Below are 55,731 nucleotides of genomic sequence, written 5' to 3' on the forward strand. Positions count from 1 at the left end.
GCTTCGCGGCCTGGTGGGCGGCGCAGCAGCAGGGACATCTGACGATAAGCAACAGCCTGCTTGGACAGATCATCATAAACGATCAGGGCATGCATGCCGTTATCGCGGAAATATTCGCCCATGGCAGAGGCGGTGAACGGTGCCAGAAACTGCATGGGAGCAGGATCCGAAGCCGTAGCAGCCACGACGATGGTGTAATCCATCGCGCCATTTTCTTCGAGCGTCTTGACGATCTGGGCGACCGTCGAACGTTTCTGGCCGATCGCGACATAGATGCAGTAGAGCTTGGCGCTCTCATCTGTGCCCTGGTTGATCGCCTTCTGGTTCAAAATGGTGTCGAGCGCGATAGCGGTCTTGCCGGTCTGGCGGTCACCAATGATCAGCTCGCGCTGGCCACGGCCGACCGGGATCATGGCGTCAATCGCCTTGATGCCCGTTGCCATGGGTTCGTGAACCGATTTGCGTGGGATGATGCCCGGCGCCTTGACGTCAACGCGGCGGCGTTCGGCGACATCTTTCAGAGGGCCCTTGCCGTCGATTGGCTCACCGAGACCATCCATGACACGGCCGAGAAGGCCCTTGCCAACGGAGGTGTCGACGATTGAGCCGAGACGTTTGACGGTGTCGCCTTCCTTGATGCCCCGGTCTTCACCGAAGATCACGCAACCGACATTGTCGCGTTCCAGATTGAGGGCCATGCCCTTAATCCCGCCCGGGAACTCAACGAGCTCACCGGCCGCGACCTCATCGAGGCCGTAAACGCGCGCAATACCGTCACCGACGGATAGCACACGACCGACGTCCGAAACCTTCGCTTCGGTGCCGTAATTTTTGATCTGATCCTTCAGGATCGCAGAAATCTCTGCAGCCCGGATGTCCATGGCCTACGCCTCTTTCATCGCATTCTTCATCCCGTCCAGCTTGGTGCGGAGAGATGAGTCGAACATACGGGAACCGATCTTCACGATCAGTCCGCCCATTAATTCAGGACGCACGTTTGTGCGTACTTCGATTTCGCGCCCAAAGGCACTTTTCAGAGAAGCCGCAAGGGCTTCAGTCTGTTTCTTGGTCAGCGCTGCGGCCGATGTCACGTCAGCCCGTACGATGCCGCGATCGGCATCAAGCAGGGCCGCGAAAATCGTCGCGATATCGCCGAGTTCGGCCGCGCGGCGATTGTCCGCCACGACGCCAAAAGCGTTCTTTGTCAGTTCGTTGAAGCCGGCCTTGTCAGCGAGCGCGAACAGCACGCCAGATTTCTGTTCGGCCGAATACAGCGGCGAGGTCAGGACTTCGGACAGCTCGGCCGAGGTCTCAAGCGCTGCGCGCAGGGCTGCCAGATCAGCGGCAACCTCATCAAGGCTGCCGGCCGTCTTGGCCAGTTCGAACACTGCTTTCGCGTAGCGACCTGCAGCATTGGCTGTGATGGCGTCTTCGCCGGTGCTCACCGTGACGTCACTCTCTGGCTGGGGAAGTGTCTGAATTCACCGGATGGTGCAAACACTTGAAATTCAACGATTTGTACGAATGAACGAGCAAGCTTGCGCTACCCGTCCTCGGGGTTCGGCGCTGCGATAGCACAGGGCGATGGGCGCAGCAAGCCGAAGTCACGTCCGGATTCAGCGGGCGGGCTGGTGAGAATGTGGAAAATGACCGCCAGGCCGCAGCATCGCCCCTGCGGGCGCTCGTAGTTAGCCGGCCGCATAACTTAGCTGGGTATCCTCAACTTAAGGATTGCCGACACTAGTCCGCTGCGCCACATTTTCCAAAAGTTGCATTGCGACCACTTGGCGGGTAGAGGTGTCATGACGTAAACGCAATGAACCTCAGTGACTAGAGGTTTGCGTGAGGGGAAATCGGGGGGGGGGGGCAAGGGACCGAAGCTATGGTGCCTCTTTTGGCCGTCGGGATTGGCGGCGCGATCGCCATCGTAGGGAACTTCATTACGCAGGTTCACTCTTATCGTCATCGGCGCCGCGAAATCTCCTTCGAGCGCAGCCTCCAAGCACTAGAGCAGGTCGAGCTGACGATCATCCGCGCACGTCGAGGGGAGCCTCTTCGAGCAGAAGAGCTGGATCAGCTAATCGCATTCATGACATGGCTTCCTGGCCCCCTCGCCAACAAAGCGCTTCAGCTCGTCGGCTCGCTTGAAAAGGGGGGCGTGCCAAAAGAGAGCCTTGCGGAAATTCACACTATGATCGTTAACCTCAAACGATCATTACTCGGGAAATAGCGATGAGTGATGATCCGATAGGCGAGATATATAGCTCCGCGTCATTTCTGGATGATGGGCATCAGGAATTTCGACATGGGAGTGCATTCTACGAGGACCATATCTTTGTATCAATTATACTGGATATGAACTCAACACACATGCGCATGATGGAGGAAATACTTCAAACAATTCAGGATGAAAATAGAATAGATCAAAAATTTTTATATATAGAGCCTGTGTCCGTGCAAAAATGGAATAGGCTAATCAGCTGCGACGAATACAACACCTATCGTGACTGCCTGAGTGCCCTAGAGCGCTTCACTCGGTCCGAATTCTGGATAGATTACGCTAAAAAGAATTCATTGAGGAACATAGTAGACCTTGGTGTGGGTGCTGGAATTAAAGACTATGAAATAATAAAGTCTCTCCATGAGATACATGACAGGGACGCAATACACTTTGTGTTATTAGACACAAGCTTCCCTATGCTCGAGACAACTATATTGGATATTCGAAAAAAGAATAACGATCAAACGTATTCCAAGCGCACCAGCGGTGTGCCGCATGCGAATCTTATAATCCGAGCGATAAGGACTGATTTTCTGCACCTAAATCGATGCCAGCACCTGCTCCGAGCGGCCGACTCACCGGTGGCATTTTTCATGCTCGGGTGCACATTTTCAAACTTGTCCGAAGCCCAATTTGTTCGCTCGTTGCTTTCAGCAACGAAGGCTGGAGATCTGTTCGTTGTCGGCGTCGACCTCTACGATTCGTCTCAAAAAGAATCTTCCATCGAGCGCCTTAAGGCTGAATACAATCACAGCCAACTTTATGATTTAGCATCGATACCAATAAATAGCTACCTACGGGGTCACGCAAGCAAGCTGGATGGTTCAGTTCAGGTGTCTGTAGAGCCAGGGGTCCTACATAGTGACGTGCGGGACGCCCTAACTGTAACAATCAGCACAAAAATCAATGACCAGCTCATACGCCTAGCCGCATCAAGCCGGTATATGGAAACCTCTTTGATCCAATTTATTCAAGAGTTTGGTTTCACATATCGCTACAAGCAAGTCAGTCCGAGAAACCCCAACTACGTTCAAATCGCGTTTGAAAGGAACTAACATAATGGTGACGCTTGTTCTTCTCGTCGCACTCGCGCTGGTCATCACGATTGGGTTTTTTGCTAGCCGAGCCACAGCAAATACCGCCCAATCCTACTTTATTGGGGACAGGAGTCTTGGCCCGATTCAGACCGCACTGAGCGCTAGCGCTACCGCAAACACGGGTTTCGTGGTGATCGGAGCCGTTGGTATGGGCTATTCCATGGGCCTTACATCGATCACCTACTCACTCGCCTGGCTCGCGGGAGATATTGTGTATTGGTTTTTCGTTGCCGAACGAATTAATAGGGTAAGTCGGGATGTAGGGGCTGTGACAGTGGTCGACATTGTTGAAAAGAAGGGGGGCGGGAGACTGCTCTCCGTCGTTATCTCGATGTTGATTGTAGTGATGTTAACTATTTATACTAGCGCACAATTTACAGCTGCCGGCAAAGTGTTGGAGGGTTTTTTTCATATAGAGTCGTTTGCGGGCGTTCTTGTCGGACTACTAGTGGTTTTAGCGTATACACTTTTTGGTGGCTTTCGCGCTTCAGTCTGGACGGACGTGTTGCAGGCCATATTTATGTTTGCATTAGCATTCGGCTCACTTGTCTGGGTTGTCGTTTCTTTTGGTGGAGTGGGGGTGTTCTCCGAATATTTGGGCGCTGTGGGTTCAGGGTACGCGGATATAACGGGCGGTCGCTCGACACTCAACTTCATCCTCTTTATGGTCGGATTTGCATTCGCTGGATTTGGCTTTAACCTTAGTCAGCCACAGGTCACCACGCGCATTATGGCGTGCCGGGATGCCGCCTCGGTGGGGCAAGCTAAATGGCTCTACATTTTTTCGCTTCACTCAGTTTGGATCTCGATGTGCTTCATTGGAATGGGCGCGAATGGATTGCTGGCTCCCGTGGCAGACCCGGAGCTGGCCTTGCCGGCGCTTGCCCAAGCCAATTTCAATGAGTTTTTTGCTGCCGCCGTACTGGTGGGGATGTTCGCGGCTATATTATCGAGTGTCGATTCACTCTTAATATCAACATCCAGTAGCATTGCAGTAGACATCCTTCAAATTAAGCATGGGACTGCGATATATCGTGCTCTTGTAGCGTTCGTCGGAATAGCGGCGGCAGTTATTTCTGTATATCTATCAGCCACCGTTTTTCAAGCCTCATTACTTGCGGCGACAATATTGGCCGCGTCAATTGGGCCCGTCGTATTCATTTCCGTATTCAATTTTCGACGCTCATCTACGTCAATGTTAATATCATTGATAGGCGGTTTGTCTTCCGCATTAATGTGGCGCCATTTCGCGTTAGACGGTATAATCAGCGACAGTATTGTAGGATTCACTGTGGCAATTCTTCTAAATGGCCTCATCGCGCCAAAGCATTCAAGCGACGGGGAGTTAGACGGTAAGCATTAATAGGTTCTGGATGTCGCCCCACGCCTGGTCCTCAAGATGTTGAGCACTTCGACGAACAGCGAGAAGGAGATCGCGAAATAGAGATAGCCGCGCGGAATGTGGAAGCCGAGGCCGTCGGCGATCAGCGACATACCGACCAGGAGCAGGAAGGCGAGCGCCAGCATTTTCGTCGTCGGGTGAGACTCGATGAAATCCGACACCGCGCCGGAGGCGAACAGCATCACCCCCATCGCGATCACCACGGCGGTGATCATGATCGGGACCTGGTTGGTCATGCCGACGGCGGTGATGACGCTGTCGAGCGAGAAGACGATATCGATCACGGTGATCTGGACCACGATCATCGCGAAGGCCTGGCCGCCACCGGTTTTGGGCGCCTGGCTGACGCCTTCGACGGTGTGGTGAATTTCCAGCGTGCCCTTGGTGAGCAGGAAGAGGCCGCCGCCGAGCAGGATCAGATCGCGCCAGGAGACTCCATGCTCGAACACGGCGAACAGGTCGGCCTCCAGATGCGCCAGCCAGACCAGACCGACCAGCATGATGATGCGGAAGACCAGCGCCATGCCGAGACCGAGCGTGCGGGCCAGGGCGCGTTTGGCCCTGGGCAGGCGGGCCGCCATCAGGGCGACGAAGATCACATTGTCGACGCCGAGAATGATTTCGAGAAATGTCAGCGTCGCCAGCGACATCCACATCTCGGGTGACGTCAGGAATTCAAGCATGGCGGTATGTCCCGATGGTGCTCATCTGAAGTGATGGCGGTGATCACATGAAGCTATAGGGATCGACGTCGATCGTCACCCGGATCGAGGGGGGGATTTTCACGCGTATTTTCCATGCTCGCAGATAGGCCGAGATATCAATCGTCTTGTCGGCCCGCACCAGGATGCGGCGGCGATGCCAGCCGCGCACCAAAGCGCGCGGCGGCTCCGCCGGACCCCAGATTTCGACGCCATCGGTCAGCGGTGCCGCTGCCGCATAGCGTCCCGCCGCCGCTTCAACCGCTTGAACATCGCGCGCCTGAAAGCTGATCGCCGCCATGCGGCCAAACGGCGGCAGGCCGAGCGCTTCGCGGGCCATCATTTCGGTCTCAAGAAAGGCATCGCGGTCCCCGGCGATCAGCGCCTGGATCGCTTCATGCTCGGGCTGGTGGGTTTGCAACAGGGCGCGGCCCGGCCGTTCGGCGCGGCCGGCACGGCCAGCGACCTGGACCAGGGTCTGGAAAGTACGCTCGCCGGCGCGCGGATCACCGCCGGCCAGACCGAGATCGGCATCGATCACGCCCACCAGGGTGAGATTGGGGAAGTTGTGGCCCTTGGCGGCGATCTGGGTGCCGACGAGGATGTCGATCTCGCCGCGCTCCATCCGGTCGACCAGATCGGCGCCGGAAGCGCTGTCGGAGGAGTAGATCTCGATCTTCGCGTCGGGGAAGAGATGTTTCGCTTCCTCGGCGACACGCTCCACCCCCGGCCCGACACTGGTGAGGCTGTCCTCGACCTTGCATTCGGGACAGAATTTCGGCCGCGGCATCGAGAAGCCGGTGACATGGCAGACCAGCCGCCCGGTATAGCGATGCTCGACCAGATAGGACTGGGTGTCCGGTGAGGTCATGCGGTGGCCACAGGCGCGGCACAGCACCAGCGGCGCATAGCCACGCCGATTGAGATAGAGCAGCACCTGCTCGCCGGCCTGCAGCGTCTCCACCATGGCGGAAATCAGCGGCGGCGAAATCCAGCGTCCGGCCTCGGGCGGGTGTTCACGCAGATCAATCGTGTCGACCTGCGGCAGCACCGCCGAACCGGGACGCGCCGGCAGGCGTACATGCACATAGCGCCCGGCCTGGGCATTGGTCAGGCTTTCCAGCGAGGGCGTTGCCGAAGCGAGCACGATCATCGCGCCCTCGATCTTGGCGCGCAGCACGGCGAGGTCACGGCCCTGATAGGGCAGACCTTCATCCTGCTTGTAGGTCGGGTCATGCTCCTCATCGACGATGATGAGTTTGAGATTGGTGAAAGGAAGAAACAGCGCCGAGCGCGCGCCGACCACGATCCGCGCCCGCCCCTCGGCAACCTCGCGCCAGCAGCGGCGGCGCGTTTTCGGCCCGGCCGCCGAATGCCAGATCGCCGGAGCGCAGCCAAAGCGTGCCTCGAAGCGCGACAGGACGGCAGCGGTCAGCGCGATCTCGGGCAGCATGATCAGGATCTGGCCATCGGGATGACGGCGCAGAACCTCGGCAATCGCCTCGAAATAGACCTCGGTCTTGCCCGATCCGGTGACCCCGTCGAGCAGGGCGCTCTGAAACCCGCCCGCCCGCACCAGCCGCCGCAACACGCCGCCGGCCTCGGCCTGCAACATGGTCAGCGACAGCCCCTCGGCCTCGGGATCGGGAATGCCATAGGGCGGATCGATCGGACGCGTCAGCGTCGTTAGTGCGCCGGCCGTCGCCAGCCCCTTGACGACGCCAGCCCCGACACCGGCCTCACGCGCAATATCCGCCGCCGAAGCCTCCCCCAGCGCCAAAGCCGCATCGAGCACCGCCGCCCGCGCCGCCGTCATGCGCGGCGCTTCGGTGCCGCTGACACAATAAAGCGTTTCGGTGGGTGAGGGCTTGAGCGCTTCGGCGCTGCGCAGCACGGATCTCAGGATCACGCCGGGCGGCTGCACCAGATAGCGCGCCAGCCAGTCGACAAATTCCCGCGTCCCCGCCGGCAAAGGCGCGCCGCCCATCGGCGCCTCGACCGACTTCAAAGCCCGCTCGCCAGCCCCCGGTTTGAGCGCCCAGACGACACCATGCACCATCCGCTTGCCCAGCGGGGCCAGCACATGATCGCCCAACCCCAGCTCAAGCCCTTCAGGCACGAGATAGTCGAACGCCTCCGGCAATGGCAGCGGGAACAGGATCGAGGCGCGAGATGACGATTCGGAGGACACGGGGGAAGTGTGCCTGTTTGCGCGGCGGAGTTCAAAGCGGAATAGCGTTGTGGAGAGCAGTGTTTTGAAACACCACAAACCCACTTTCCCCCGAAGGAGCGTAGCGAATTTCGGGGTCTGCCATTCGGTAGCGGTGCTGGTTCAACCCACCTCCGGCAGGCCCCGGCACAAGGCCGGGGGAATAAGCGGTGTGAGTCTTGGGTATGGAGTTTGGAGACGGAGAAAATTGAGCCCGCCACGTCCCGATTATCTCTCAATGCCTGGCCTCAGCGCCGGCGGGTCAGACGGGCGTCAAACCAGGCTTGCAGCATCCCGCGCGTGGCGGTGTGCTGGCGCAAGAGGGAGTCGAGCATGATGCCCGCCTTGGCGCCCGCATTCGGGGCGCTGGTGCCGTGCATGAAGGCTGGGGCCTGCGGCGTGTGTCCGGGTTTCGTGTTCATCATCGCCTCCCTGGCTGATGATGAGAGCTTGCCCGCAGCCTGTGTCGCGATCATGCCGCTGGCAGGGCATGTTTGGGGCGGCGTTGTTCATTCTGGGGCCGGTTTCCCTTAATGGCGTTCGGCGATTACCCAGCAAACACCTCAAAAAATCTCAAACCTATTTCCCCCGGAGGAGCGCAGCGAATTCCGGGGTCTGCCACTCGGTAACGGCGTTGGCTCAACCCAGTTCCGGCAGACCCCGGAACAGGTCCGGGGGAATATTGTATTGTGATTGTTGGGAATATGGATTGGCGCTTAGCGCGATTCCCAGCACCGATTCAGCGCTTCTCATTTGAATTTTGTTTGACTTTTTATCAATTACAGGCTATCAAAAATCGCCAGTTGGATAGATCATGACCTATCAAGATGACAAACTCACCCGAGCGCGCAAGCAGCTCGACCAGAAACTGGCCCCGCTCCGGGACCAGGCGGCATTCGTGCGGCCTGCGAAGGGTTGGGTGCGGGCGATCCGGGATGCGCTGGGCATGACGGGGCGGCAATTGGCCGAACGGCTTGGGATCAAACAGCCCACCCTGGTCGCGCTGGAACAGGGCGAGGTCAACGGGACGATTACAATGGGCCGCTTGAAAGAGCTTGCCGAGGCGCTGGACTGCACGCTCGTCTATGCGCTGGTGCCCAACCGGCCGCTGCAGCAAATCGTTGCGGACCGCGCCCGCCATCTGGCCAATTTGCGCCTGATGCGCACGCATCACTCCATGCGGCTTGAGGATCAGGGTCTGGCGGAGGCCGATCTGGCTGACGAACGTGATCGCCTCGCCGCAGGCCTGTTGCGCGACAATGCACGGCAGATATGGCGGCCCGACGAGGATGAAAAATGAGCGGGGGCCTCGCAGACGGTGCGGACGACGCAGCCACCGCCCTCGAGGAAGACGAGCGCAAACAGCTCATTCCGACCTACATCACCAGCCGGGCCGAACTGAATGAGGCTGAGCAGGTCAATATCTCCGATGCCGACGGGTGGGCCTTCTCACGCCAGCGCAATGTCCTCGATACCGCCTTTCTGCTGCGGCTCCACAAGCGGATGCTCGGCGAGGTGTGGCGCTGGGCCGGCAGCTACCGGACGACCGAGCGCAATATCGGCATCGAGGCCTGGAGAATCCCGGCCGAGACCGCTCAGCTGCTCGATGATGTCCGCTACTGGATCGCAGCGGAAACCTACGGACCAGACGAGATATGCATCCGCTTTCACCATCGCTTGGTTGCGATCCACCCCTTCCCCAATGGCAATGGCCGACTCGCCCGGATGGCCGCCGATTTGCTCGCAGTTCGGCTCGGCCGGCCGCGCTTCGCCTGGGGGCGCAGCGAACTGGTTACGCCTGCCAGTGCCCGAGCGACCTATATCGCCGCGCTCCAGGCCGCAGACCTGCACGATATCGCGCCGCTTTTGCAGTTCGCGCGCCCGGATTGAGGGCGCATCTACCGACGCTGAACGCTCCCGATCCTAGCTGCGATGCTCCGGATTCTCGAAATCAAAGCGGCAACCGGCTTTCCAGGCGTTTCGGTCATTGCCGTGGTTGGGCAGGCCGCCGGCGGTTTTGAGCATGTGCGCGAGGTGGATCAGATTCCAGCTCATGATGGTGGTATTGCGCTGGGTGAAGTCATTGTCGAAGCCGGCGCCGTCATCGCCATAGCTGGCACCGGGCCCGGCCTCGCCGATCCAGCCGCAATCGGCTTGCGGCGGGATGATATAGCCGAGATGGCCGAGGGCGTAGAGATTGGTCATCGCGCAATGCTTGATCCCGTCCTCATTGCCGGTAACGACCGTGCCACCGACCTTGCCATAGAAGATCGACTGGCCCTTCCCGTTCAGCTTGCCGGATTCGGCGTAGAGCCGTTCGATCAGGCGGCGGCAGACAGAGCTTTCCTCACCGAGCCAGATCGGGGTTCCGATCACCAGGATATCGGCCGCCATCACCTTGGCGCTGATCTTTGGCCAGTCATCGCGGGCAAAGCCATGCTCGGTCATGTCGGGATAGACGCCAGGCGCCAGATCATAATCGACCGGCCGCAGCATCTCCACGGCGACGCCATTGGCGGCCATGATGGCGCTTGAGACATTGAGCAGCAATTCGGTGTGAGAGAGCGTGCCGCTCGGTTTGAGGGTGCAGTTCAGGAAGAGCGCCGACAGGGACGAGAAATCGAAATCATGGCCTTCACACAAGGCCTTCTGTTTCGCGTTGAGAACCATGCGACACGCTCCTTGGTTTGATGGTGGCTGACGGGGCCCAACACGCGAAAAGCGCGTCTGTCCGTTATGCGCCTGGGTCTGGAAATTACGTCTGTCCCAAGCTTTTTACCAGTTTTTCCCGGTTTTGGATGGCGTCCTGAGTCCCCGCCCCGCTGCGGCGCCATGTCACCTGTCTTGCGGCGCTGGGCTTGATAAGTGTCAATACATACGATTTTGCACGTTGGACCAATTGATGACGCCTTCGCCGACGCTTCTCAAATATGCGCGCCAGAATACGCCGCGCTATACCAGTTATCCGACCGCGCCGCATTTCCATGCCGGTATTGATGGCGATGTGTGGGCCGAATGGCTTGGAGCGCTGGGCGCGGAAGCCGCGGGCTCGCTCTATCTCCACATCCCCTGGTGCCGCGAGATGTGCTGGTATTGTGGTTGCTCGACGCGGGCGACCCAGCGTGCCGAGCCCGTCGCGACCTATGCCGGGACATTGCTTAAGGAAATCGATCTCGTCGCCGACCGGTTCGCAGGTCGGCCACGCATCTCACATATCCATTTTGGCGGCGGCACCCCGACCATCCTGACCGAGGAACAGTTCAGCGCGGTGATGCAGCGATTGCGCCAGCGTTTCGACGTGTCGGAGACGGCCGAGATTGCCATCGAGATCGATCCGCGCATTTTTACCACCTCGCTGGCCGATCATCTGGCGTATTTGGGTTTCAATCGCGCCAGCCTCGGCGTCCAGACTTTCGATGCCGCTGTCCAGACCAAGATCAACCGCATCCAGCCGGTTGAGGCCGTGGCCGGCTGTGTGACGGCGCTACGCGATGCGGGCATTTCCAATCTGAGCTTCGATCTGCTGTACGGCCTGCCCGGACAGACGCTGGAAAGCTGCCGCGAGACGGTTGCGACGGCGCTGGAGTTGCAGCCCGACCGGTTCTCGGTGTTCGGTTATGCCCATGTGCCGCACATGAAGCGGCATCAAAAACTGATCCATGATGACGAGCTTCCCGGCGCCGAGGCGCGGATTGAACAGGCCATGGCCATCGCCGATGCGGTGCAGGCGGCGGGTTATAGTCCGATCGGCATTGATCACTATGCCCGCGCCAGCGACGACATGACCCGGCAAGCCGCCAGCGGGACGATGCGGCGCAATTTTCAGGGTTATACGACGGACCAAGCCAGTTTTCTGATTGGTCTCGGCGCCTCGGCGATCAGCCAGACACCGGAAGGCTATGCCCAGAACACGCCGGATGTGGCCAGCTGGAGCCGGGCGATCGAATCCGGCCATCTGGCGACCGCACGCGGTGTCCGGCAAGGCGGCGAGGACCGGATTCGCGGCGAGATCATCGAGCGGCTGATGTGCGATCTCGAAGTCGATCCCGACGCCATCGCGGCGCAGTTTGGCGGCTCCATTGAATGGCCTGAACTGGACGATCTCATCGCGGATGGCGTCATCACCCGGCAGGGCTGTCGGATCAGCATCGCTGATGACCACCGGATGTTGGCGCGCGTCGTCGCGGCGCGGTTCGATACCTATCTGCAGGCGAATGTTGAAGCGCGCCACTCCGTCAGCGTCTGACCTGCCCGGCATCGCTGCTTTTCCTTCAACCGGTTTCCTTTTCGGAAACCGAATGGGGCAAGTCTGTTGCCTGATCGCAATGGAGCTGAATCATTATGACGGAAAATGCCGGGAGCCTGCTGGCCGAACCACTGGATGCTGAGCGCGTGCGCGCCTTCCTGCTCTCCAATCCGGACTTCGTGCGCGAGGATGCTGAACTGTTTGCGCAAATGGCGCAGCGCGACACCGGCGAAGGGATTATTGATCTCGGCGCGGCGGCGCGGGCCAAGCTGTTGGCCGAATTGCGCCAGCTCAAATCGCTCAACTCCAGCATTATCGAGACGGCGCGCGCCAATCTGGCGACCCAATCGCAAATTCACATGGCGGTGCTGGCGCTGCTGGAGACAGACAGTCTGGTGGCGCTCGACCGCAAAATCTCCAGCCGCCTGACCGGCGCGCTCGGAGTTGATGTCTGCCGCGTACTGATCGAGGGCCATGCGCCACTGCCGGCCGGAGAATCCATTCTCGGGGCGTCAGAAGGCTTTGTTGGCGAAGTGCTGGGAAACAAGGTCGAACGGCTCGGGCCGGTCAATCCGGACCGGGCGCATGCGCTTTACGGCCAGCAGGGCAAGCGGGTGAAATCGGAGGCGATTGTGCGGCTCGATTTCAACGGTCATGACGGGCTGATGGCGGTTGCGGCACGTGACCACACTCTATTCGAATCCGGCCAAGGCACTGAATTACTCAACTTCCTCGCCCGCTGCGTCGAACGGATGATCACCCGATGGCTGCACGCGAGCTAAATCTTCCCCTCGCCAATGCGCGACTGGTCTTCGGCCAGCATCTGGCCGGCGAACGCCGGCTGAGTCCGAAAACCGTTGAGGCCTATGGCCGCGATCTCGACCAGTTTGCCGCCTTTCTCGGTGGGCATTTGGGGCGCAGCGTCTGTCTGGCCGACATGGCCAATCTGAGAGCGACGGATTTTCGCGCCTTCATGGCGGCGCGACGGCGCGGCGGTCTGTCAGCGCGCTCCCTGGCACGCGCCCTGTCAGCGATCCGCACTTTCTACAGCTATGCCGAACGGCGCTGGGGCATTGAGAATGCGGCCCTGACCCTGATTGAAGGCCCCAAGCTGGGCCGCTCCAAGCCGAAACCGGTCAGCGAGAGCGGCGCCCGGGCATTGATTGACGAGGCCGGACGGGCGCACGGCACGGATTGGGTCGAGGCGCGCGATGTCGCGGTTCTGTCCCTGCTCTATGGCTGTGGCATGCGGATCTCGGAGGCGCTCAGCCTGGCCGGCCGCGACCGGACTCTGGATGGCAGTCTGCAGATCATCGGCAAGGGCGGCAAAACACGGCTGGTCCCGATCCTGCCCGTGGTCGCGCAAGCGGTAGCGCATTATGCGACGCTGTGCCCATTCGACCTCGGGCCCGGCCAGCCCCTGTTTCGCGGCACGCGTGGTGGGGCGCTGGGGGCGCGGACGGTTCAAAAACTGATGCAGGATCTGCGCGAGCGACTCGGTCTGGGGCCGACCGCGACGCCGCACGCCCTGCGGCATTCCTTCGCGACCCATCTTCTCGCCCATGGCGGTGATTTGCGCTCGATCCAGGAATTGCTCGGACATGCCAGCCTGTCGACGACGCAAATCTATACCGATGTCGAAACCTCACGCCTGATGGCGATCTATGACGGCGCGCATCCGCGCTCAAAGCGCAGCCGAACCTGATCTCCGTCAGGCGGCGATCTGGGCCCGGTCATGCGACCAGCGGATCACCTCAGTTCCAGCGTCGGGATCGAGGAATGTCCCGGCTTGAACAAAGCCCGCTTTTTCGAGCACCCGGTGGGAGGCATGACCATCGCCGCGGGTCTTGGCGATGACGCGTTTGACGGTGTCATGATTGTAGGCCCACCCGATCAAGGCGTTCACTGCCTCGGTCGCCAGGCCGCGTTCGCGATAAGAGACGAGCATTGAATAGTCGATCTCGACCTCACCAGCCGCATTCGGCGTGCCCTTGAAGCCGCCAATACCGAGCAGACGGTTCATGATCGGTGAGATATAGACCCAGGAATACCAACCGGCATCGTGTGGATGCGCCGCCAACTGGTCGCGCGTCCATTCCATCGTCTCGATACCGACCAGTTCGGGCGGCCAAGATGGCTCGGGCTCGACACCCAAGGCTTCAAAAAACCGGGCGCGATCATTGAGCTGCCACTCGGTCAGCTCGACGTCGAGGGCAACCAGCCGGAGCCGTTGCGAGATGATTTCAATTCTGTCGCGCATAATTGTGCGTTCCATTCACTCGACATAACGGTCCCGTGGCTCGGGTGCCAGCTTGGCTGGTTATGCCGTAACAATATGGGTTTGTCCTCACAACCATTTGCGAGGAGTCCACGCCGCCCCTCAGCCCGTTGTTTCTATTCCGTCGCGCTGGAGACAAGGCCAACCCGAATCTGGAGATTAGCAGAAAACCGGCCTTGTGTCAGGACTGCATGCTCCAACCTTCGACGCCCATCGCCGCCTGACGCACGGCTTCGGTCAGGGTCGGATGGGGATGGCAGGTGCGCGCAATGTCCTCGGACGAAGCGCGGAACTCCATGGCCAGGCAGATCTCGGCGATCATTTCGCCGACATTGGCGCCGATCATATGCGCGCCCAAAATCTCGTCAGTTTCCGCGTCAGCAAGAATTTTCACAAAACCGTCAGTAGCGTGATTGGCGCGAGCGCGTGAATTGGCCTGGAAAGGGAATTTGCCCTTTTTATACTTGCGCCCCTGTTGTTTGAGCTCGTCTTCGGTCTGTCCGACCGAGGCCAATTCAGGATAGGTGTAAACGACGCCGGGAATGACATCGTAATTGACGTGCCCCGCCTTGCCGGCAATGCGCTCGGCGCAAGCGACGCCCTCATCCTCGGCCTTGTGAGCGAGCATTGGCCCATGGGTGCAATCGCCAACGACCCAGACATTTTCGGCTGACGTGCGGAAATGATCATTGGCGATGAAGCCGCGAGCATCCGGTTCGATCCCGACATTTTCCAGCCCGAGCCCGGCGGTAAAGGGCCGCCGACCGATGCAGACCAGAACCGTGTCGGCCTCGATCGTCTCCGAATCACCACCCTTGGCGGGCTCGAGCGTGATTTTCAGGGTATCCGGATTGGAGCTGTCGACGCCGGTGACCTTGGTGGAGAGCCGGAAATCCATGCCCTGCTTGGCAAAAATGCGCTGTGCGGTCTTGGCGAGTTCGGTGTCCATGCCGGGCAGGATGCGATCAAGATATTCGACGACCACGACTTCAGCGCCGAGGCGGCGCCAGACCGAGCCCAGCTCGAGCCCGATCACACCGGCGCCAATCAGGACCAGACGTCCCGGCACTTGCTTGAGATCCAGGGCACCGGTCGAGGAGACAATGCGGGCCTCATCGATCGTCACGCCCGGCAGGGGTGTCACTTCGGAGCCGGTGGCGATGACGATATGCTTGGTATCCAGCACCGAAGTGCCGCTATCGGTTTCGACCTGAACCTTGCCCTGACCGAGGATCTTGCCCCTGCCGCTGATGTATTCGGCGCCGTTCTTCTTGAACAGGAATTCAATGCCCTTGGTGAGCCCGTCAACGGTCTCGTCCTTGTGGGCGAGCATGGCCGGCAGGTCGAGTTCGACCTCACCCGTGACAATGCCCATCGCGGGGAACTCGGTCGTCGCGCTCTCAAACAGTTCGGAGGCGTGCAGCAGGGCCTTTGAGGGGATGCAGCCGACATTCAGGCAGGTTCCGCCCAGTGTGCCACGCATCTCGACGCAGGCGACTTTCAGGCCAAGCTGGCCCGCGCGGATGGCGCAGTTATAGCCGCCGGGGCCACCGCCGATAATGACAAGATCATAGGGTTCGGACATTTGGGCCTCGCGGATTGGTCGGGACGTCGAAATCGGACAGGCTTACTATATGCTATTTTCTTGCAGCGATGGTAAGGCCCGACCTGCGTTCCGGGCCTCGTGCTGCCGTGAACGCTGGGGGCCGTCAGCGCGTTGGTCGCGGCCAGTATCGCAACATGCCAGCACCGAGCAGGACGGCAAAGCTGGCGATATTCATGATCACATCGTGAACCTGAAATGCCGGCCGGTCGATATTGAGATAAAGCGGTTCGGCGATAATCCAGATCCAGTATCCGAGATCGAGAAACACTGCCGCAGCCGCAGTCAGAAAGGCCAGGTTGATGCCCCTCGGCCACGCGGCGATCAATAACAGCCCCGTCGCCAGAAAGCCGGCCATGTATGCGGTCCAAATGACCAATAGCCAGTTGGGAACCTCTCGCAGGGCCGTCAAGATTTCCGGTCCGTTCGCACCGAGCGGCGGCACCAGCCAATCGCCGACCCAAGCGTCCAGCAAGTAGGGCAGGCTGTAGACCACGCGACCGAGCGCGAGGACGATGATCATCCAACGTATAATCTGCATTCGTGTCCCCCGACTCGCTGTTTGGTCTCAGAGCAGACCGGCTGCCCTAAAGATCGAACAACAGACGCTGTGGATCTTCCAGATTATCCTTCACCCGCACCAGCCAAGTGACAGCTTCCTTGCCGTCGACGATGCGATGGTCATAGGACAGGGCCAGATACATCATCGGCCGGATCACGACGGCGCCATTCAGCGCCACCGGCCGTTCCTGGATCTTGTGCATGCCGAGAATGCCCGATTGCGGAGCATTCAGGATCGGCATCGACATCAGCGAGCCATAGACGCCGCCATTCGAGATGGTGAAGCTGGCGCCCTGCATTTCGTCGATGGTCAGCTTGCCGTCGCGGGCGCGTTTGCCCAGACGGATGATTTCTTTCTCGATCTCGGCCAACGACATCTGGTCGGTATTGCGCACCACCGGCACGACGAGGCCGCGCTCGGTGCCGACGGCGACGCCGATATCGTAGAAATTCTTGTAGATGATGTCGGTGCCGTCGATCTCGGCATTGACCGAAGGGATATCCTTCAGCGCCGCGACACAGGCTTTCACGAAGAAGCTCATAAAGCCCAGCTTGACGCCATGCTTGGCGACAAAGGCCTCCTGGTGCGCTTTGCGCGCATCCATGATCGCGCCCATATCGGCTTCGTTAAAGGTCGTCAGGATGGCGGCGGCGTTCTGGGCATCCTTGAGACGCTTGGCGATGGTCTGGCGCAGGCGGGTCATACGGACGCGCTCTTCGCGTGGGCCGGTATCGCGTGGTGCTGCGGCCGGGGCCGAAGGGGCGGCTGGTGCGGAAGGGGTCGCAGGCGCGGCGGCTGGGGCAGAGGCGGGCGCAGCGGCAGCCTGCAGCGCGTCGCCCTTGGTGATGCGACCATCGCGGCCCGTGCCCTCGATGGCACCGGCGTCGAGCTTGTTCTCTTCAATGATGCGGGCGGCCGATGGCATGGCAATCGCGTCACTTTTTGCGGGCGCATCTGCGGTCGGGGCTGCAGCCGGGGAGGCTGCAGCACCTTCGGTGATCTTCGCCACGGCATCGCCGGGCGCAACGCTATCGCCCTCGCCGACCATCAGCTCGGCGATCACGCCAGCAACGGGTGACGGGACCTCGACAGCGACCTTGTCGGTCTCAATCTCGACCAAGGCCTGATCGACCGTGACGGTATCGCCAACCTTGACCAGCCAGGCACCGATTGTGCCCTCGGTGACCGACTCGCCCATTTGCGGCACGGTTGCTTCAACCGTTTTTCCGCTGGTGTCGGCCGGCGCAGGTTTCGTTTCGGCGGGTTTGGCTTCAGCAGGCTGCGCTTTCGGCGCGGCCGGGGCTTCGGCTTTTGCGGCCTCGGGCTTTGCGGCTTCAGGCTTTGCAGCTTCGGGGGCAGGCGCAGCGGCAGCGGCTTCGCCCCCGGCGCTAATTGTCGCCAGCTTGGCGCCGATCTCGACCGTCTCGCCTTCCTCGACAAGGATGGCGCCGATTGTGCCATCACTCTCGGCGCGAACTTCAATCGCGACCTTGTCGGTTTCAAGTTCGACGAGGACGTCATCCTTGCGGACCGCATCGCCGGCCTTGACCGACCAGCTGCCGACGGTGGCTTCGGTGACGGATTCGCCGAGTTGTGGAACGGTGATGTCGGTCATGATTGAGTCTTTCCTGTTCGCGGTGAGGCGGTTCGTGACGTCGCCGGGCGTCAGCCCAGAGCCTCATCGACCAGAGTTTCCTGTTGATGCTTGTGCTTGGCGGCAATACCGGTCGCGGTCGAGGCCGAGGCCTGGCGGCCGACATAGACCGGACGCGATGCCGTCCCTTCGAGCTTGCTCAAGACGAATTCGAGATTCGGTTCGACGAAGGTCCAATAGCCCATATTGCGGGGCTCTTCCTGACACCAGACGATTTCGGCCTTCGGGAAGCGCGCCAGTTCGGTCAACAGCGCCTTGAACGGGAAGGGGTAGAGCTGCTCGACCCGCATCAGATAGACATCGTCAATGCCCTTGGTTTCGCGCGCTTCGAGCAGGTCGTAATAGACCTTGCCGGTACACAGAACGACGCGCCGGATATCGGCATCGCGCTTCAACTCGGTCGAAGAATGCGAAGCTTCACCCTCGGGCCGTCCGGCCTTGTCGGCATCGTCCCACAACACGCGGTGGAAGGAGGAGCCCGGCCCCATCGCCTCGAGCGAGGAGACGCAGCGCTTGTGACGCAGCAGGCTCTTGGGCGTCATGATGACCAGCGGTTTGCGGAAACTGCGGTGAATCTGGCGCCGAAGGATGTGAAAATAATTCGCCGGCGTCGAGCAATTCGCTACCTGCATATTGTCCTGGGCGCATTGCTGCAGAAAACGTTCCGGGCGGGCCGAGGAATGTTCCGGCCCCTGGCCCTCATAACCATGCGGCAACAGCATCACCAAGCCGGACATGCGCAGCCATTTGCGCTCACCCGAGGAGATAAACTGGTCGATGATGACCTGGGCGCCATTGGTGAAATCGCCGAACTGGGCTTCCCACATCACCAGCGTATTGGGCGCCGAGAGCGAATAGCCGTATTCGAAACCGAGCACGGCCTCTTCCGACAACATCGAATCGACGACGTCATACTTCTTCTGGTCGCCACCGAGATGGTTGAGCAGGGTGTAACGCTCGGCGGTCTCTTGGTCGATGATGTGCGAATGACGCTGCGAGAACGTGCCGCGGCCACAATCCTGACCCGACAGGCGCACGGGGAAGCCTTCGGTCAGCAGGGTGCCGAAGGCGAGATGTTCCGCCGTTGACCAGTCAATCCCCTCGCCGGTTTCGATCGCGGTGCGGCGTGCGCCGATGACGCGATCCAGCGTGCGGTGAATATTGATACCTTCCGGCACCGTCGTCATCGCCATGCCGACGGCTTTGAGGCGTTCCATCGTGGCGCTGGTTTCGCCCCGGCGGTCATCGCCTTCCGGCAGGCCGAGACCCGACCAGCGGCCATCGAGCCAGTCGGCTTTCTCGCGGGTGAAGGTCTTGCCGGTCTCGAATTCGGCTTCGAGGAAGCGGTCAAACTCGGCCGCCATCGCTTCAACTTCGGCAGCGGTGAGCGAGCCTTCGGCGATCAACCGCTCTTCGTATTTCTGGCGGACCGGCGGCATGTCCTTGATCACCCGATACATGATCGGCTGGGTGAAGGTCGGATCGTCGCCTTCATTGTGGCCGTAGCGGCGATAGCAGAACATGTCGATCACGACATCCTTGGCGAAGATTTGCCGGTATTCGGTCGCGATGCGGGTGGCGTGCACTACGGCTTCTGGATCGTCGCCATTGACGTGGAAGATCGGGGCCTGGACCATCAGCGCCACGTCGGACGGGTAAGGGCTCGAGCGGCTATCCTTGGGATCGGTGGTGAAGCCGATCTGGTTATTGACGATGAAATGGATCGCGCCACCCGTGCGGTGCCCGCGCAGGCCCGACAGGCCGAGACATTCCGTCACGACACCCTGACCGGCAAAGGCAGCATCGCCGTGCAGAAGCAGCGGCAGGACTTTGGTGCGCGGCGTACCGGCCAGCTCGCGGCAATTCTGTTCCTGCTTGGCGCGCGCCTTGCCGAGCACGACCGGATTGACGGCCTCAAGGTGAGACGGGTTGGCGGTCAGCGAGAGGTGGACGGTATTGCCGTCGAATTCCCGGTCAGACGAGGCGCCGAGATGGTATTTGACGTCACCGGAACCGAATTCTTCCTCGCCCTGAGTATTGCCCCCCTGGAATTCGTGGAAAATCTGGTGATAGGGCTTGCCCATCACGGCGCCGAGCACGTTGAGACGGCCACGGTGTGGCATGCCGATAATGATGTCGTCGACACCCATGGCGCCGCCGCGCTTGATGATCTGCTCCAGCGCCGGGATCATCGCCTCGCCGCCATCGGCACCGAAACGCTTGGTGCCGGGATAACGCTTGTGCAGGAATTGCTCGAAGCGCTCGGTTTCCATCAGCTTGCCGAGAATGGCGCGCTTGCCGTCAATCGTGAAGCGGATCTCCTTGTCCGGTCCTTCGAAGCGCTCCTGCAGCCAGGATTTCTCCTCCGGATTGGAGATGTGCATGAATTCAATGCCGACCGGGCCGCAATAGGTGCGGCGTAGAATGTCCAGCATCTCGCCTGGCGTCGCGGTTTCGAGGCCGAGATAGCCGTCGATGAAGACGCTCTCGTCCATCGCGGCGCCGTCAAAGCCATAGGTCGCCGGATCAAGCTCGGGCTGGGCTCCGAAATCGGACAGGCCCAATGGATCGAGATCGGCTGCCAGGTGGCCGCGCATGCGATAGGCACGGATCATCATGATGGCGCGGATCGAGGCCTGGGTTGCCTTGCGGATCGCAGCGGGATCGGCCTGCGGCGCGGTGCGCGTCACATGCTCCGCGACCTTCTCGACCATCGCCGCCTCATCGGCCCCGATATCACCGAGTGCAGAGACCATTTCGCCATTGGCCCGTGGTGGCCAACCGGCCCGCTTCCAGCTCGGCCCGGCAGCAGCGCGCGCCGCATCCGCCGGCGCATCGCCCATCGCGGCGAAGAATTGTCGCCAACTGTCAGGAACACTCGCCGGGTCGGCCGCATAGGCGGCGGCCATCTGCTCGAGATAAACGGCGTTGGCGCCCTGCAGGAAAGACGTATCCAGGAAGGACTGATTGTCGGAGGAGCGGGTCTGGTCAGACATGGGGGGAAATGGCCTGATATCGCAAAAAGATTCGTAAGGGACTAAGCCGATACGGTTAACAACCATCTATGGCCGTTCTGTGGAGAACAGAAGCCTTGCGCAGGCTTCTGGTGCCAACTTGCTGACAGGCGAGCCAGACACAAAAAAGCCGCGCCGGGACTAACCCGCACGCGGCTTGTTCGAGTTGTTTTGAAAAAGCTAGCCCTTGAGGACTTCCGCCAGCGTCGTGCCCAGCCGCGCTGGGCTCGGTGACACCGTGATGCCGGCCGACTTCATGGCTTCGATCTTGCCTTCTGCGCCGCCCTTGCCGCCGGACACGATGGCGCCGGCATGGCCCATGGTGCGGCCTGCGGGTGCGGTGACCCCGGCGATGAAGCCGACGATGGGCTTGGAACGGCCCTTCCTGGCTTCATCCTTGAGGAATTGCGCGGCGTCTTCTTCAGCCGAGCCGCCGATCTCGCCGATCATGATCATCGACTTGGTTTCCGGGTCGGCGAGGAAAAGCTCGAGGATATCGATGAATTCCGTGCCCTTGACCGGGTCGCCGCCAATGCCGACAGCGGTGGTCTGGCCAAGGCCGACCTGGCTGGTCTGGAACACGGCTTCATAGGTCAGCGTGCCGGAGCGGGAAACAACGCCGACCGAGCCCTTCTTGAAGATCGAGCCCGGCATGATGCCGATCTTGCACTCTTCAGGCGTCAGAACACCCGGGCAATTGGGGCCGAGCAGGCGGGATTTGGAGCCTTCGAGCCGCGCCTTGACCTGAACCATGTCGAGCACCGGAATGCCCTCGGTGATGCAGACGATGAAGGGGATTTCCGCCTCGATCGCTTCGATGATCGCGGCGCCAGCCCCTGAAGGCGGCACATAGATCACCGAGGCATCGGCCTTGGTGGCGTCGCGAGCTTCGGCCACAGTGGCGAAGATCGGCAAGCTTGCCGCGCCCTCAACGCCGGACGACCAGGTCTCGCCACCCTTTTTCGGGTGCACGCCGCCAACCATCTTGGTGCCGTAATAGGCCAAAGCCTGTTCGGTGTGGAAAGTGCCGGTCTTGCCGGTCAGGCCCTGGACGATAATCCGGGTGTCTTTATTGACGAGGATCGACATCTAATTGGCCTCCTTCACGGCGGCGACAATTTTCTGGGCCGCGTCGTCGAGATCGTCCGCAGCGATCACATTGAGACCGGATTCATTGATGATTTTCTTGCCGAGCGCGACATTCGTGCCCTCGAGGCGCACGACGAGCGGCACTTGCAGGCCGACTTCCTTCACCGCGGCGACGACGCCCTCGGCGATGACGTCACAGCGCATGATGCCGCCGAAGATATTGACCAGAATGCCTTTGACGTTGGGATCAGCGGTGATGATCTTGAAGGCCGCCGTGACTTTCTCGGTCGTGGCACCGCCACCGACATCGAGGAAGTTGGCCGGCTCGGCGCCATAGAGCTTGATGATGTCCATCGTTGCCATGGCGAGGCCGGCACCATTGACCATGCAGCCGATATCGCCATCGAGGGCGACATAGGCGAGATCATGCTTGGAGGCTTCAATTTCCTTGGCGTCTTCTTCGGTCGTGTCACGCAATTCCATGATGTCGGGATGGCGGAACAGGGCGTTGCCGTCGAAGGAGACCTTGGCGTCGAGCACCCGCAAATGACCGTCTTTCATCACGATCAGCGGATTGACCTCGAGCATGCTCATGTCCTTCTCGGTGAAGGCCTTGTAGAGAATTTTCGCCAGCGAGCCCATATCGGCCTTCGCATCGCCCGTCAGCTTAAGCGCGGCAGAAATCTTGTCGGCATCGGCGTCGGTGACACCTTTGAGCGGCTCGATATCCAGCGTCTGGATCTTTTCCGGGGTCGAATGCGCGACTTCCTCGATATCCATCCCGCCTTCGGTCGAGACCACGAAAGCGACCTTGCCGGTTTCGCGATTGACCAGGATGGAGAGATAGAGTTCGCGTTCGATGTCAGCGCCGTCCTCGATGTAGAGGCGGTTGACCTGTTTGCCGGCCGGGCCGGTCTGGTGGGTCACCAGCGTATTGCCGAGCATTTCCTTCGCGTTCTTGACCACATCCTCTTTCGAGAAGGCGAGGCGAACGCCGCCCTTGGCGTCGGGGCCCAATTCCTTGAACTTGCCCTTGCCGCGCCCGCCGGCATGGATCTGGGATTTCACGACCCAGAGCGGCCCGGGCAGCTTGTCGGCGGCGGCTTTGGCCTCGTCGGCAGAGAAAATCGCAACGCCTTCGGCAACCGGTGCGCCAAAGCTTTTCAGGACGGCTTTCGCCTGATGTTCATGAATATTCATGTGTGTGGGCCTCGCGGGGGAGAGATCGACAAATAGGCCGGGTGGGACCCGCCTTATAACACCCGCCCGCCTCAGCGCAACGCCTTGGCGCGGGCCGGATTCACTCAGAGATGAACCACATGCGCCTCATCGTCCAATGATACAGGCCTGTGAACGATGTCGTTGAATTCCAGCGCTTGGTCTGGTGCCGGCATGGGTTGGTCGGGTCCGATCAGATCGCCACTGAACAGGCGCACGCCAGCGCTGACCGAAGCGCCGAGCAGGGCGGCGCTCTCGATCTGGGTCAGGAATGTGTCGGCCTTGAGGTTCTGGGCCGAGGTCACCAGCCCGAGCACAGCCTGGATGGTCGCGGTCGAGACCTCGCCATCACCGAGCCGGTGGGGGATCTCGGTCCCGAAAATGCCGATGCCGCTGCCCTCGAACCGGCGCAGATCCGAAACGCCATACGGCAGGCGCGCGATGATTTTCGCCCCGAAGGGCATCATCGAGCGAAATAATTCCTGCATTTGCGCCACCGGTGCCCCGTCGGGAATCGCATCGATCCGCAACTGGAAGTGACGCCGAATCGGCACGGGCACCGATTGCAGAATGGCAAAATAGCTCATCCGTTCGGATAGCGAGGAGATAGTGTCGTAATGTACCGGCACGATAATGCCGCAACTACCTCCTTCTGCGTGTACGTGCTGGAAGCCGCGCTGCGCCGCGACGGCGACGGAATGGTCGAGCAAGCGGTTGAGCGGCCTGGAATCGAGCACTGTAAATGTGTCACGGCCATAGGCCGGCCAGCCATTGATCACCCGCCGGGCCACGCAAAGATGGTGCGTGACAGCATTATTGCGCGCGTCCCAGCAGGGTTTGAACACGATTTCGTCCCAAGGGGTGGCGTGCGTCTTGGTAGCCGATTGGGTCCAGCGCGGCGGCGCCGGAGTGCTTACCGTTTCCGGCTCGGATTCAGCCCAGGCCGGCGGGTCTCCATCAACAGGTGCATTCGCGCGGGTAGGCGGATTTGGCTCGGCCTCCTGCGGCTGGGCTTGAGCAATGATTTCAAGAAATTCCTCAGCCGAGACGCTGCGAGATTCGCCGACGAGCTTCAGCGTTTTCAGCGTCTGGTCGCCGAGGAAGAACGCGGAGAGTTCGGTGGAAATCTCGGTGACTTTCTGCGCCGCTGCATCCCCACTCAAGGCGCTGAAGATAATCAGGAACCCGCCTTGGCAGCGGAATACGACATCGTCCGGGTCCAACCGTTTCTCGATGAAATGGGCGCTGACATCATAAATCTTGGCGCGCAAATTGAGCCAGTCCGGGCCAGCCTTTTGCTTTATTTCCTCAAGATTGAGGAATTGAAACTGGCCCATCTCGACATTCGCGCGACCCGCGAGTGCCAGTTTGAGCTTCATTTTGAGTTCGGGCTGCATTACCGGCCGGCATCCTCACAAGACTCGCCTAAAGGGAGTGAGCCGAGAATGCCGTTGGAGGTATTGAAAAACCGTAAGCCCCGCTGGGCCGAGACCTGGCGTACTGCAAGCGCAAGCGCTGCGGCCCTAGCGCAGCGTCGCCATAATCGCCCCGTCGATTGAGACGCTGCCGCCGCCGCGGACGGCCAAGTAGAAAGCCAGAGCGCCATACACCGCCGCGCTCGTCCAAGCTTGTGGAGCAATCCACCAGGCGAAAACCGCCGCAGCCAGCAACAGGACCAGACCCACCAGCCGGGTCAAAAAGCCCACCGCCAGCATGACCGCAGCCAAATGCGCGCCCCAGACGGCGATCTGGGCCAATTGTACCGGGGTCACAAAGGGTACGGCCCAAATCTGGGCGGCACTCACCGCCGACGGCACGACATCGGGCCAGTCGGCCGCATAGGCGCGGCCCCAGACCCACAGGCCGGGAATGAGTGACCAGCGCAGCGCTGCACCAACAATCCAGTCCGGCATGAAGCGTTCCGCGCGCGCTGTCGTTTCAATGTCCTGCATGCCCGCCCCCGATACCCCATGCCTTCATCGAAGGCCGTCTGGTGGCAAGCATGCCCGCCACGCCGGACGCTGGCAATCGGATGCACCTAACGCGCGAACCGTGTCCCGGCCCAATGATCGATCGAGACCCGGCCCGGCCCGTATCCAGCGACGAATACCGTCATCACAACCCACAAGGCATGGGTGCCCCACCAAGCGTCCGGATAGACGAAGAGCTGGATCACCAGTGTCATGCCGAGCAGTGCCAGAGCCGACAAGCGGGTCAGAAGACCCAGGACCAGCAGGATGGGAAAGGTGAATTCGGCCAAGGTCGCCATCCAGGCGGCCAGCTCGGTCGGGATCAGCGGCAGGGCATAATCGTTCTGGAACAGAACAAGGGTGGACGGTTTCAGGGTGAGCGGCAATTCGGGCAGGCGCAGGTGTGAGCGTTGCACCGCAAAATCATTGATCATCTCGGTGTAGTTGAACACCCCAACCGTTTGCACCTTGGTCAGAAGCGAGCGCCAGAACACGCCGGCCAAGGCCAAGCGGGCCAGCAGTTTGAGCGCATCACCGGCGAGATATTGTTGCACGAGGCCAAACAGGCGCTGATGGGCGTCATGAGCCGTTTTCAGGTGAGCTGCGATGGTCATGGTCGGGATCCTCCAAGGATTGAATTGGCGAGCGCCTCGCCGAACATGGCAGCGGCATCGTGGGCGTGGTCGATCTTCAGCGCCGCCCCGGCCGCGTCCTGCAGACTCTGCCGGTGCGCCAGAGCGACGAGGAAAGCATGATCGCCGGGCGTCAAAGCGCGATGTTGGACCTCGCCGCGATGGCGCCAGACCATGGCAAAGCTGGCTTCCGGCCTGAGCTTAATCTGGATCGGCTCGGCATCGCCGCGATTGCTGCTCCAGATCGCATAGGCCGGCCAAGCGGAGGACAACAGGCTGACAGAAGGGTGCAGGCCCGGGGCCAATAACGGCAGGGCTTCCGGTGCCAGCTGCGCGATCTGACCCGGGTCGAGAAATGGCGCATCAGCGGCGTGATGCGCCTCAAGCCAGGCCCGGTCCAAACGCGCGACATCTCCGAGATAGACCAGCTCCGCTGCCGGTGCGTAACCGTCGATGAAAGCGGCAAAGCCCTCACCATACTGGCTCATTGAGGGCTGAACCGGCGGGAAGGCCTGCCAATAGGCCTTCGCCAGCGGTGCGAAGAAATTGGCGCCGACGAGCCGGTCGACGGCCGGATAGGCGGCACGCAGGACTTCGATGACGCCGTGCACAACATTATTCCGGTAAACTGCCATGCGGCGCAGGCCCGAGGGCGTCGTCAACCAGGGCTCAATCGACGCGGTGTCGCCGCTCGTGATTGCTCCGGCAAAATCGGAATGGAAGCTGTCAGACAAGGGCGCGCCCTTCCTGCAAGGCAAGGTCGAGAACCTGTTGCGCCCGATTTCGTTCGGCCATCAATTCGCCAAAGGCGGGAATATTATTATCGCGCTCGATCAAAACCGGCCGTGGCCCGAGGCGGGCGATCACGGCTTCATAGAGGCTCCAGACCGGGTCGGCGATCGGCGCGCCATGGGTGTCGATCAGTAATTCATCGCCCATCTCCGCATCGGCCTCATGGCCGGCGAGATGGATTTCTCCGACCGCATCGGCCGGAATGGTGTTGAGCCAAGCGATGATGTCGAAGTCGAGATTATGGGCGGTGACATGCAGGTTATTGACATCGAGTAACAGACCGCAGCCGGTGCGACGCACGGTCTCGGCGAGGAAGTCGGCTTCCGGGATCTCCTCGCGCAACGGCAAATAGCGCGACGGGTTTTCGATCAGCACCTTGCGCCCCAGCGCTGTCTGCATCGCATCGACATGCTCACAGAAATGATCGAGCGCTGCGCGCGTCATCGGGGTGGGTAGAAGATCATTGAAATAGGTGCCCGAATGCACCGACCAGGCGAGATGTTCCGATATCCGTACCGGTTGATAGCGGTCAATCAGGGTCTTCCAGCGCTGCAAATGCGCCGGATCGGGTGGCTCCAGCCCGCCGAGCGACAGGCCGATCCCGTGCAGTGAAATCGGTCGCTTGGCCCGGATGGCATCAAGCCAAGCCAGGCGCGGGCCGCCGGCTGACATGTAGTTCTCGGGGTGAACCTCGAACCACAGGCCAGCCGTCTGGTCATCCAGAGCCGGGCGGAAATGCTCCGGCTTCAGGCCGAGGCCTGCTGAGGGGGGTGATTCAGGGATGGACACGCGGCCTCGCCTCACGATGCGCTGCCGGGGGGACAGCCCATGCATCGAAGTAGGGGTTACGGACGTTCGACGGCCGTAAGCGAACCATGGCCATACGGCGTCTCGATCGACTCGCAGGTGCCGGCCGGGACAGAGGTCCAGGCATTGCCCTGATAATCGACGGTCGAGGTGCCGGCGCAAGTTGTACCCGGGCCCGCCGCGCAATCGTTTTCGCCGGCCAGGGCCACGCCGTAGCAATGCTCCATAGCGGTGTCATCGGTTGCGACATTGGCATTCGCAGCAGCGGCAACGAGCGAGAGGGCAAAGGCCGAGGCGGCGAGTGTGGCAATTTTGCTGTAGGTTTTCATGTTGCGTTATCTCCAGGACAGGGACGGTCTAGGGCTGGGAACAAAAGACCCAACCGATGCCCATGAATCTATCCAGTCCTGACAGGAACACCACTCACGTCATCGCCAAGGCGCTTCACCAATCCGTTATCCCCGGCGTGATCACTCTGTAAACATGGTCACCCGGCCGGTCTGGGGCCCAAACTCGACAGTCTCATAGGTCGCGGGCTGCGGGCGTTCCGCCGGGCAGGCTTCGCGGAGTGATGCGCGGGGTGTTGCCAGCCCTTCGGCCGTGTCGGCGGTGCAGATCAGCGTGCTACTGGATGACCGGTCGCCGCGCTGGGCATACAGGACGTGATTGCCTTGCGGGAAGCCGCGATAGATCACTTCGCAGGTCCCACCGGCAATCTCATTCCAAGCGTCAAATTCGAGCCCACCATCGGTCCGCGTGTGGCCAGCGGCGGCTTGCGCCGGCCGGCTGCCATTATTGCAGACCTCCAATTCGTGTACGAAAGCGGCCATGCCGCGCGCATCGGTTGGCGCACCAGGGCACAGGGCTGCATCGCCGCCGGACAGGCCCTCACAACGCACCTGATAACCGACGCGTCCGAAATTCCGACCGCCGGGCCCACGATGATTGGTCGTCTCGACCGGCAGGCGGATGAAGGCACGGGGCTGTTTTTCCGGTGAGCAGGGCGGCGCGGTCGCCAAGGTCAGGGTGGCGGCGGCCGGGACGCAATAATCGGTTCGCGTTTCGTTGGCCGGCCAAGTCCAGCTGCCCGACATCACATGCAGGTCGAGATCATCGCCGATCACGCCGTTCAGGGCACCATTGAGACATTGGCCGGGCGCGATCAGGAACCAGGTGCGCAGCGTGCGCGCCTCCGACGGGGTCGTCCGGTAGGCCGCCGCTGCGGCGACGGCAAATCCGGTCTGGTTACAGACTTCCAGCAGCACATCGCGCGGCGCTTGCGCCTGTGCCTGCGCCGGGACAGCCAGGCTGAGACCGGCAATAAGGATCAAAATCCAAAACCGCATCGCACACTTCCCTTCCGGTCAATCCCTCGCCCCTCCGGCAAATTGCTGGCAATGGCCGGGACCGTCAACCGTATGGTGTAGCTGATCAACCGCCGAGAACGACGATGTTCATCAGGCGCCCGGGGATGAAGCTGAGCAGGCCGGGAATCATAAGCGCGCCAAAGAATAGGCCTATCGCCTGACCGCGGTGACGGCTTCGATCACCCCGGCGGGCAGCGAGGGTGAGGCGAAAAATCCCAACCAGAGTCAGCGGCACGAAGATGTGCACGAAGGAGAAATTGCCGCCATTGATCTCCCGGATGAAGATCGCACTGATCGCGGCCGACGCCATTAGCAATACAAACGTAATGCCGAGGGTGCGGTGAGGCAGGTTGCCCTTTGGGGCGAGCAGCTGGATCGAGCCAATGAGCAGGGCGCCGATGGCGCTGAAGACATGCAGTTGGATCACGAAGGGGGCAGCGGTAAAGGCGTCGATATTCATGGCGGTCTCCCGGTATGGTTGAGTTCGGTGAGGCCCAGAAGACCCATTGGCGGCGATGATTGAAGCGCGATTGCGCAAACGGGCTGATGCGCTTCGCGAAATGCGCTAGGTGTTGGTTCGCGCATCGCGAACGGCCACCATGATCCAGATCGAATCCCTCAAACGCCTGCTGCCAGCCCTGGCCACCGTCCTGGTGATTGGGAGTTTTCTGGCGATCCTTGGCCCCTATCAGACCCACCAGCTCGGCGTGCCCGGCGTCTGGTTTTACTGGGTCGGGTTGATGGCTCTGGGCTGGGCATCCAATGCGCTGGTTCAGACTTTTCTGAGCCGGCTGACCGGCGGCTGGCCACGCTTCGCCCATTATACGCTCGCCTCGCTCTTGATCTCCGTCCCGGTCACGGCCGGCGTCGTCGCAATCCAGGCCTTGGCCTCACGGCCTTTCACACTGGTCTCCCTGCCGATCGTGTTTTTCTTTGTTTGGGTGATTTCAGCGGCTGTTACGACGCTGGGCTGGCTGTTGGAGCGACGCAACCCCATGCCGGACACGCCGGCCGTGGGCCGCGCCCTGCTCGACAAACTACCGCCACGCCTGCAGCGCGCGCCCCTGCTGGCACTGCAGTCGGAAGACCATTATCTGCGTGTCCATACCGGCGCCGGCGATGCTCTGATCCTGATGCGGTTGAGCGATGCAATCGCCGCCGTCACCGCACTCGACGGGCGCCAGACGCACCGCTCCTGGTGGGTCGCACGTCAGGCCATCGACACAATTGCGCGCGGTGATGGCCGCGCCACTTTGACTTTGAGCAATGGCGTCGAAGCCCCGGTCAGCCGCAGCCATGCGTCGCATCTGCGCGAGGCTGGCTGGTATTGACCCGGGCTCGCGCCTCGGCTCACACTCGCCTCATCATGCTTCAGCCCGCAGGACACCCACACCGATGAAACCGACCATCGACTTCACGCTCAATCCCGATCTCGATGTCGCGAACTTTGCCCGGCTCTACGCGCAACACGGTTTGGTCCAGATCCCGGATATTCTGACCGAAGAGGCCGCGAGTGCCGTTCATGACATGCTGGCCCGGCAAATTGCCTGGCGGCTCGCCTTTACGGCGCCCAAAGACGGACAGGTCGCCAATTACGGTTCGGTGGTGTGTCTCGACCAGGCGGAGCTGCAGGCGCTTGGCCGCGAGGGTGTACAGCGGATGTTGGCCGGTGTGATGGATCTGGCGCGCGAGAATATCGGCTTCCTGTATTCGTCCTACCCGATGATCCAAGCCTACACCGAGGGCTGGGATCCAGGCCATCCAATTCACAAGCTGACCGAATTCATGAACTCGCCGGCCTTTCTCGATTTCGGACGCCAGGTGATCGGTGCCGCAGCGGTGACCAAGGCCGATTGCCAAGCGACGCTCTATTCGCGGGGGCATTTTCTGACGCGCCACCGCGATGACGGCATGAATAATGAGCGCCGCGCCGCCTACACGTTCGGCTTCACCCGGAACTGGCAGACGGATTGGGGTGGCTTGCTGATGTTTCTCGACGACAAACAGGATGTCGAGCGTGCCCTGATGCCGCGCTTCAACATGCTGTCCCTGTTCGACGGCAGCAAAATCCACTCGGTGAGCCCGATTTCACCCTTCGCCGGTGCCGGCCGCTATCAGATCACCGGCTGGCTGCGCGATGACGAGCCCGCCTTTTTCAGCTGAGCGGTCCACGCGACCGCCTCTTGCTGCGATCGGCGATCTCTAGGCGATGCCTGCGATGACGCGTTTGCGATTGTCTTTCCAATCGCCCGCGCTCTGACCCCAAACATCGGCCATGATCGTAAAGCCGGGCACTTGGACCTCGCGTCCCATATGCACCGATCCGAGCCGGCCGGCGACGCGCTGGCTGCCGAGATTATCGGCATGAATGAGGTGAATAGCGCTGTCCCAACCGAGCGTGTCGAACACATGGTCCATGCACGCCGCCCCGGCCTCGGTCGCATAACCCTTGCCCCAGCTGGCCCGATTGAGCGACCAACCGATTTCCGGCTGTGGCCAGCCGTGGGGATACCAGGGACCGATCCGCCCCAGCCATTGCCCGCTGGCCTTTTCGATCACCGAGAAGAAGCCATAGCCACGCAATTGCCAGTGGCCGACAATCCCGCACAAACCGCGCCAGGCCAGCGGCGGTTCTTGCACGCCGCCGATAAACCGGGTCGTGACCTCGTCGGCCATCAGTTCGCAGAGCGGTTCAAAGTCTTCCATTTGCGGCGCGCGCAGCAAGAGTCGTTCGGTTTCGAGGACTGGTGTTTTCATGCCTCGAAAGCGACACCACGCTGCCACAAAGGTCAAGTAGAACCAGACAGATGATGCACATCCAGCCTGCAGGGCTGAAGCCACTCGGACTTCGTCGGGCTCTGGCGTGACGATTGCAAGGATGACGATACGAACTGGGTTTGGAGAACACCTGCCGCCATGGACGCCAAGAATCGTCCCGGAGTGATACGCCTGCTGATCTACATGCTCGTCGCGGCGAGTGCGTCGGGCGGCTTTGCAGGCTGGGTGCAGTCGAGCGAAGCAGCCCTGTGGGCTGCGAGCCTGACGATTCCTGACTGGACTCCGACCGGCATGGTCCCGAACCTGATTTCGATCCTGGTGATGCAGTTGATGGCGATCAGCCTGTGGCTCACCGAGCGCGGTGACGGCAGTTGGCTTCGTTTTGTTGCGGCGATTTTGACACTGGGTCTGGTGGCTGGCCTGGCCCTGCAGCTTTGCATCACCTTCGGCGGCCGTGATGTCAGCGCCGGCTTCCTCGCAGCGCTTGCGGTGTGGCTGTATGCGCTGCTGACGGTTGCGATTGTCGGGCGTCAGTCCCGGCCGGCTGGCTTGCTGCTATGGCCACTCTTCGCCTGGATCACCTTTGGGGTGGCAGTCAGCTTTGAAGTGATGCGGTTGAACGATACTTCGTCATTTGTCGGCGGTCTTTGAAACCAACACTGGATTTGCACACAAGAACGGCCGCCGGATCGCTCCGGCGGCCGTCTTTGAATCAGGTGTTTATCAGGGTCAGACCAGAGACGGATCGAGCGCCTTGCAGGCTGCGACCAGGCCTTTGACCGAGTCGACCGAGACGTCGAACATCGCCTGTTCTTCAGCATTGAGCTGGATCTCGACCACTTTCTCAACACCACCGGCACCAATCACGACCGGCACGCCGACATACATGTCATCCTGTCCAAACTGGCCTGTCAGGTGTGCGGCGCAAGGCAGGACGCGTTTCTTGTCGCGCAAGTAAGCGGTCGCCATCTCGATCGCGCTTTCAGCCGGTGCATAGAAAGCCGAGCCGGTGCCGAGCAGGGCAACGATCTCGCCGCCGCCGCCGCGCGTGCGCTTGACGATTTCTTCCATCTTCGCATCAGTCGACCAGCCCATGGCAATCAGGTCGGGAACCGGGATGCCGGCGACCGTCGAATAGCGCAGCAGCGGCACCATGGTATCGCCATGGCCGCCCATCACGAAGGCGGTGACATCTTCGACCGAAACCGCAAATTCCTCAGCGAGGAAATGACGGAAGCGGGCGCTGTCGAGCACGCCGGCCATGCCGACGACCTTGTTGTGCGGCAGGCCGGAGAATTGGCGCAACGCCCAGACCATCGCGTCGAGCGGGTTGGTGATGCAGATCACGAAGGCATTCGGGGCGTGCTTGGCAATGCCTTCGCCGACCGCCTTCATGACTTTCAGATTGATGCCGAGCAGATCGTCGCGGCTCATGCCTGGCTTGCGCGGTACGCCGGCGGTGACGATGCAGACATCAGCGCCCGCGATCGCGGCGTAATCATCGGCGCCAGCCAACTTGCTGTCTTTGCCGAAAACCGGGCTGGCTTCAGCGATGTCGAGGGCCTTGCCCTTGGCGACACCGGCAGCAATGTCGAATAGCACGACATCGCCGAGTTCTTCACGTGCGGCGATATGGGCCAAAGTGCCACCGATCATACCGGATCCGATGAGCGCAATCTTGTTACGGGCCATGGGGAGAGCTCCTCTTGAGGGAAATGAATTGCTGGCTGGCGGTCTAGCGCCGCGCGCGTCTGCGGGCAAGGGTGCTCAATCGTCACGCCTCTTCGAGCAGGCAGAAAACAGCCCGGCGTCTAAGCGGCTTGGACGATAGCGGTGAGGATCATCAACATACCCACCACGCCGCCGGTAAAGGCGATTGTGCGCAGGATGGGAACGCCCAGCCAGTAGAGCGGCATATAGAACACCCGGCTGATCACAAAGATTTGTGCGCCAAGGACGGTCATGGCGGTGTGAACATCGGCGAGTTGCGCGACCATGATCACCGGCACGAACATGACTAGGCTTTCGACCTGATTACGCACGGCGCGTTCGCCGCGACCCGCCAGCGTCGATGGTTGTCCGTAATCATCGCGGGGTCCGAGTTGCCGGGCCGATCCATTATCCGCCGTCCCGACCACGGCCTGAAACCCAATACCCGCTACCAATATCCCGACCGAGGCCAGCACCATCCATAATTCCATGACCATCACTGGACCCTCACTGGAAACATCAAAACGCTCACTGGAGCCGGGATCGGCGCGCCGGAGCGCGCCGCCAGACCTCAATCGCCCAGATAATGCAACATGGATGCATTGCGTATCCGGTCGCCACCGACTTCCATCCCACCGGTGAAGGCTGGCGGACCACTCGGATCGCCGAGGCGGTCGAGATGGATCATGCCGGAAATCATCACGTCACCGAGGACTTCATCGCTGCCGTTGAAGTCGAAGCGGCCGCTCTCGATTACGAAACTGGAGGCCCGCACCCGCCGCGAATTGCTGGCATATTCCTGGCCCATTTCATTGGTCAGATATTCGCTGCTCGTGTCCCAGAACTCGACCCAGACCGGGACCTCATCCGGCATTTCCCCACCCGCGGCAAATTCATCAAACATCATCGGATCGCCGATGAAGACATGGTTCAGGGACCAGCCGTTGAACACGACGCCATCTGTCGGGATGTAATAGCCGAACACATCCAATCCGGCTTCATAGACATAGGCATCCGCTGACGCGGCCACTGAACTACCGGCGTTCTGGCTGTCGACGACAGCCGGTGCCGCTGCGCCGGGATTGGTCGTTTGTTCAGCCGGCGAACAGGCCGTAAGCAGCACGGCGCCACAGACCCCAACCGCGATAGTCAAAGACGTCTTCATGATAATCTCCCCTTCAAGCTGGCCAAACCCTGCCACGGCTCCGGGCAGATCGAAAGCCAAAATTCGCCTCGAAGGGGAGGTCTGATTGGCGCGACATGGCGTGGCATCCAGGACCGGGAGCACGTTTCCTCGACTGCCGCCATCTCCCGGACGGCTGCTCAATCCGTCCCGTCCAAGAAGAACGCGTCTTCGACACTGACCTGAAGCGCAGCCGCCAGCCTGAGCGCGAGCACGGTTGAGGGAATGAAAACCCGGTTCTCAACCGTATTGATGGTCTTACGGGTCACGCCAGCGCGTGCGGCCAGCTCGGCCTGGGTGAGGCCGTGCCGGGCCCGCAATTCCTTGAGATTATTGCCGAGCGGCGCCGGGCTGGTCATCAGTCCTGCCCGACTGGGTCACGTCCGAGCAGGACCAGTGAGACCATCGGCGTAAAGACGCCAGTGATCAGGATGAAGCGGATCGCAATCGTGGCCTCGAAATCGATAAAAGTGGCCACAGCGAGCAAGAGAGCGGCTGCCGCGAGCATGCCGACAAAGCCATACATGATCGCAAGCGCCCGGTTGCGCAGGAATAATTCGTCCCGCATCACCAGCCCGGCGCCGGCCTTTTTTACCTTGTGGTGAAAATTGAGGAGGAAGAGCATTGATCCGGCCCAGGCCACGGCGCCGATGATCAGGGCCAGTTGCAGCGGAAACACGGCGGCAGGGGTGAGGCCGGATTCGCCATCAATCATATCCACCCCCAGTGTCGCGCCCTGCCAGATCAGGAAGGAGATCGCCGCCGAAACCAGAACCCGGTTTCGTTGCCGCTCCAGTTTTTCAATCTTGTCCATATCGTACTCCTTGAGATCAATCATATCAGAAATGTACCCTACAGGTTACATGATGATACGTCAAGGTTACACATCAAGCGCGCTTGATGGCCATAAGAATGCCGTCGCCAATGGTGGTGAAGGCCATATCGACACGGGCATCGTCCCGGATTTTGTCGGCCAAGGCCTTGAGCGCGGCAGTGTCAGCGTCGGCTGCGCAACGGTCCGGATCGGCAACACTGCCCGACCACAAGACATTGTCGAACAGGACCAGGCCGCCAGGGCGCAAGAGCAGCAGCGCCGCCTCGTAATAGGCGTCATATCCGGTTTTGTCGGCGTCGATAAAAACCATATCGACGCGGCCGGCGATCTCGCCAACCAGCTTGGTGAGGGTTTCTCGCGCATCGCCAATTCGGAGTTCGATCTGATCGTCGATCCCGGCCTCGCGCCAGTAGGACCGGGCGCGGCCGGTATAGTCGTCGGAGATATCGCAGCCATAGAGCCGCGCCACCGGCCCGTGGATACCGCGCATCGCCAACATGGTCGCCAGCGCCGAATAACCCGTGAAGACGCCGATCTCGACAGCTGTTCGTGCCTGAACCAACCGTGCGCACAATTGCAGGAAGGCGCCCTGCTCCGGGCTGATCTGCATCACCGCGACATCGCCCATCGCATCGGTTTCAAGCCGGCATCTCTGCTGGGCCGGGGTCTCGGCCCGGTTGGCGTCGCGGACATAGGCGGTGAGACGGGCATCAAGCCCAAAGGAAGATGACATGCGTGGCCTCCGTACAAGGAATGATCCGATCAGCTGGCCGGCCCAGTGTCGTGGAGTTGCCAGCGCGCGGCAAGATAGTCATGGCTGCGCATTTCGATCAGGCGCGAGGCAGTGCGTTCGAATTCAAACGCGCCATCGCCCTGCGGGTAAAGTTCTGCCGGCTCGGCATCAGCGCTCATCACCAGCTTGGCCTTCGCCTCGTACAGCGCATCGATCAGGGTCACGAAACGTTTGGCCTCATTTCGCTTGTCGCTCTGCAGCACCGGCACGCCATCAAGTAGAATGGTGTGAAACCGCGCTGCAATGGCGAGATAATCGGCAGCTCCCAGAGCCCGGGTACACAATTCGGCAAAGCTGAAGCGGGCGACGCCGGCGACTTCGCGCTCAACCGGCAGCTTGCGGCCCAACACTTCGATTACGCAGCGCTGCGGCACGGCGCCATGTGTCAGTCTCGCCCAAGCGGCGTCCATCGCGTTTTCTGCATCGGGGCCCAGCGGTGTGTAATAAACCGGCGCCGCCTCAAGCTGACGCAGGCGATGATCGATACCGCCATTGAGCTCGACCAGATCGAGACGCGACTTCAACTCGTCGATGAAAGGCAGGAAAAGCTGGCGGTTGAGGCCGTCGAGATAAAGCTCATCGGGATGACGGTTCGAGGTGGCAACGACCACCACGCCCTCGGCGAACAAATGGTCGAACAGGCGCCCGAGGATCATTGCATCGGCAATATCGCTGACCTGGAATTCGTCAAATGCCAGCAACCGCGCCTCATGGGCCAGCGCCCGCGCCACCGGCGGAATTGGGTCATCGCCGGCCTGTCTGACATATTCGGAACGGCGCTTGCGGTCCGCGTCGCTGAGCCCGCGCCATTCGCCGATCCGGGCATGCACATCCTGCATGAATTCAAGAAAATGCGCCCGGCGCTTGGCATTCACCGGCGCGGATTCGATGAAGAAATCCATCAGCATCGACTTGCCGCGCCCGACGCCGCCCCAGAGATAGAGGCCGCGTGGCGAAGGTTTGATCTTACCGAACAGCGTCTTTGCGCCCGGCTTCCAGTCCTGCAGGCGCGTGGACAAATCGGTCAGCGCCAGCGCGGCCCGTTTCTGGTCCGCATCCGCCGACAGCACCCCGGAGTCAACCCGCTCCTGCCACAATGAAATCGGCGTTGTCATGGGTTTAGCGTAATGGGCAGCGCTTATCGCCACGTCAATGGGATGACGCGGTTCGGGCCGGCACTCCGGCCTTCACCTTCAAGCCTTCGAGCCAGTCAACGATGTCCTCGACCCGTTCGTTGATATTGCCGCCACCCGACCGATGTTCGCTGAGTACCCGCATCCCGGTTACATCGGCTTGGAATTTGCGCGCCAAGCGTTCGGGCGATTTGTCATCGTCGACCTCACCCGCAGCGATCGCCTTGGCAAAGGCCTGGGTGAAAGCTTGCTCGAAGCCCTTCAACAATGTTTCGGCGCCTTCGCGCATTGCACCCTGATCCGCTGGCATTTCCAGCACAGTTTTGACGGCCATGCAGGCCCGAGCTGGCAGGTCCCGATCGTGTTGGGTCGCCATATCGCGCACATAGGCGATCAAACCGTCAACACTGGACGCGTGGGCGTCCATCACCTGAACATAATCGGCCTTCGCCGCGCGGCCGTAATCGTTCAACGCCTCGCAGAACAGGGCCTCCTTGCTGGTGAAGGCTGCGTAGATACTGCCGGGGCGCATATTCAGTGCCTGTTCGAGATCTTTCAGAGACGTGTTGTGGAAACCCTTCGACCAGAACAGGTCGAGCGCCTTCCTGAGACTTTCCTCTCGCGATTGGTTTGCCGGACGCGCCATGTCTGCCTCTTGATACAAGTGGGCACCTTATAGGGAATGCCGTCGGATAATCAATTTTTGAGTGATCACTAAAGTTTGATTTGAGCGATCACTCAAAATGGATCACAACCCGCTTGTCCGCCAACGAGGGCGGTTTGAAACAATCACCGCAAGGATATCCGAGATGACCGAATTCACTGTGCACACAGCCGAGACCGCGCCGGAGGGCAGCCGCAAATCCCTCAATGACAGCAAGGCAGCCTTCGGCTTCGTCCCCGGCCTGCACGCCGTCATGGCCGAGTCGCCGCAATTGCTGGCGAGCTACAAGGCCGTGCATGAGGCCTTCGCCAGCACGAGTTTCAATGCCGACGAACTGACCGTTGTCTGGCAGACGATCAATGTCGAACACGCCTGTCATTATTGCGTCCCGGCGCATACCGGCATCGCCTACAGCATGAAGGTCGATGCGGCGATTTCAGACGCGCTGCGCAATGAAACCCCGCTGCCAACCGCCCGGCTCGAAGCCCTGCGCACCTTCACCTTGGCCATGGTGCGTCAGCGCGGCGAAGTGACCGACCCACAGCTCGAAGCCTTCTTCGCTGCCGGTTATACACGCCAGAATGTGTTCGAAGTCATTCTCGGCGTGGCTCAAAAGGTGATGAGCAATTACACCAATCACATCGCGCAAACGCCTGTCGATGCGCCCTTCACCAAATTCGCGTGGCAGAAAGGCGACAAGGTCGCCGCCGAATAGGCTGCGTCCGGTATATGCGTTCAGGGGCGGTCAGTTGGCTGCCCCTGACGCAGACGCCTAGCCCTGTGGCCACAAGCGAATCACGGCCGCCGCCAAGGCCACGACAGTCGCGATACAGGCGATGGCCAGCCAGACCGGTTTCTCCACCTCACGCATGGACCGCCTCCAGGGCTGCGCGCATGGCGTTTGGCAGGGGCGCGGGGCGGCGGGTTTCGCGGTCGACATAGACGTGGACGAAATGGCCTTGGGCGGCGGCCTCGGCCTCGCCTGGTTTGAACAGGGAAATCTCGTAACGCACGGAAGAACGGCCGATTTTCGCGATCCGTAGACCGCCCTCGATCACGTCGGGATAGGCGAGCGGCGCGAAATAATTGCAGCCGGTTTCGACCACCAGGCCGATGATAGCGCCTTGATGAATGTCGAGTCCGGCTTCCTCGATCAGGAATGAATTTACCAGCGTGTCGAAGAAACCGTAATAGGCGGCGTTATTGATGTGGCCGTAAATATCATTGTCGGCCCAACGGGTTGGCAGGTCGCGCCAGCGACTATAGGCGGCGCGCGGCCGCGTCTCGATCACAGCACTGCCTCGTAACAGGCGTGGGCGTCGTCCAGCGTCATTTCGCGGGGATTATTGACCAGAAGCCGGGTGACCAGCATGGCTTCTTCGGCCAAGCGGGGCAGATCATTATGACTGACACCGAGCTGGGAGAGCCGGGTCTCTATCCCGACCGATTGGGCGATGCGTTCCATCTCTTCAACCAGGCCTTGGGTCGAGGCGTGCAGACCGATATGGCTGGCAAGCTCGGCATAAAGCGGCTCGGCGGCGGGCGCGTTGAAGCGCAGAACCGGTGGCAACATCAGCGAGTTGGACAGGCCGTGTGGCACGTGAAACACGCCCCCCAACGGATAGGCCAGCGCATGTACAGCACCGACCGGCGCATTGGCGAAAGCCTGTCCGGCCAATAGTGCGCCGAGCAACATATCCTCGCGTGCTTGGGTGTCGCGGCCATCGGTGCAGGCGCGCTCAATGGCGCCGTGGAGCTTCCTGAGACCGGCCAGGGCAAGGGCATCGGAGACGGGATTTTTCTGGAGCCGTGTCGTATAGGCCTCGATCGCGTGGACCATGGCGTCGATGCCGGTTGCCGCGGTGGTGGCGCGCGGCAGGCCATAGGTCAGTTCGGCGTCGAGGACTGCGAGATCGCCATACAGGACAGGCGAATTGACGCCCATTTTCGACGTTTCACCAACGGTCACGACCGAGATTGGGGTCACTTCCGACCCGGTTCCCGCCGTTGTGGGTATGAGAATCAGCGGCAGGCGCGGACCCCTGGCGTTATTGACGCCATACATGGCTGTTAGGCTCTCGCCCGACCCGCATAACACTGCCACTAACTTGCTGCAGTCCATCGAACTGCCGCCACCAAAGCCTATGATGACTTCCGCACCGAAGGTGCGCGCTGCATCGGCGGCGGCCAGCGCCACGGCCTCGGGTGGATCGGCGACCACCTGATCGAAAATCGAAACCGTCAGACCGGACGCTTCCAGTGCCGTCACCGCACCCTCGATCAGGCCAGCGGCGCGGACACCGGGATCGGTGACGAGGAAAATGCGGCGGCGCTCGCCGATCAGCGGTGCCGCGAGCTCGGCGAGGCGGGCAGCGGACCCGGCTCCGATATGGATATGCGGCACGGTGCGGAAATCAAATAACGACATGGATTCCTCAAATTCCGTTCGCCTGTCACGCGAATAGCCAGTATCGTCATCCTCGCCGGGTTGGAGGGTCAAGGCAAGCGCTGCACCTACCGGCCAGGCGGGGATTTGATCGATCGTGCCGGACAAAAATGGGGAGGGCGTCATGGGAATTGCGTATCACTACCTCGCCAACGGCAAGACCCTTGTCGCAACCGCCACCGGCCGGATTACCCCGGCCGATAATGATCGCTCCAACCATCACATCAAAGCCGAGCTGGAACGCCATCCCGGGCTCAAACTTATGGTCGATATGCGCGCGGCGGAGGTGGCGGCGACCCCAGTGGCGATGATCGCCATGATGGACGCGTTTTTTACCCTGGTCGGACATCAAATGCCGATCGCGATCATTACCGCAGGCCTGCCAGACGACCCCAATGCCATGCTCGTCCAGACCAAGGCCTTCATCGCCGGCGCGAGAACGCAGGTCTTTGAGCGTGAGGACGCCGCCATTGCTTGGTTGGATCGACAATGAGGTCGAAAATCTGTGTCAAAACGGCTCAGGTGCAAAGCAGCAAATCCCCACGACAGGTAGACGATAATCATCAAGAAATACTGGTCTGCCCGGTGGGTGCGCCTTAGCCTTCCGTTCAATCAATCAAAACAAGCTGAGTGTGGATATGTGCGTATGCCAGTAAAAGTCAGCTTCATCGAAAATGAGTCGATCATCGTCATCGAGAGCAGCGGTCAGCTGCTGCGGCGCGAGGCCGGCTGGGGTGCCGAACGGGTTGGCGAAATCCTCCGGCAACATGCCGTCACCGGAATTCTTGCCGATTCCACCCTGGTCCAGGAACAAGAGTCTGCGGCCTTGTCGGGCGAGATGATTTCCGGATTTATTCAGGCCATCGAAGCCGATCTTGCGATCGCCTATATCCGGCCGACCTGCTGGAGCGAAGCCTATGGCGAGCGGGTCAGGGCGACCATCGAAGACGCGCCAATGAACTGCCGGGTGTTCGATGATGTCGATGCCGGTCGTGCGTGGCTGCGCGAGGCGGCGACCAGCAGGGTCTCCCCGGCCTGAGCCGTGTGGGCACTTCTGCCCGTCAATCGACCGGGCAGAAGCGCACCATGCAGCGATGGTCGTTCGGCCCCGCGGGGCGCGAACACCGTTTCTAGTTCATCGTTGGAATAACAAAGGCCTGGTCGCCGATATCACCGGTTGGCCAGCGCTGGGTCACCGTCTTGATCTTGGTGAAGAAGCGGATGCCGTCGGTGCCGTACTGATTGGTGTCGGTAAAAGCAGAGCGCTTCCAGCCGCCGAAGGAATGATAGGCAACGGGAACCGGGATCGGCACATTGATGCCGACCATGCCGACATTGACCTTGGCGGCAAATTCGCGCGCCGCCAGGCCGTTGCGGGTGAAGATGGCAACGCCATTGCCATACTGGTGATTGCTCGGCAGGGCCGCAGCTTCCTCCAGATTATCGGCGCGGACGACCTGCAGGACGGGACCAAAAATCTCTTCCTGATAGGACACCATCTCCGGTTTGACATGGTCAAACAGCGTCGGGCCGATGAAGAAACCCTTCTCATGACCCTGCAGCTGGAAGCCGCGGCCATCGAGCAGAAGCTCGGCGCCCTCATCAACACCCATCTGGATGTATTTCTCGATATTGGCGCGGTGTGCGGCCGAGACGACCGGGCCGTAATGGGCGGTGTCATCGGTCGAGATGCCAATGCGCAGATTGACGGCTTCCTTGCGGATACGGGCGACAAATTCGTCGGCGGTTTTCTTGCCAACGGGTACAGCCACCGGCAGCGCCATGCAGCGTTCGCCGGCCGAACCATAGGCGGCGCCGAGGAAATCATTCACGACCTGGTCCATATCGGCGTCGGGCATGATGATGCCGTGGTTCTTGGCCCCGCCCATCGCCTGGAAGCGCTTGCCGTGCTTGGTGCAGCCTTGCGCAATATAATGGGCGATATTCGACGAGCCGACAAAGCTGACCGCTTTGATGTCGTCATGCTCAATCAGGGCGTCGACGGCGGTTTTGTCACCATGCACCACCTGCAGAACGCCTTCAGGCAGGCCGGCTTCCAGCATGATCTCGGCCAGACGCATCGGCACGGACGGATCCTTCTCCGACGGCTTCATAATCATTGCATTGCCGGTCGACAGAGCCATGCCCATGAACCACATCGGAATCATCGCCGGGAAATTGAACGGTGTGATGCCGGCGACGACGCCGAGCGGCTGGCGCATGGAATAGACGTCGATGCCAGGCCCGGCGCTCTCGGTGTATTCGCCCTTCATCAGGTGCGGCACGCCGCAGGCGAACTCGATGACTTCCAAGCCGCGCATCAGATCACCCTTGGAGTCGGCAATCACCTTGCCGTGCTCGGAGGACAAGAGATGAGCCAGTTCGTCCATCCGCTCCTCGACCAGCATTTTATAGGTCATCAGCACACGGGCGCGGCGCTGCGGATTGGTGGCGGCCCAGATGGCCTGACCTTTCTTGGCGCCGGCGATGGCGTCGGCCACTTCCTCGCGAGTCGCGAACGGGACCCGGGCCTGAACTTCGCCGGTATTGGGATTGAAGATATCGCCAAATTTTCCGGACTTTCCCTTGCAGGCCTTGCCGTCAATGAAGTGGTGGATTTCACGCGTCATGTGACTCGCTCCCGATAAAGCTTGATGATGGCTGCGGGTGTCGCGCCATGCCATTGCGGCTGGCTTAATACGCTGACCCGACCGTGTCGAGACGGGAACCTGCACCTCGTCGCGACCTTCAGTCGCGGCTGGACCCGCTTGGTACAGACCGCAATCGCGTTTACGCACGGTGTGTCAAAGGATGGAGTCCATGATGCAGTATAAAGTCGGCCAGGCTTGGAGCGTTCGCGATAGCAGTGAGCCTGAGGCCCGTGTTGTGATCGGGCGGATCGAAGCCGCCGCCGAGCTCGACGGCAAGATCGTCTTCCACTGCACGATTTTCAATGCCGCCACGGTCGATATGGGTGAAGGTCCCGAATTGCTGGTGTTTGGACACATCCCCTTCACCCGCGATGCCTTTGCCGCTTCGGCCCTGGAACTGCTCGAAGACAAGGCCGACACGGCTGAAGCCTTCGACGAGGGCTATTATCAGTGGGCAGAAGCGCTCGGCGGCGCCTTTGACGTGCCGATCGCGCAGGCGATCAATGACGCTCTGCAGGCCGCGCGGGACTAAATCTTTCCAGCACCCGTTCGGCCCGAGCTGGTGAGGGCGATTTCGCTGAAAACGAGATCACCTCGCTGACCTATAGCCTGCCGTTCTAGGGCGGTTTTGGACGGTTGATGTGTCAACATCCGGGCGTTTACGCGCCCGGGTGCTTGCATTTTGTCGGCTTGCGACGGATTCTCCGCCTCAACGCGTACCTTGTCTGTCGCTCGCACCGTATCGGAGTCCCAACCGAATGGCCCGCTTTTCCGTTCTCGCCCCCGCCGCATTGCTTCTGCTCACCGCCTGTGCCTCACCGGGCGGGCCCTCGCCCCAAGGGCATGGCGGCATGTTTGGGGGCCGCGGTGCGGGTGACTTCAACACGGCGGTCAGTCTCGTCGATCAGGGCCAGTACGAACAGGCATTGCCGATTTTGCGCTGTGTCGCTGGCCAAGGCACCGGGTTCGAAATCGCCCAGTATCTCGCCGGCTATAGCGCCCTGCGCCTCTCAACCGAGGACGCCACCCCCGACATCATGCGCGACGATTTGCGGGTTGAAGGCCTCGACCGGCTGACCTCGGCCGCCCAAGCCGGTTGGCCGACGGCCCAGGCTGAGCTGGCGACGCGATTTGCGTCAATCAACAGCGAAGACGCACCGGTCCAAGCCGCATATTGGGCCGAAGTCTATCGCCATAATGCGCGCGACCAGACCTATGGTCTCGACCGGTTGGATAACAGGGTTGAAGCGCAAATTGCCGGGCGGATCGATGCGACCCAGACGGCGCAAATCGAACGCCTCGCGGCCGAGTTTGTGGTCCAGCCGCTGACAGCAATTCCGGTAACGCCCGCCTGCGCGCCACATCTCGGCTCGCGAGGCTTCGGGCCGAGGCGGAGCGCTCAGCAACCCGATAGCGGCGGCAGGGGGGGACGCGGATCAACATCCGGTGGCCCACGCGGGGGTCGCGATACAGAGCGGCCTGACCTCTGATCTCAGCGGCTGCGGCGGGCCAAATGCTGGGTCCGATTGCCGGCACGCCATCCGAACAGCGTGCGCATTGCGCCTGCGATCAGGCCTGGCTTCAAGCCACGCGGCGCCCGTCTCGGATCGCCGGCCGCCGACAGCCGGGTCCGGGTCTCAGCTTCGTCATAGACGCTGGTCTTGCGAAAGACCGCCACATCGCCAGCGATCATTTCCTGCAGGCTCCAGCCTTCATCCGAGATCAGCGCGTCAGCCAAGCGGGCCGGCGAACCACGCCCGGTGCCCATCAGGATCAGCACGCCGCCCAGCTTCAGCCGACTAGCGATCAGGCGCCAATTGCCGGCCATGGTCGGGAAGCCGAGATCTGTGCCGATCAGGGCGGCATCGAGCTGGGAATTGCTGGCCGCGTTCGACTGGCTGCGCAGGCGATCAAACTTGATGTTGCGCCGCTCGCACTGGGTCTGCAGCGCGTCGATGGCGGCGATCGGTGCGATCACTTCATGGAAAGCGCCGCGTTGCAGGAAGACCGTGCCCAGATCAGAAGCGCCGATTTGCAGCGTCCGGTCGCCCGGCTTCAGAGCAGCGGTGAGATAGTCCGCAACCAGATCATCTTCGATCCGGGCCCGTTTGGTGGCCAGCTTGCGGGTGGTACCCGAGGTCATCGCCGTTTCCATTGTCATCGCGCGTCCCATTCGTGAACAAGGTGTTAACGTTCACGAGGCACCTCGCAAGCGCCGGGCCAAAGCGTAAACGGCGCGTTAACCTTGTCGCACCTGAGAGCGAAATGAGGATTGCGCGCGAGCCCGAGCCGGGCTTTGGTGATCGGATGGAAACAGATGATTCCTTTCTGCCGGCCGCACCGAAACATGTCGTCGATGATCTGATCGAAGATCGCGCGCCACGGCTGATCAACACGCCGCTCTGGCCGATCATCAAATCGATCGGTTATCCGCTGCTGGGCTATCGCCGCGCCGTCGCCATGGTCGATGCGATCATCGCCCGCACCGGCACGGATTGCCTCGACTGGTGCTCGGATTATCTCGGACTCGATGTCGGCGTGACCGGACTGGAGCATGTGCCGGAGACCGGCGCCTGTGTGATCGTGTCCAATCATCCCGGCGGCATCGCCGATGGCGTCGCCGTCTGGGACGCGCTCAAAGCCAAGCGCCCCGACACGCTCTTCTTCGCCAATCGTGACGCCCTCAAAGTCTGTCCCGGACTGGAAGAGCGCATCATCCCGGTCGAATGGCGCGACGATGCCCGCTCGCGCACCCAGTCACGCGACATGCTCAAACGCGCCATAGAAGCCTTCAAGGCTGAACAATGCATCGTCATCTTCCCCTCCGGCCGGATGTCGGAATGGAGTTGGAGCAAGTGGCAATTGGTCGAAAAGCCCTGGCATCCGACCGCCGTCAGCCTGGCGCGAAAGTTCAAGGCGCCGATCATTCCGCTCGCGGTTCGCCAGCGCATGCCGATCCTGTATTACGCCCTCGCTCAGATCAATGAGGAGCTGAAGGACATGACGATCTTCCACGGCTTTATGGGCAAGGCCGATGCGCGCTACGCCCTCGCCTTCGGCCGCGCGATGCAGATCGGTCCCGATGACGGCAGCGATGCGGAAGCGACCGCCATGATGCGTGATATTTGCGAGCGGACCGCCTGGGGCAAGTGATCCGCACGGTTTGACGGCGCGCTCAATTGCAGACGTGCCGCATCCATCCTCCCGTCGGCAGGCATCTCAAGGGTGACACCAACACCTTGAGGCGGCCATGTCGATGCGATTTCAGACCCTATTTCTCCCCGTGCTCGGCGCTCTGAGCCTGGCCTCCACAGTCCTGGCTGAGGATCTTGACAGCCGCCTCACGGCCTGGCGCCAGGAGACCGGCGTACAAGGCGTTGCCGTCGCGATCTATGATGGGAGAAATGCGATACTGGCCGTCAGCGGCAACCGCACCGAGGGCGGCGCTGCGCTGGAGCCTGATGACAGCTTCAGCATTGCCAGCGTGTCCAAGACCTTCACCGCAGCAGCGATCCTGGTGCTCGCCGATCAAGGCCGGCTGGGCTTATCGGACTCGGCGGCGAGGCTGAGCGGCCTCGACCTGCCCGCCTCGGTCAGTGTCGATCAATTACTGCATCACGCCTCAGGCCTGCCGGAATATATGGGGGGAGCCTTGAGTTTCGAGGTCTTTCTTCGTGAGCATTCCGAGGGCCGCGAGAGCTGGCCGGTGGACCAGGTCCGCGCGTTCGCCGTCGCATCCGCGCCGGAGACGGAGCCCGCTTTCCAGTACTCCAACGCGAATTATGTTGTGCTCGGCGCCATCATCGAACGCCAAACCGGCCTGCCTCTGGCCCAGGCTCTCGATGCGCTCATCTTCCAGCCCGAAGCCCTGGCCTCAGCCCGCCTCATCCGGACCTCACAGGACGACCCGGACGCGCTCGGCCATTCGGAAGCGCTCGCTGGCATGCTGGGCTCGGCCCAGCTCGATGAGCGTCTGAACCGGGAGCTCGCAACCGCCGGTGATGCCGCCGGCGGGATTGCGATCAACGCTGCTGATCTGGCGCGCTGGGCTCATGACTATTTCAGCGGCGCCTTCGTCGCCGGTCTGGATTTCGAGCCGCCGCTGGGCGGGGAGGCCTTCGGCCTGACCGGCGATGTCATCGCCATCGGCCCGGGCAGCTATCAGGTGTCCTATGGCGACCAGATCCTGCGGCTGCATGGCGGCGACGGTCTGGGCATCACGGCGCTGGCCGCCTATGCCCCGGCGACCGGTCGCTCGATCGCCATCCTGGTCAATGACGACACAGTCCACGCGCTCGGCTTCGGTGAAGACGGATATCTGGATGCGCTCGTGCGGGATTTGTTGGCAGACTAGGCGCGTCCGTCAGACGTGCTGGTCGATCAGGATCGGATTGCCGTCAGGGTCAGTCAGCATGAAGTGAGCTGGCCCGGAGCCTGGCTCTATCAGGTCGCCAACCTCAAGGCCGGCCTGCTTCAACCGTGCCTGCAGATCGCGGACATCCTCGAATCCTGACAATTCCTCGCGGTGCTGGCCCCAGCCCGGATTGAAGGTCAGCATGTTCTTTTCGAACATGTTCTGGAACAAGCCAATGACCTTGCCGTCCTGGCGTAACACCACCCAGCCCTGATCGATATTGCCGCCGGTCTCGGCAAAGCCGAGCGCTTCGTAGAAGGCCTTCGAAACCCGGATATCCTTGACGGCCAGGCTGATCGAAAAAGCTCCAAGTGCCATGCTTCACCCTTTCATTGCACCGCCGCCGGTATGGCGAGGCGCGGGAAGACTAGCCTCTAGCTCTCGCGTTCGACCAGCATGGTCTTGATCTTGGCAATGGCCTTGGCCGGGTTGAGGCCTTTGGGGCAGACTTGGGCGCAATTCATGATCGTGTGGCAACGATAGAGCTTGAACGGATCGTCAAGCTCGTCGAGGCGTTCGCCCTTGGCTTCGTCGCGGCTGTCGGCCAGCCAGCGATAGGAATTCAGCAGGGCGGCAGGCCCGAGATATTTATCGTCATTCCACCAATAGGACGGGCAGGCGGTCGAGCAACAGGCGCACATGATGCACTCATAGGCCCCGTCGAGCTCAGCCCGTTCTGTGGGCGATTGCAGCCACTCCTTCTCCGGGGCCGGTGTGTCGGTCTGGAGATAGGGTTTGATCGCCGCGTGCTGGGCGTAGAATTGCGTCAGATCCGGGATCAGATCGCGCACCACGGCCTGGTGGGGCAGAGGCGAGATGGTGACGGTGCCGTCATACTCATCAATCCCGGCGGTGCAGGCGATGGTGTTGCGGCCACCGATATTCATCGAGCAGGAGCCGCACACGCCCTCGCGGCAGGAGCGCCGGAAAGCCAGCGTCGCGTCGACATTATTCTTGATCCACAAAATGGCATCGAGAACCATCGGCCCACAGGCGTCGAGATCAACCTTGTAAGTGTCCCAACTCGGCGGATTGCCGCTCTCCGGATCATAGCGGTAAATCTTGAAGGTCCGGACGTTCTTGGCGCCGTCAGGCTTGGGCCAAGCCTTGCCTTTGACCGGATCAGATCCGCGGGGAAGTGTTAGCTGAACCATTTTCGTCTTCCCTCAATAAACCCGGGCTTTCGGCACGATGTAGTCGATATCCTTCGACATCGTGTAGGCGTGGACGGGTCTGTAATCGATTTTCACATCGCCCTTGTCGTCGCACCAGGCGAGGGTGTGTCTCATCCAGGTTTTGTCATCGCGGTCCGGGAAATCCTCGCGGGCGTGGGCGCCACGGCTCTCTTCGCGATTGGCAGCGCCATTGACGGTGACCGCCGCTTGGGCGAGCAGATTGTCGAGCTCGAGGGTTTCCATCAGATCGGTATTCCAGATCATCGAGCGATCAGACACGCCGATATCGGCCATGTTCTTGTAGACCTGACGCATCGCCTCGATGCCCTCATTGAGGACGTCGCCGGTGCGGAAGACGGCGCAGTTATTCTGCATGCCGTGCTGCATTTGCAGCCGCAGTTTCGCGGTCGGTGTTGCGCCCGAGGCGTGGCGATATTTGTCGAGCCGATCGAGGGAATTCTGGCCCTCTTCCGGTTTGAATTCTGGCTGGGCCGCACCCGGCGTCACGGTCTCGCCAAGGCGCAGGCCCGCGGCGCGGCCGAACACCACCAGATCGATCAGCGAATTGGAGCCGAGGCGATTGGCACCATGCACCGAGACGCAGGCCGCTTCGCCGACCGCCATCAGGCCCGGCACGACCGTATCGGCATTATCGCCGACCTTGGTGAGAACCTCGCCGTGATAATTGGTCGGGATGCCGCCCATATTATAATGGACCGTCGGCAGGACCGGGATCGGGTCTTTGGTGACATCGACACCGGCAAAGATACGGGCGCTGTCGGAAATGCCGGGCAGGCGTTCATGGAGGACGGCCGGATCGAGATGGTCGAGATGCAGATAGATGTGATCCTTGTTCGGACCGACGCCGCGACCCTCGCGGATCTCCAGCGTCATCGCGCGTGAGACGACATCGCGCGAGGCCAGATCCTTGGCCGATGGCGCATAGCGCTCCATGAAGCGCTCGCCTTCGGAATTGGTCAGATAACCGCCTTCGCCGCGCGCGCCTTCGGTGATCAGGCAGCCGGCGCCGTAAATTCCGGTCGGGTGGAATTGAACGAATTCCATGTCCTGCAATGGCAGACCGGCGCGCAGCACCATCGCATTACCGTCACCGGTACAGGTGTGGGCCGAAGTCGCCGAGAAGAAGGCGCGGCCATAGCCGCCAGTCGCCAGGATCACGGTCTGGGCGTGGAAGCGGTGCAAAGTGCCGTCATCAAGCTTCCAGGCGGTGATGCCACGGCAGACACCGTCATCCATGATCAGATCGAGGGCGAAATACTCGATGAAGAATTCCGTCTCATGCCGCACGGACTGGCCGTAGAGCGTGTGCAGGATGGCGTGACCGGTGCGGTCGGCGGCGGCGCAGGTGCGCTGGACCGGACCTTCGCCGAAATTGCGGGTCATGCCGCCGAAGGCGCGCTGATAGATCTTGCCATCCTCGGTGCGCGAGAAGGGCACGCCCCAATGTTCCAGCTCGTAAACGGCGGCCGGGGCCTGGCGGCAGAGATATTCGATCGCGTCCTGGTCACCGAGCCAGTCGGAGCCCTTGACGGTGTCATACATATGCCAGCGCCAGTCATCCTCACCCATATTGCCGAGCGAGGCGGAAATCCCGCCCTGCGCCGCGACGGTGTGGGAGCGGGTCGGGAAGACCTTGCTGATGCAGGCGGTCTTCAGACCGGCTTGCGAGGCACCCAGGGCAGCGCGCAGGCCGGAGCCGCCAGCACCAACGACCACAACATCATAGGTGTGATCGATCCATTTGTAGTCGGCCATGAAGAACGTCCGTTACAGCGCGAGTTTGACAAGAGCGAACACCGTGACCAGCCACAGGCCCAGTGTCAGAAATGTATTGCCGAGCAGAAGCATCACCTTGGTGCCGGGCTTGTGAATATAGTCTTCGATCACGACCTGCAGGCCGGACCGCATATGATGGAAGCCGGCGGTCAGCGTCAGCAGGGTCACGATCGCGCCGAAGGGCGAAGCGAGCAGGGTCCGCATCGCGGACGGGTCCGGGGCGCCGGATGTTGCGAGCAGCCAGACAAAGACCGGCACGAGAAAGAAGAGCGCGACCGAGGTGGCGCGCTGGGCGATGAAATGCGCTGTGCCGTGTCCGGAAGCGCCGAGGCCGCGCACTTTGGCGGCAGGGGTTCTGTAATCCGTCATCGATCAGCTCCCAAAGCCAAGCCAGAGGGCGGCGGTCGGGATGACCGCAACCACCATGATCGCCATCGAACGGAAATTCGAACCCTTGGGGTCAAATCCCTTGCCGATGTCCCAGAACAGATGCCGCAGACCATTGAGCCAGTGAAAGCTCACTGAATAGGTCAACAGGATCAGGCCGAAGCGCGTCACCCAGGCCATCCAGCCCTCGAACAGGAAGGCAATCGAACCCTCAGCGCCGAAGGCCAGCAAGACCAGCCAGACCGCAATCGCGACCGCACCGATATAATTGCCAATGCCGGTGACCCGGTGAAGAATCGAAGATGCCATCGTCGCATGCCAGCGCCAGACCTGAAGGTGTGGTGACATCGGCCGCGGATCGGACCAGTCGGAAGCCATGAGGCACCCTTTCGAAAGCAGTGTCGGTATCGCCGAACGCAGGACGCGCATCAGCCTTGAGTCTCACCCCGCACAATAGGCCGCACATTGTCAGGGTCAACGCGGTGAGGCGCAGACCGCTGACAAGTTGCAGACATTTATGCCCGCCGGGCCTGAATTACTGAAGAACCCGCCGGCGAATGGCGGGCACGATCAGCTACGGGAATTCAGGGCCGGAGAACCCGACGCGGCTTTGCGCGCCGGACCTATACTGGCCAGGAGTCCGGTTGCGGCTCCACCCGCCAGCACGAGAAGGCCAAGCTTGAGGTCCAGATCAAACGGGAAGCTGACAACGGCTTGTGCCAGCGCCGCAGCGCCGCCGACCAGAATAATACCCGCAATACCCCCAACAGCGCCCAGCACGAGCCCTTCCATCAGCACTTGAACGAGGATATTTCCGGCACTTGCCCCGCTCATCATCATGAGGGCGATGTCGCGCTTTTTCATGTCCACTGCGGCCATGGATGCAGCGGCATATCCGGTGACGGCGACCATAATCGACACCAAGGCGATCGCGATCAACAGTCGGGCGATCAAATCGCGCTGGCGCGCCATCGCTTCCGCTGGCGCGGCCGGATCGGCATAAATGAACGGGGGCGAGTTGGTCTGCGAGGCTCCGTGCGCGCGGCGCAGCGCCCGATCCGCGTCGATCAGGGCGGCGTCCCGGTCGGTGCCGGGGGTGAGGACAATGGTCAATCGCTCGACCTCATGGGCCAGCGTCGGAAAGCTGACACTGTCCGGCGCTTCAAAATAGCGGGCGGCAGCGGCAAACGGGGTGATGACAGAATTGCGATACCGTTCGGCCAGCTGCGACCGTGGCTCGCCAAGAACGCCCGCAAGCGAGCAGCTTACCCCGTTGATCCTGAAGCTTGCGGCGTCTCCTGCCCCGTCGGGAAAGAGCATCCGGAAGGCCCCCGGTCCCAGCAAACACAGGCGCTCGGTGCCAGCCGTTTCGGCGGCCGTCAGAACGCGGCCCTGGACGACGGGCATGTCCGCCTCATAACCGAATGCTCCACTCACACCGAACACCGTGAGGGAAGTTTGTTCCCGGCCAGCCCGGACATCTGCCACGGACATCCGCCAGGCGGCGGTTGCCTCCACGCGGTCGCCCAGGACTTCGCGGAGACGGGCGATATCAGCGACCCGTGGTGGGCCAAACCGGTCTTCGATCAGGCGATTCTCACTGATGACCAGGGAGCGGGAATAGGCACCGAAAGTGAGGGCCTCCATGGCACGGGCATAGCCACTCAATACACCCGCCGTCAGCGCAACCCCGGCTGTGCCACCCGCCAGGGTCGCGATCATCAGCGCGGCGCGCATCGGACGACTGAAGGCCGACCACAGGGCCAGATGGAAAAGGGCGGCGATCCGCATCATGAACCAACCCCGGCTTTGGTCATGCTGTCGCCCGTGATGCGGCCGGCCGTCAGGGTCACGGTCCGGTCGGCCTGATCGATCACAATGGGATCGTGGCTCGCGGCAAGGATGCAGGCCCCGCTTGCGGCGGCTCGCCTGAGGTGACCGACGACCATGATTGCCGTTTCGGCATCAAGCGAAGCGGTCGGTTCATCGCAGATGACCAGCTTCGGCGAAAGGACCAGTGCGCGGGCGAGCCCGACGCGCATCCGCTCCCCGCCGGAAAGCTGACCAACGAGGCGATGCGCCTTGCCGCCAAGCTCCACATCGTCCAGCGCGGCTCTGGCAAGCTCGCGAGACGCGTCAATGGTGCGGCCGGAAAACAATCCCGGTAGCGCGACATTATCGAGCGCCGTCATGCGTTCCACCACGCCGGAGTCCTGAAGCACGTAGCCCAGCTTGCCCCGCCGCAATTGCGCGAGCTCGCGGTCACTCAGAGGCCGGGTATCGGTGCCCATGAACAGGACTCGGCCTTCGCTCGGCCGATCCAGCAACCCGGCGAGGTTCAACAAGGTCGTTTTTCCGGACGCCGATCGCCCGCGCAACACCGTGATTTCTTTCGCCACGAGGGCGAGATCGGCGCCGCTCAAAGCGGCCACGTCTTCCCGGCCGGACCGATAGACCCTGCTTACCCCGTCAACCCGGAGAATTTCAGCGTCACCAGAGTCATCTTGCATTGCCGGTTATGACCTCTTCACCCGGTTCAAGCCCGTCAATCACTTCGATATAGGTCTGGTCCTCGCCGCCGACGCGGATTTCACGGGCTTCCCAGCCCTGATCCTTGGCTACGAAAATTCGGCGTAATCCGCGGCGATGGAGCTCACCTGTCTCAAACCCACGCAAGGTGGCCCGCCTCAGCGTCGGCTCGTCGGGAAGCGCTCGGCCCGCCCTTCGCTCAAGCTCTGCTATGAGTTCCGGAGAAAACTCGGGCACATAGCCACGCGGTTCGAAATACAGCGCTTCGATGGGAATGCGCAGGACCGAGCGGGCGTCGCTGCGGACAAATTCGACCGAAGCGGTCATACCGGGCAAAAGTTCTCCCAGCCTGTTGTCAACCTCGACAATGACCTCATAGCTGACGAAGCGTCCCAAGCGAACGGGCGCGCGCCGGATGGCGCTGATCGTGCCCGCGAAGGGCCGGCCCGGATTGGCGTCCACAGTGGCGCGGACTGTCATGCCGTCCTCGATCCGGGTGATGTCGGCTTCCGGCACGCTCGCTTCAATTTGCATCCTGTCGAGATTGCTGGCGACGACGAACACGGTTGGCGAGCTCTGCAAAGCATTGACCGCCTGGCCGAGCTCGACGCGCCGGTCGAGGACAAAGCCATCGACCGGTGAACGGATTTCTGTCCGTTCAAGATCAATTTCGGCGCGCCGCAGGGCTTCGCGCGCCAGGTCGGCATTGGCGCTAGCGCCTTGTAGGTCGGCCTCAAGCGCGCGCACCCCAAATTGCGCATTTTCAAGCTCGGCCTGCCGTCCAGAGGGCAGAGCGGCCAGCCGCTCAAGACGTGCAAGCTGCGCGCGGGCTTCATCCAGGTGGGCGGCAACGGAACGTGTGGCAGCCTCGCGCGCCGCGAGTTGGGCCTGCGCCTGGGCGACAGCGCTCTCAAACCGGGCCGGGTCGATCCGGGCCAGCAGGTCGCCTGCCGAGACCGAATCGTTGAAATCAGCGTGAATTTCCAAAATCCGGCCCGTCACTTCGGCACCGATTTCCACTTCAGTCGCCGCCCGCACGGGGCCGACAGCCGGGATCACCTCAAGGATATCACCGATCTCGGCAGTCGCGGTGACGTAGGAATTCTGTCCCGCCTGTCCCCGCACACCTCCTGCGCCATCGCAGCCCATGAGGCTCGCGAGGGCCAAGCCGGCCACCAGACAGACGCCGAACTTTCCCCCGGATCCAGAACTCAAGCTCAACTCTCCTACGGGGCCGTATAGCCCTCCATGACCGTTCCTTGCTGCATTGGGTGATTGGCTTCGCGATGCAGGGCGTAAAACCAGTTGGCGCCGACAGGAATGTCATAGATTTGCACAGGATTGGTCAAGGTCCAGCCCTCCTCAGGCTGTCCGATGAAGCGAAAATAGCTAACCCTCAACCTTCGGGTCTGGACGCTTTCACCATCATGGATCAGCTCGCCACAACCCGCATGGCTTATCACATATTCGCCCTGGTGGCGCAGGGTTTCGCCGGACGAGTCGGTTACGGTTTCGACTGCGGGGATACGCACCTCATCGCCCTCCGACAGGCTGCGGGACATGATTGGCGGGCTCACGGAGCGGATACTCAGCTGCCTGGGAGAGCTTCCGCCCAACTCCGACTCGCTGCGAAGGATCACGCCGGCGAAAGCGCGAAAGGTCGCTGGCGGAGTCCACTGCCCGTTGACAAGAAGGTAAGACATCTCCGCGCGCACCTGACCGGCGCGCGATTGGCCGATCTCGATCCGCAGTGCGCCGGGCTGCATTCCCCCGTCACGCCAGAAGGAATAGACGAACTCCTCGCCACGTGGAGGCTGCAATTCATCAAAATTGATGGGGGGACAAGACGCATCGGTCGATGTGGTGAACAACAGGGCGCTTAGCAAGAGAGTGATCATGACGGACATCTCCAAATTCGGCGACCCACTCGGTACCGGCAGAGCAGCACCGGAGCGGGCCGACTTTAGACACTGGGCCTGCTATTCGGGAAGGCAGGCATAAGCGCAGCCATTTTTGCAGGCCGCGTTGAGTTCGGGCTCATCAGGGTACCAACCATCGCACCGAGCAAAGCAAGTTTGACAGTTTGCCCAAGCCGCGCCGCCAAGTGCCAGGGTAAATACCATAGCCGCAACAAGTCGTTTCATGTCAGATTCTCCAAGTCTAGTTTGATGTAGAACCTTGCAAGGCTCCAACAGCTAAGCATTACACTGAGGGCAATGCAACCCAAAAGTGTTTTTCACGAATTACCACCCACCGGAATTTTTGATCGACCGATGGACCCTGCATTTCAATCTGACTTTCCCGATGACCATCC

60 protein-coding genes and 1 pseudogene are annotated in these 55,731 nt (G+C 61.2%); 18 read left to right on the top strand and 43 right to left on the bottom strand.

Translation table 11 applies throughout. The annotated features are described in order from the left end of the window. A pseudogene (locus AAC029_RS07585) lies at positions 1–881 on the bottom strand (F0F1 ATP synthase subunit alpha); the annotation flags it as partial. Between the two features lie 3 nt (positions 882–884). Beyond that, a complete protein-coding gene (locus AAC029_RS07590) occupies positions 885–1,445 on the bottom strand; it encodes a F0F1 ATP synthase subunit delta (protein WP_339745899.1) in 561 nt (186 codons plus the stop codon). Positions 1,446–1,882: 437 nt separating this feature from the next. Between AAC029_RS07590 and AAC029_RS07595 the strand changes: the two genes are divergently transcribed. From AAC029_RS07595 to AAC029_RS07605, 3 genes are read left to right on the top strand one after another with little or no spacing between them, the layout of a single operon-like run. Further along, positions 1,883–2,230, top strand: a complete 348-nt coding sequence (locus tag AAC029_RS07595) for a hypothetical protein (protein ID WP_339745901.1) — start codon at positions 1,883–1,885, stop codon at positions 2,228–2,230. A 2-nt stretch (positions 2,231–2,232) separates the two neighbouring features. Beyond that, positions 2,233–3,336 (top strand): L-histidine N(alpha)-methyltransferase, encoded by a 1,104-nt coding sequence (locus tag AAC029_RS07600; RefSeq protein WP_339745903.1) that lies wholly within the window; start codon positions 2,233–2,235, stop codon positions 3,334–3,336. Between the two features lie 4 nt (positions 3,337–3,340). Then, on the top strand, positions 3,341–4,741 hold the full coding sequence (locus AAC029_RS07605; RefSeq protein WP_339745905.1) for a hypothetical protein: 1,401 nt from the start codon (positions 3,341–3,343) through the stop codon (positions 4,739–4,741). On the opposite strand, the gene AAC029_RS07610 is transcribed toward AAC029_RS07605, so the two are convergent. From AAC029_RS07610 to AAC029_RS07620, 3 genes are all read right to left on the bottom strand, one after another. Further along, positions 4,738–5,463 carry a TerC family protein gene (locus AAC029_RS07610; RefSeq protein WP_339745908.1) on the bottom strand — a complete coding sequence of 242 codons (726 nt, stop codon included), beginning with the start codon at positions 5,461–5,463 and terminating at the stop codon, positions 4,738–4,740. The genes AAC029_RS07605 and AAC029_RS07610 overlap by 4 nt on opposite strands. Positions 5,464–5,506: 43 nt before the next feature. Further along, entirely contained in the window at positions 5,507–7,672 is a 2,166-nt protein-coding gene (locus tag AAC029_RS07615) for a primosomal protein N' (RefSeq protein ID WP_339745910.1), read from the bottom strand. Positions 7,673–7,938: 266 nt separating this feature from the next. Further along, complete coding sequence (locus AAC029_RS07620) at positions 7,939–8,112, bottom strand: hypothetical protein (RefSeq protein WP_339745913.1); 174 nt, start codon at positions 8,110–8,112, stop codon at positions 7,939–7,941. Positions 8,113–8,504: 392 nt separating this feature from the next. On the opposite strand from AAC029_RS07620, the gene AAC029_RS07625 reads away from it, so the two are divergent. Further along, positions 8,505–8,990 (top strand): mobile mystery protein A, encoded by a 486-nt coding sequence (locus AAC029_RS07625; RefSeq protein WP_339745915.1) that lies wholly within the window; start codon positions 8,505–8,507, stop codon positions 8,988–8,990. After that, the gene (locus AAC029_RS07630) at positions 8,987–9,580 is read left to right on the top strand and encodes a mobile mystery protein B (protein ID WP_339745917.1); all 594 of its coding nucleotides are present in this window, start codon (positions 8,987–8,989) and stop codon (positions 9,578–9,580) included. The genes AAC029_RS07625 and AAC029_RS07630 overlap by 4 nt, the downstream gene beginning before the upstream one ends. 33 nt (positions 9,581–9,613) lie before the next feature. On the opposite strand, the gene AAC029_RS07635 is transcribed toward AAC029_RS07630, so the two are convergent. After that, on the bottom strand, positions 9,614–10,360 hold the full coding sequence (locus AAC029_RS07635) for a flavodoxin family protein (protein ID WP_339745919.1): 747 nt from the start codon (positions 10,358–10,360) through the stop codon (positions 9,614–9,616). A gap of 232 nt (positions 10,361–10,592) precedes the next feature. Between AAC029_RS07635 and hemN the strand changes: the two genes are divergently transcribed. The 3 genes from hemN to AAC029_RS07650 all read left to right on the top strand — a co-directional run bounded on the left by hemN (position 10,593) and on the right by AAC029_RS07650 (position 13,641). Next, positions 10,593–11,936 carry an oxygen-independent coproporphyrinogen III oxidase gene (hemN, locus tag AAC029_RS07640; protein WP_339745923.1) on the top strand — a complete coding sequence of 448 codons (1,344 nt, stop codon included), beginning with the start codon at positions 10,593–10,595 and terminating at the stop codon, positions 11,934–11,936. 95 nt (positions 11,937–12,031) lie between these two features. Further along, positions 12,032–12,718 (top strand): DUF484 family protein, encoded by a 687-nt coding sequence (locus tag AAC029_RS07645; RefSeq protein ID WP_339745926.1) that lies wholly within the window; start codon positions 12,032–12,034, stop codon positions 12,716–12,718. Beyond that, entirely contained in the window at positions 12,700–13,641 is a 942-nt protein-coding gene (locus AAC029_RS07650; protein WP_339745929.1) for a tyrosine recombinase XerC, read from the top strand. Before AAC029_RS07645 ends, AAC029_RS07650 begins: the two co-directional genes overlap by 19 nt. Before the next feature lie 6 nt (positions 13,642–13,647). Here the strand turns inward: AAC029_RS07650 and AAC029_RS07655 are convergent, their stop codons facing one another. From AAC029_RS07655 to AAC029_RS07725, 15 genes are all read right to left on the bottom strand, one after another. Next, positions 13,648–14,196 carry a GNAT family protein gene (locus AAC029_RS07655; RefSeq protein ID WP_339745931.1) on the bottom strand — a complete coding sequence of 183 codons (549 nt, stop codon included), beginning with the start codon at positions 14,194–14,196 and terminating at the stop codon, positions 13,648–13,650. Between the two features lie 199 nt (positions 14,197–14,395). Beyond that, positions 14,396–15,799, bottom strand: coding sequence for a dihydrolipoyl dehydrogenase (lpdA, locus tag AAC029_RS07660; RefSeq protein ID WP_339745934.1), 1,404 nt, complete (start codon positions 15,797–15,799; stop codon positions 14,396–14,398). 124 nt (positions 15,800–15,923) lie between these two features. After that, positions 15,924–16,358 (bottom strand): hypothetical protein, encoded by a 435-nt coding sequence (locus tag AAC029_RS07665; protein WP_339745937.1) that lies wholly within the window; start codon positions 16,356–16,358, stop codon positions 15,924–15,926. A 46-nt stretch (positions 16,359–16,404) separates the two neighbouring features. Continuing rightward, complete coding sequence (gene odhB, locus AAC029_RS07670; RefSeq protein ID WP_339745939.1) at positions 16,405–17,994, bottom strand: 2-oxoglutarate dehydrogenase complex dihydrolipoyllysine-residue succinyltransferase; 1,590 nt, start codon at positions 17,992–17,994, stop codon at positions 16,405–16,407. A 50-nt stretch (positions 17,995–18,044) separates the two neighbouring features. After that, positions 18,045–21,029 (bottom strand): 2-oxoglutarate dehydrogenase E1 component, encoded by a 2,985-nt coding sequence (locus tag AAC029_RS07675; RefSeq protein ID WP_339745942.1) that lies wholly within the window; start codon positions 21,027–21,029, stop codon positions 18,045–18,047. Between the two features lie 198 nt (positions 21,030–21,227). Continuing rightward, entirely contained in the window at positions 21,228–22,136 is a 909-nt protein-coding gene (gene sucD, locus AAC029_RS07680) for a succinate--CoA ligase subunit alpha (protein WP_339745945.1), read from the bottom strand. Further along, positions 22,137–23,336, bottom strand: coding sequence for an ADP-forming succinate--CoA ligase subunit beta (gene sucC / locus AAC029_RS07685; RefSeq protein ID WP_339745947.1), 1,200 nt, complete (start codon positions 23,334–23,336; stop codon positions 22,137–22,139). It lies immediately after the preceding gene. A gap of 104 nt (positions 23,337–23,440) precedes the next feature. Continuing rightward, positions 23,441–24,751 carry a hypothetical protein gene (locus tag AAC029_RS07690; protein WP_339745949.1) on the bottom strand — a complete coding sequence of 437 codons (1,311 nt, stop codon included), beginning with the start codon at positions 24,749–24,751 and terminating at the stop codon, positions 23,441–23,443. Positions 24,752–24,877: 126 nt separating this feature from the next. After that, positions 24,878–25,306 (bottom strand): hypothetical protein, encoded by a 429-nt coding sequence (locus AAC029_RS07695; RefSeq protein ID WP_339745951.1) that lies wholly within the window; start codon positions 25,304–25,306, stop codon positions 24,878–24,880. Between the two features lie 86 nt (positions 25,307–25,392). Then, complete coding sequence (locus AAC029_RS07700) at positions 25,393–25,938, bottom strand: DoxX family protein (RefSeq protein ID WP_339745954.1); 546 nt, start codon at positions 25,936–25,938, stop codon at positions 25,393–25,395. Further along, positions 25,935–26,690, bottom strand: coding sequence for a DNA-binding domain-containing protein (locus AAC029_RS07705; protein WP_339745956.1), 756 nt, complete (start codon positions 26,688–26,690; stop codon positions 25,935–25,937). Before AAC029_RS07705 ends, AAC029_RS07700 begins: the two co-directional genes overlap by 4 nt. Beyond that, positions 26,683–27,537 (bottom strand): DUF692 domain-containing protein, encoded by an 855-nt coding sequence (locus tag AAC029_RS07710; RefSeq protein ID WP_339745958.1) that lies wholly within the window; start codon positions 27,535–27,537, stop codon positions 26,683–26,685. Before AAC029_RS07710 ends, AAC029_RS07705 begins: the two co-directional genes overlap by 8 nt. A gap of 56 nt (positions 27,538–27,593) precedes the next feature. Next, positions 27,594–27,884 (bottom strand): DUF2282 domain-containing protein, encoded by a 291-nt coding sequence (locus AAC029_RS07715; RefSeq protein WP_339745961.1) that lies wholly within the window; start codon positions 27,882–27,884, stop codon positions 27,594–27,596. A gap of 141 nt (positions 27,885–28,025) precedes the next feature. Then, positions 28,026–28,901, bottom strand: coding sequence for a hypothetical protein (locus AAC029_RS07720; RefSeq protein ID WP_339745964.1), 876 nt, complete (start codon positions 28,899–28,901; stop codon positions 28,026–28,028). 85 nt (positions 28,902–28,986) lie between these two features. Beyond that, entirely contained in the window at positions 28,987–29,382 is a 396-nt protein-coding gene (locus AAC029_RS07725) for a DUF2306 domain-containing protein (RefSeq protein WP_339745967.1), read from the bottom strand. 139 nt (positions 29,383–29,521) lie between these two features. Here AAC029_RS07725 and AAC029_RS07730 point away from each other — a divergent pair, with 139 nt between their 5' ends. Both AAC029_RS07730 and AAC029_RS07735 read left to right on the top strand, forming a co-directional pair. Next, positions 29,522–30,253, top strand: coding sequence for a LytTR family DNA-binding domain-containing protein (locus tag AAC029_RS07730; protein ID WP_339745970.1), 732 nt, complete (start codon positions 29,522–29,524; stop codon positions 30,251–30,253). A 64-nt stretch (positions 30,254–30,317) separates the two neighbouring features. Continuing rightward, entirely contained in the window at positions 30,318–31,085 is a 768-nt protein-coding gene (locus AAC029_RS07735) for a 2OG-Fe(II) oxygenase family protein (RefSeq protein WP_339745973.1), read from the top strand. Between the two features lie 39 nt (positions 31,086–31,124). Here the strand turns inward: AAC029_RS07735 and AAC029_RS07740 are convergent, their stop codons facing one another. Next, entirely contained in the window at positions 31,125–31,679 is a 555-nt protein-coding gene (locus tag AAC029_RS07740; protein ID WP_339745976.1) for a GNAT family N-acetyltransferase, read from the bottom strand. Between the two features lie 159 nt (positions 31,680–31,838). Between AAC029_RS07740 and AAC029_RS07745 the strand changes: the two genes are divergently transcribed. After that, on the top strand, positions 31,839–32,351 hold the full coding sequence (locus tag AAC029_RS07745) for a TspO/MBR family protein (protein ID WP_339745979.1): 513 nt from the start codon (positions 31,839–31,841) through the stop codon (positions 32,349–32,351). Positions 32,352–32,429: 78 nt separating this feature from the next. On the opposite strand, the gene mdh is transcribed toward AAC029_RS07745, so the two are convergent. The 8 genes from mdh to AAC029_RS07785 form a co-directional block, all read right to left on the bottom strand. Next, complete coding sequence (gene mdh, locus AAC029_RS07750; RefSeq protein WP_339745981.1) at positions 32,430–33,392, bottom strand: malate dehydrogenase; 963 nt, start codon at positions 33,390–33,392, stop codon at positions 32,430–32,432. 119 nt (positions 33,393–33,511) lie between these two features. Further along, the gene (locus AAC029_RS07755) at positions 33,512–33,901 is read right to left on the bottom strand and encodes an MAPEG family protein (RefSeq protein WP_339745983.1); all 390 of its coding nucleotides are present in this window, start codon (positions 33,899–33,901) and stop codon (positions 33,512–33,514) included. 80 nt (positions 33,902–33,981) lie between these two features. Further along, on the bottom strand, positions 33,982–34,575 hold the full coding sequence (locus AAC029_RS07760; protein ID WP_339745985.1) for a hypothetical protein: 594 nt from the start codon (positions 34,573–34,575) through the stop codon (positions 33,982–33,984). A 158-nt stretch (positions 34,576–34,733) separates the two neighbouring features. Then, the gene (locus AAC029_RS07765) at positions 34,734–34,952 is read right to left on the bottom strand and encodes a helix-turn-helix domain-containing protein (RefSeq protein ID WP_339745987.1); all 219 of its coding nucleotides are present in this window, start codon (positions 34,950–34,952) and stop codon (positions 34,734–34,736) included. Continuing rightward, a complete protein-coding gene (locus tag AAC029_RS07770) occupies positions 34,952–35,407 on the bottom strand; it encodes a hypothetical protein (protein ID WP_339745989.1) in 456 nt (151 codons plus the stop codon). The genes AAC029_RS07765 and AAC029_RS07770 overlap by 1 nt, the downstream gene beginning before the upstream one ends. A 73-nt stretch (positions 35,408–35,480) precedes the next feature. Next, the gene (locus tag AAC029_RS07775) at positions 35,481–36,161 is read right to left on the bottom strand and encodes an O-methyltransferase (RefSeq protein WP_339745992.1); all 681 of its coding nucleotides are present in this window, start codon (positions 36,159–36,161) and stop codon (positions 35,481–35,483) included. Between the two features lie 29 nt (positions 36,162–36,190). Then, positions 36,191–37,336: a cell division protein ZapE gene (gene zapE / locus AAC029_RS07780; protein ID WP_339745996.1), complete on the bottom strand. Its 1,146-nt coding sequence runs from the start codon at positions 37,334–37,336 to the stop codon at positions 36,191–36,193. A gap of 34 nt (positions 37,337–37,370) precedes the next feature. Continuing rightward, the gene (locus AAC029_RS07785) at positions 37,371–38,000 is read right to left on the bottom strand and encodes a TetR/AcrR family transcriptional regulator (RefSeq protein ID WP_339745998.1); all 630 of its coding nucleotides are present in this window, start codon (positions 37,998–38,000) and stop codon (positions 37,371–37,373) included. Between the two features lie 163 nt (positions 38,001–38,163). Here AAC029_RS07785 and AAC029_RS07790 point away from each other — a divergent pair, with 163 nt between their 5' ends. Beyond that, positions 38,164–38,733, top strand: a complete 570-nt coding sequence (locus AAC029_RS07790) for a carboxymuconolactone decarboxylase family protein (RefSeq protein WP_339746001.1) — start codon at positions 38,164–38,166, stop codon at positions 38,731–38,733. Positions 38,734–38,881: 148 nt separating this feature from the next. On the opposite strand, the gene AAC029_RS07795 is transcribed toward AAC029_RS07790, so the two are convergent. Beyond that, entirely contained in the window at positions 38,882–39,310 is a 429-nt protein-coding gene (locus AAC029_RS07795) for a thioesterase family protein (protein WP_339746004.1), read from the bottom strand. Then, entirely contained in the window at positions 39,307–40,446 is a 1,140-nt protein-coding gene (locus AAC029_RS07800; RefSeq protein WP_339746007.1) for an iron-containing alcohol dehydrogenase, read from the bottom strand. The genes AAC029_RS07795 and AAC029_RS07800 overlap by 4 nt, the downstream gene beginning before the upstream one ends. Before the next feature lie 142 nt (positions 40,447–40,588). On the opposite strand from AAC029_RS07800, the gene AAC029_RS07805 reads away from it, so the two are divergent. Together AAC029_RS07805 and AAC029_RS07810 are read left to right on the top strand one after the other, a co-directional pair. Then, the gene (locus AAC029_RS07805) at positions 40,589–40,957 is read left to right on the top strand and encodes an STAS/SEC14 domain-containing protein (protein ID WP_339746010.1); all 369 of its coding nucleotides are present in this window, start codon (positions 40,589–40,591) and stop codon (positions 40,955–40,957) included. A 153-nt stretch (positions 40,958–41,110) separates the two neighbouring features. Continuing rightward, positions 41,111–41,503 (top strand): hypothetical protein, encoded by a 393-nt coding sequence (locus tag AAC029_RS07810; RefSeq protein WP_339746014.1) that lies wholly within the window; start codon positions 41,111–41,113, stop codon positions 41,501–41,503. A 91-nt stretch (positions 41,504–41,594) separates the two neighbouring features. Here the strand turns inward: AAC029_RS07810 and AAC029_RS07815 are convergent, their stop codons facing one another. Beyond that, positions 41,595–43,094 carry a CoA-acylating methylmalonate-semialdehyde dehydrogenase gene (locus tag AAC029_RS07815; RefSeq protein ID WP_339746016.1) on the bottom strand — a complete coding sequence of 500 codons (1,500 nt, stop codon included), beginning with the start codon at positions 43,092–43,094 and terminating at the stop codon, positions 41,595–41,597. Positions 43,095–43,284: 190 nt separating this feature from the next. On the opposite strand from AAC029_RS07815, the gene AAC029_RS07820 reads away from it, so the two are divergent. Together AAC029_RS07820 and AAC029_RS07825 are read left to right on the top strand one after the other, a co-directional pair. After that, entirely contained in the window at positions 43,285–43,647 is a 363-nt protein-coding gene (locus AAC029_RS07820; protein ID WP_339746019.1) for a hypothetical protein, read from the top strand. Between the two features lie 226 nt (positions 43,648–43,873). Beyond that, entirely contained in the window at positions 43,874–44,605 is a 732-nt protein-coding gene (locus AAC029_RS07825) for a hypothetical protein (protein WP_339746022.1), read from the top strand. Between the two features lie 2 nt (positions 44,606–44,607). Here AAC029_RS07825 and AAC029_RS07830 read toward each other — a convergent pair whose 3' ends face one another. Beyond that, entirely contained in the window at positions 44,608–45,258 is a 651-nt protein-coding gene (locus AAC029_RS07830) for a hypothetical protein (protein ID WP_339746024.1), read from the bottom strand. Between the two features lie 122 nt (positions 45,259–45,380). On the opposite strand from AAC029_RS07830, the gene AAC029_RS07835 reads away from it, so the two are divergent. Together AAC029_RS07835 and AAC029_RS07840 are read left to right on the top strand one after the other, a co-directional pair. Further along, positions 45,381–46,268, top strand: a complete 888-nt coding sequence (locus AAC029_RS07835; protein WP_339746026.1) for a 1-acyl-sn-glycerol-3-phosphate acyltransferase — start codon at positions 45,381–45,383, stop codon at positions 46,266–46,268. Between the two features lie 97 nt (positions 46,269–46,365). Beyond that, positions 46,366–47,469, top strand: a complete 1,104-nt coding sequence (locus tag AAC029_RS07840; protein ID WP_339746028.1) for a serine hydrolase domain-containing protein — start codon at positions 46,366–46,368, stop codon at positions 47,467–47,469. A 9-nt stretch (positions 47,470–47,478) separates the two neighbouring features. Here AAC029_RS07840 and AAC029_RS07845 read toward each other — a convergent pair whose 3' ends face one another. The 9 genes from AAC029_RS07845 to AAC029_RS07885 form a co-directional block, all read right to left on the bottom strand. Then, on the bottom strand, positions 47,479–47,847 hold the full coding sequence (locus AAC029_RS07845) for a VOC family protein (RefSeq protein WP_339746030.1): 369 nt from the start codon (positions 47,845–47,847) through the stop codon (positions 47,479–47,481). A 56-nt stretch (positions 47,848–47,903) separates the two neighbouring features. Beyond that, positions 47,904–48,683 (bottom strand): succinate dehydrogenase iron-sulfur subunit, encoded by a 780-nt coding sequence (locus AAC029_RS07850; protein ID WP_339746033.1) that lies wholly within the window; start codon positions 48,681–48,683, stop codon positions 47,904–47,906. Positions 48,684–48,695: 12 nt separating this feature from the next. Continuing rightward, positions 48,696–50,480 carry a succinate dehydrogenase flavoprotein subunit gene (gene sdhA, locus AAC029_RS07855; RefSeq protein WP_339746036.1) on the bottom strand — a complete coding sequence of 595 codons (1,785 nt, stop codon included), beginning with the start codon at positions 50,478–50,480 and terminating at the stop codon, positions 48,696–48,698. Between the two features lie 12 nt (positions 50,481–50,492). Beyond that, the gene (sdhD, locus tag AAC029_RS07860; protein WP_339746039.1) at positions 50,493–50,870 is read right to left on the bottom strand and encodes a succinate dehydrogenase, hydrophobic membrane anchor protein; all 378 of its coding nucleotides are present in this window, start codon (positions 50,868–50,870) and stop codon (positions 50,493–50,495) included. Between the two features lie 3 nt (positions 50,871–50,873). Continuing rightward, entirely contained in the window at positions 50,874–51,266 is a 393-nt protein-coding gene (gene sdhC / locus AAC029_RS07865; RefSeq protein WP_339746041.1) for a succinate dehydrogenase, cytochrome b556 subunit, read from the bottom strand. Between the two features lie 192 nt (positions 51,267–51,458). After that, positions 51,459–52,682, bottom strand: coding sequence for an ABC transporter permease (locus AAC029_RS07870; RefSeq protein WP_339746044.1), 1,224 nt, complete (start codon positions 52,680–52,682; stop codon positions 51,459–51,461). Continuing rightward, complete coding sequence (locus AAC029_RS07875) at positions 52,679–53,311, bottom strand: ATP-binding cassette domain-containing protein (RefSeq protein ID WP_339746047.1); 633 nt, start codon at positions 53,309–53,311, stop codon at positions 52,679–52,681. The genes AAC029_RS07870 and AAC029_RS07875 overlap by 4 nt, the downstream gene beginning before the upstream one ends. A 76-nt stretch (positions 53,312–53,387) precedes the next feature. After that, positions 53,388–54,632, bottom strand: coding sequence for an efflux RND transporter periplasmic adaptor subunit (locus tag AAC029_RS07880; RefSeq protein WP_339746050.1), 1,245 nt, complete (start codon positions 54,630–54,632; stop codon positions 53,388–53,390). Positions 54,633–54,643: 11 nt separating this feature from the next. Further along, a complete protein-coding gene (locus AAC029_RS07885) occupies positions 54,644–55,315 on the bottom strand; it encodes a hypothetical protein (protein WP_339746053.1) in 672 nt (223 codons plus the stop codon). Positions 55,316–55,731: the final 416 nt, after the last annotated feature.

This window comes from uncultured Maricaulis sp. (genome assembly GCF_963975345.1).
Classification (GTDB): domain Bacteria; phylum Pseudomonadota; class Alphaproteobacteria; order Caulobacterales; family Maricaulaceae; genus Maricaulis.

Coding starts and splice junctions, on each gene's coding strand:
- AAC029_RS07595 (WP_339745901.1), top strand. CDS start 1,883: ATGGTGCCTCTTTTGGCCGTCGGGATTGGCGGCGCGATCGCCATCGTA.
- AAC029_RS07600 (WP_339745903.1), top strand. CDS start 2,233: ATGAGTGATGATCCGATAGGCGAGATATATAGCTCCGCGTCATTTCTG.
- AAC029_RS07605 (WP_339745905.1), top strand. CDS start 3,341: ATGGTGACGCTTGTTCTTCTCGTCGCACTCGCGCTGGTCATCACGATT.
- AAC029_RS07610 (WP_339745908.1), bottom strand. CDS start 5,463: ATGCTTGAATTCCTGACGTCACCCGAGATGTGGATGTCGCTGGCGACG.
- AAC029_RS07620 (WP_339745913.1), bottom strand. CDS start 8,112: ATGAACACGAAACCCGGACACACGCCGCAGGCCCCAGCCTTCATGCAC.
- AAC029_RS07625 (WP_339745915.1), top strand. CDS start 8,505: ATGACCTATCAAGATGACAAACTCACCCGAGCGCGCAAGCAGCTCGAC.
- AAC029_RS07630 (WP_339745917.1), top strand. CDS start 8,987: ATGAGCGGGGGCCTCGCAGACGGTGCGGACGACGCAGCCACCGCCCTC.
- AAC029_RS07635 (WP_339745919.1), bottom strand. CDS start 10,360: ATGGTTCTCAACGCGAAACAGAAGGCCTTGTGTGAAGGCCATGATTTC.
- hemN (WP_339745923.1), top strand. CDS start 10,593: ATGACGCCTTCGCCGACGCTTCTCAAATATGCGCGCCAGAATACGCCG.
- AAC029_RS07645 (WP_339745926.1), top strand. CDS start 12,032: ATGACGGAAAATGCCGGGAGCCTGCTGGCCGAACCACTGGATGCTGAG.
- AAC029_RS07650 (WP_339745929.1), top strand. CDS start 12,700: ATGGCTGCACGCGAGCTAAATCTTCCCCTCGCCAATGCGCGACTGGTC.
- AAC029_RS07655 (WP_339745931.1), bottom strand. CDS start 14,196: ATGCGCGACAGAATTGAAATCATCTCGCAACGGCTCCGGCTGGTTGCC.
- lpdA (WP_339745934.1), bottom strand. CDS start 15,799: ATGTCCGAACCCTATGATCTTGTCATTATCGGCGGTGGCCCCGGCGGC.
- AAC029_RS07665 (WP_339745937.1), bottom strand. CDS start 16,358: ATGCAGATTATACGTTGGATGATCATCGTCCTCGCGCTCGGTCGCGTG.
- odhB (WP_339745939.1), bottom strand. CDS start 17,994: ATGACCGACATCACCGTTCCACAACTCGGCGAATCCGTCACCGAAGCC.
- AAC029_RS07675 (WP_339745942.1), bottom strand. CDS start 21,029: ATGTCTGACCAGACCCGCTCCTCCGACAATCAGTCCTTCCTGGATACG.
- sucD (WP_339745945.1), bottom strand. CDS start 22,136: ATGTCGATCCTCGTCAATAAAGACACCCGGATTATCGTCCAGGGCCTG.
- sucC (WP_339745947.1), bottom strand. CDS start 23,336: ATGAATATTCATGAACATCAGGCGAAAGCCGTCCTGAAAAGCTTTGGC.
- AAC029_RS07690 (WP_339745949.1), bottom strand. CDS start 24,751: ATGCAGCCCGAACTCAAAATGAAGCTCAAACTGGCACTCGCGGGTCGC.
- AAC029_RS07695 (WP_339745951.1), bottom strand. CDS start 25,306: ATGCAGGACATTGAAACGACAGCGCGCGCGGAACGCTTCATGCCGGAC.
- AAC029_RS07700 (WP_339745954.1), bottom strand. CDS start 25,938: ATGACCATCGCAGCTCACCTGAAAACGGCTCATGACGCCCATCAGCGC.
- AAC029_RS07715 (WP_339745961.1), bottom strand. CDS start 27,884: ATGAAAACCTACAGCAAAATTGCCACACTCGCCGCCTCGGCCTTTGCC.
- AAC029_RS07720 (WP_339745964.1), bottom strand. CDS start 28,901: ATGCGGTTTTGGATTTTGATCCTTATTGCCGGTCTCAGCCTGGCTGTC.
- AAC029_RS07725 (WP_339745967.1), bottom strand. CDS start 29,382: ATGAATATCGACGCCTTTACCGCTGCCCCCTTCGTGATCCAACTGCAT.
- AAC029_RS07730 (WP_339745970.1), top strand. CDS start 29,522: ATGATCCAGATCGAATCCCTCAAACGCCTGCTGCCAGCCCTGGCCACC.
- AAC029_RS07735 (WP_339745973.1), top strand. CDS start 30,318: ATGAAACCGACCATCGACTTCACGCTCAATCCCGATCTCGATGTCGCG.
- AAC029_RS07740 (WP_339745976.1), bottom strand. CDS start 31,679: ATGAAAACACCAGTCCTCGAAACCGAACGACTCTTGCTGCGCGCGCCG.
- AAC029_RS07745 (WP_339745979.1), top strand. CDS start 31,839: ATGGACGCCAAGAATCGTCCCGGAGTGATACGCCTGCTGATCTACATG.
- mdh (WP_339745981.1), bottom strand. CDS start 33,392: ATGGCCCGTAACAAGATTGCGCTCATCGGATCCGGTATGATCGGTGGC.
- AAC029_RS07755 (WP_339745983.1), bottom strand. CDS start 33,901: ATGGAATTATGGATGGTGCTGGCCTCGGTCGGGATATTGGTAGCGGGT.
- AAC029_RS07760 (WP_339745985.1), bottom strand. CDS start 34,575: ATGAAGACGTCTTTGACTATCGCGGTTGGGGTCTGTGGCGCCGTGCTG.
- AAC029_RS07765 (WP_339745987.1), bottom strand. CDS start 34,952: ATGACCAGCCCGGCGCCGCTCGGCAATAATCTCAAGGAATTGCGGGCC.
- AAC029_RS07770 (WP_339745989.1), bottom strand. CDS start 35,407: ATGGACAAGATTGAAAAACTGGAGCGGCAACGAAACCGGGTTCTGGTT.
- AAC029_RS07775 (WP_339745992.1), bottom strand. CDS start 36,161: ATGTCATCTTCCTTTGGGCTTGATGCCCGTCTCACCGCCTATGTCCGC.
- zapE (WP_339745996.1), bottom strand. CDS start 37,336: ATGACAACGCCGATTTCATTGTGGCAGGAGCGGGTTGACTCCGGGGTG.
- AAC029_RS07785 (WP_339745998.1), bottom strand. CDS start 38,000: ATGGCGCGTCCGGCAAACCAATCGCGAGAGGAAAGTCTCAGGAAGGCG.
- AAC029_RS07790 (WP_339746001.1), top strand. CDS start 38,164: ATGACCGAATTCACTGTGCACACAGCCGAGACCGCGCCGGAGGGCAGC.
- AAC029_RS07800 (WP_339746007.1), bottom strand. CDS start 40,446: ATGTCGTTATTTGATTTCCGCACCGTGCCGCATATCCATATCGGAGCC.
- AAC029_RS07805 (WP_339746010.1), top strand. CDS start 40,589: ATGGGAATTGCGTATCACTACCTCGCCAACGGCAAGACCCTTGTCGCA.
- AAC029_RS07810 (WP_339746014.1), top strand. CDS start 41,111: ATGCCAGTAAAAGTCAGCTTCATCGAAAATGAGTCGATCATCGTCATC.
- AAC029_RS07815 (WP_339746016.1), bottom strand. CDS start 43,094: ATGACGCGTGAAATCCACCACTTCATTGACGGCAAGGCCTGCAAGGGA.
- AAC029_RS07820 (WP_339746019.1), top strand. CDS start 43,285: ATGATGCAGTATAAAGTCGGCCAGGCTTGGAGCGTTCGCGATAGCAGT.
- AAC029_RS07825 (WP_339746022.1), top strand. CDS start 43,874: ATGGCCCGCTTTTCCGTTCTCGCCCCCGCCGCATTGCTTCTGCTCACC.
- AAC029_RS07830 (WP_339746024.1), bottom strand. CDS start 45,258: ATGACCTCGGGTACCACCCGCAAGCTGGCCACCAAACGGGCCCGGATC.
- AAC029_RS07835 (WP_339746026.1), top strand. CDS start 45,381: ATGAGGATTGCGCGCGAGCCCGAGCCGGGCTTTGGTGATCGGATGGAA.
- AAC029_RS07840 (WP_339746028.1), top strand. CDS start 46,366: ATGTCGATGCGATTTCAGACCCTATTTCTCCCCGTGCTCGGCGCTCTG.
- AAC029_RS07845 (WP_339746030.1), bottom strand. CDS start 47,847: ATGGCACTTGGAGCTTTTTCGATCAGCCTGGCCGTCAAGGATATCCGG.
- AAC029_RS07850 (WP_339746033.1), bottom strand. CDS start 48,683: ATGGTTCAGCTAACACTTCCCCGCGGATCTGATCCGGTCAAAGGCAAG.
- sdhA (WP_339746036.1), bottom strand. CDS start 50,480: ATGGCCGACTACAAATGGATCGATCACACCTATGATGTTGTGGTCGTT.
- sdhD (WP_339746039.1), bottom strand. CDS start 50,870: ATGACGGATTACAGAACCCCTGCCGCCAAAGTGCGCGGCCTCGGCGCT.
- sdhC (WP_339746041.1), bottom strand. CDS start 51,266: ATGGCTTCCGACTGGTCCGATCCGCGGCCGATGTCACCACACCTTCAG.
- AAC029_RS07870 (WP_339746044.1), bottom strand. CDS start 52,682: ATGATGCGGATCGCCGCCCTTTTCCATCTGGCCCTGTGGTCGGCCTTC.
- AAC029_RS07885 (WP_339746053.1), bottom strand. CDS start 55,315: ATGATCACTCTCTTGCTAAGCGCCCTGTTGTTCACCACATCGACCGAT.